Below are 57671 nucleotides of genomic sequence, written 5' to 3'. Positions count from 1 at the left end.
ACTCCGTATAGGAACACACCGGACTCTCCGGCCGGTCCGCGGAAACACCGGACATATACGGTTTCACGGGCGGGACGTTCTCGGTTGTCACGCAATCGCTCCTCGATCTCATGGCACACGGCAGCCAGGAAGCTGACTGCCGCGATCAAGATCGATTGAACGCGTCGACCGACGGCCGGGGCAAGGCCCGTTCACATCTTGTCCAAAACTCCTGCCTTGCCACCCATTACACGCTCTGGTATTCAACCGGGAGCGGATAAAGAGCACGACCAACGCCCCGCAAACGGGAGTTGGCCGCACCCTTGCCCTTTGCGCGGACGGATGGTGCGTTCACACGCCCTGCAGGAGGCGTTGGCTTGCAACGCCACGTACCACAGCAAGGCGTCCTGGGTCTGCGGACGGGCGGACAGACGCGCCAAGGCGCCGACCACGGCGCAGGTGACCGCCACGCCGCCGAGGAAGGCGGCCGGTCTCGCGAGCACCGGAGTGGCGCCCGGGAAGACCTGGCCTTCGTCGGCGGAGATCTCGGTCCCCGTCAGTACCTCGGACTCATTCACCTGTGTGATGAGCTCAGTCACTTGCTCTCCCTTCACGGACATGAGGCGTCGGCTTCAGCGGTTGCCGACGAGTCCACCCGCGAGTAGCCGCCACCGGCCCGGCGACCGCCGGGCCGGCCGGTGCGGGGCTGCCCGGCACTATCTGAGCTGCCCGGCTCCACTGGAGCAGCGCCCCCGACCTGCTCGATCGCGGGCGAATTTCCCCCGGATGAGGGCGATATCGATTCCCGAATTTCCCGTACGTCAGCCGATGGTGCGGCCGACCGCGAATCCGCTCGCGAACGCCGCGACGGTGAGAGCGGCCGGAGTGGCCAGAACCGGCGCCTGATCCGAGAAGATGGTTCCCTCCGTCTCCTCGACCTCGATGGCAGATACTTCCACGTCCGTGTTGAGGTACTCGACGATCCCCTGCATCAGATCTCTCCTTTTTCGAGTCCCATGGTGGCTTGAATTCGTCGATCAGCCCACGGCCTGACCGGCCGCATACGCGCCGGTGACGACGGCGGCACCGCCGATGAAGGCAAGGGCGGGCGTAGCCAGCACCGGGGACGCGATGCCCTCGATACGGTCGGCGTTCTCCTCGGAGAGCCCACCAAGACCCTCCAGTCGGCTCGCGAATGTGTCGTCGAGCATTTTCCCTCCTTGCGAGAGGGGCGGACTGTGGAATTTACACGCGAGAGGCCACAAGCCCACTGTGGCCACTGGGGTGAATTGAAACAGCACCCCATTCTCCTTCGCGTGACGCAGATCACACCAATAAATGGAGTTTTCAATTCCAGCGCCATGACAAATGTCATTCCGACCCATGACATTTGTCATCCAAACACATGAGGGATCTAACTCCCCAAACCCCGCGGCGGTCCGGATAATTAATCCATGAACTCCCACTCGAATGTGATCGAAGTCACAGATCTTCGAAGGCGGTACGGCGCCAAGGGCGCCGGAGCCCGCGTTGATCCACGGCCGCGTCTGCCTCTCCCCCACCACCAGGCCAACGAGCGGACAAGTCCACAGTCACCTGATCAACCACTTCTGTCAGGAACTCTTATCGAGCCCGGTGGCTGGCCGACCGGAGTGTAAGGAGAGCTTGGGTAGCAGGGTCCGGTTCGAGGCCGAGCTCGGCGAGTGACCTGCACCTGTGCCAGATCGCTACATCAACGCTATGACTGGCGTCACACGTTGCACCGAAACGTCTGCGACAGGGCCCCTACCTGCGAAAACATGACTTTCCGGGGGTCATCCCAGCGCGCGGCGCCACCCCAGCGCCGCACCCCACTCCTGCCTTGCGGAGGACTCCCTGACGAAGTGAGGCCACCCGTCCGCTTTCAGGTCGCCAAATGCCCCACGAAGATCCCGACCAGGATCCGGTCGTCGTGCTCGGGGATCGGCAGGGAGAAGTGCACCCGGTCACGGTCCCACAGGCGCTTGCCATGCCACTCGCAACGGTAGGTGGCGCCCTCGTGGCGGACGCTGCGCTGTTCCCACGCCTTCGCGTTCTTCTTCGTGTTCGGGCTCTCGGGCGAGACCTCCAGGTCCAGGGCTTTGAACCGGCGCATGACCTGGTTCTGGTCCCCGCCACATTCGGCCAGGGTCCGGGCGAAGTGGTCGTCGAGGGCGCCCAGCAGGCGCACCAGCCAGGGCAATACGTCGGCGTAGGAGCCCTTGAAGTGGTGCAGGCGCAGGGAGTCGGCGAACAGCAGCCGGGGAAAGGCGTCCTGGGTAAAGGCGAAGAAGCGCTCGGCCGGGACGCGTTCGTAGGTATACACGCCGCGCCAGAATCCGGGCGCGTCCGCCGGGCACCGCAGGACGTGCGCCCGCACCTCGTCGTAACCCTCCTCCGTCATCCGCGTCACGGTGAGCCATCCGGACGGCCAGTCGGGCTGTGGGACATAGGGCATGAGGAGGACGGACATGGCACGCCCGTCCGCGGCCCGCGCCAGGGCGTGGGCGACGCCCCAGGAGGGCTCCCGCTCGGGGCCATCTCCCACCCGGACCGGCCAAGGCAGATCCGCCTCGGCGGGCTGAACGACCCGGCACTTGTCCAACAGCTTTTGCAGCCGGATCCGGTCGTCGTGGAACAGTCCGCCGCCCGGCGAGTACAGGGCGTCGATCAGTTTGGTCGACGGCAGGCACTCGGCGTCGTACGCGGCGTCGACGAACGCGGCGGTGCGCCCGTCGGCCAGCGGCTGGAGCGACTCGTTGAGCAGGCCCAAGGCGTCCCGCAGCGAACCGGGGTCCGTAAACTGCCGCCAGTCGAAGCACTCCTCGCCGACGACCACGCGGTAGTGGTCGGCGGTTGCGTGGTTGTCCGGTACGACCACGGTGCCGTCTGGTAAGTCCTGCCCGCATTTACCTGTCTGACCTGCGGCGTCGTGCACGGGCCAGCCCCCCGAGGTCGGTCTCGATCTGGTCGAAGAAGCCACCGGGCCAGTGACTGAGCTCGCCCTTGTCATTGATGGCGACGGGCAGCACCCGGTCGTGGTCGAAGTAGTGGGTGATCATGTCCTCCGCCGGGAGGGCACGGTCCTGTGCCACAGCGAGCCGGGCGCCGTTGAGGACGTGGTCGCTGTGTGTCTCCACCACGACCTGCACTCCGCTGCCCGCCACCCGGGCAAGGAACCGGCCCAGTCGGGACTGCCCCGCCGGGTGCAGATGCGCCTCCGGGTTCTCCACGATCAGCAGGTCGCCCGGCTCGGTGAGCAGGCCGGCGACGATGACCGGCAGGCCGTAGGAGACACCGAAGCCCGTGTTGACGGGACGGATCTCCTCGCCGCTCAGGCCCGGCTCACCGAACCGGAGCATCCCGGCCATGATGCCCACGGCAACCCGGGCGGTGATCCGCAGCGGACGGATGATCTCCGAGGCCCATGCCTCAGCCTGGAGTCTGAGCTGCGGACCGGCTGCCTCCGGGTTCCGCAACGGTTCGCGGACCGCCCTGCGGCTGGTCACCGCACGGGTGTCGCGAAGCGCGAGGACCTGCGCGGTGTATTCGCCCCTGACACCGACCCCGATCCGGTCGGGCTCCTCGGCGGACACCGCGAGGGTGTCACGCGGACCGAGCCGCTCGGCGCACAGATAGGTGAACGCGGGGTCCCTGACGTCCCGCCCGATGCCGGGAACGGACTGCACCGGCAGCCGCAGCGCCTCAAGATGCAGTGCCTGTTCGGAGTCGGGCAGACCTAAGACGTACACCCATGCCTCACCGTTCGGGCCGCCCAGCCGTACGGTGATCTCCCGGGTGTCGGCCGTCCAGTGCAGCACGTCCCTGGCCTCCCCAAGGGCGAGCCCCAGCGGGCCGTTCAGCCGGACGGCGTCACCCGCCGTGCCGCGTGCCGCCTCGGCCAGCCGCGCCAGCAGCAGGGACTGGATCACCGTGCTCTTGCCGCCGCCATTGACGCCGGTCAGGACGGTCAGGGGGCGCAGGTCGAACGACTCGGACGCGAAGCGCTTGAAGCCCCGGATCTCCAGGGAGGTGATCACCGGCCGGCTCCGGCGTCCACCACGGCGGCCTTGAAGCGGTAGTCGACCCGGCCCCGGTCGGCGGTGGACGACGTGATGGCGTTGAGGTAGCCGACGTCGGTGGTCATCCGCTCGCGAGCGGCATTCACGATGGCCGTACGGCGTGCCCGCAGGTCGTCCGCCGTGTGGTCGGGGTCGGCCAGTGCCAGCGACCAGCTCTCGAACATGGCGCGGTTGATCGGTCGCCGCCAGTTCTCACCCGTGGGCCACTTGCGGAAGGCGTGATCGCCGAAGATGAGGTACGCGTGGGACATCGCCCGCTCGAAGGCGGCCTCCAACTCCGCCACCTGCTTGTCCGGGACCTGCTTGGAATCGTCCAGCAACTCGGTGGCGTCCATCAAGAACGTCTCCATCACCGGCCGCTCCTGGTAGGTCTCCAGCCCCTTCAGCCAGAACGCGGCGAACCTCAGGGCCATCTCCCGGTCGTTCATCCGGATGTGATCGGTCAGACGGCCTCCGGTGGCCCTGGCGAAGGCATCCGTGTGGGTCATCCGGTACAGGATGTCCCGGCTGCGCGGACTGCTCATGCAGTGCCTGATCTCCTGGCCGTTGAGCGGGGTGCCGCCGGTGTTGATCCGCTTGAAGATCTCGTACGTGACTCCACGGGGCGTGGTCGGGTCGATCACGTTGACGATCAGCTGGGTGTTGTTGATCCGCCGCTGGAACGGCACCGGGAGGTCACCGAAGCGCAGGTCCTTCAGGTCGTCCAGGTGCTCAAGCTTCCCCAAGGCGAAGCCGTCGGCGCCGCCCCGGACGAAGGCGTGCAGCGTGGACAGCCGCTGCAGGCCGTCGACGACCCGGAACGACCCGTCCGCGTCCTCGGCGAAGTAGAACGCGGGCAGCGGGATCTGCAGCAGCAAAGACTCCACCAGCAGGGACTTCTGGTCGGCCCGCCAGACCCGCAACCGCTGGAAGTCCGGGGCGAGCTCGATCGAGCCCTCGTCGATCTGGTCGAGGATGTTGCGCAGGGAGAACTGGCTGGTGTTCACCCGGATCTGGTCCGGGTTCCACGGCCTCTGGATACGGGTGGTGTCCTCGCCGGTGTCTTCCACCTCGATGTCCGTGGCGTGTCCTTCGAACACGTCCTCCACCACGTCCGGAGTCACCGGAGCCGTCTGCGCGCCGCACATAACCATGCGGGCCATCCTAGGGACGGACGGCCCACGGTGCGGGAGCGTTGTGACGATCTCCCTCGGTCCTCTCTCGGCAGTGCGTCGCCCTGACCGCGATACAAGTCAAGGTCACGCGCGCCGAGTTGGGAGCTCGAACCCGTGCCAAGTGTCCGGGCGCCCGCCCCTACCCGCCCGCCCCTGTGCGAGCGGCACAATCCCAGAGCGCCCCAAAACCGCCACCCTGGAGCCGATCGCCGAAATGCTGCCCATTCGGAATCAGGCCGGAGGCATGATCTACCCCGACCTTTCCGTAAGTCCTGGGACCGGGCGCTGAAACGCCTCGGCCTTCGCGCCCACAACCCGCACGACCTCCGGCACAAATGGGCCACCGTGACCTCAGCAACGGTGTCCCCATCCACGAGGTGTCGCGCTGGATGGGCCACAGCTCCATCAAGATCACGGTGGACCGGTACGGCCACCTCACCCTCGACGACAGTCACCGCTGCCGTCAGGTCGTCGAGGCCACCTTCGGGGTGCCCATGTTCAGCGGATTCCCAGCTCCGCGAGGACACGGCGCTGTACGGCACTTGGGCGGGCCGGGAAGTACAGGTAGCAGACGCCGCCGCTGCCGCTGACGGTCTTGCCGTCGGCGTTCTTGCGCTTGGTCCGCAGCCAGATGTTTTCAAATTGCCGGCGGCGGTAGATGTGGCGCACGGCCTGGTCGTCGGGGGAGGCCGGGTCGTTGGCGATGACGTCGCCGTCCTTGGTGAAGCCGATGACGGTCATCAGGTGGCCGGCGGTGCCGTAGCCCGCGCCGTCGAGTTCGGCCTTCAGGAAGGACTGGGAGGTGATGACCGGGATGCCGGCGTGCACCAGGCGTTCGGCGTCGTTGAGGGAGCTCAGGCGGGTGACGACGGCCTGGAGGTCGCGGTAGGTGGCGGCGTAGGCGGCGTTGAAGGGCCAGTTGCCGCAGCCGTCGTACTGGTAGTCGAAGGTGTAGCGGGCCGCGTGGCAGACCTGGGGGTCGGCGTAGTCGGGGTTGACCCAGGAGAGCTGCTGCCGGGTGGGACGGCGGCCCCAGTACTCGATGATCATCTGGGACGAGGTGGGGCTGCACCAGGCCTCGCCGCCGTTGTCGTACTCCGGGTACTGGCCCTTGTGGATCTCCTGCGAATAGCGCGGCACGAGCAGTTCGCGGCCGGCCAGGGCGGGCGTGGACGCCGGCACCTCGAAGCGGTCGGGGAGGTCCGAGCCCATCGCGCCGAGCCGCCAGACGGTGGGGGTGAGCGGGGTGCCGGGCGTGCGGTGGAGGGTGAGGCGGAGCCGGTACGAGGCGAGGCGGAGGCCGCCGGCGGGGTCGTCGACGGCGAAGGTGTCGGTGGAGATGCTGCTCTTGCCGTCCTTCTGGCCGTCGACGGAGGTGCGCCGGATGTCCGCGTCACCGTCCCCGGCCGTCCAGTGGCCCATGACGTACCAGGGCGTCGCGGTGCCGTCGCTGTAGGTCCCCCGCAGTTCGACGGTGATCCAGGTGCCGGGCGGGGTGTGCGCGTTCCAGGAGGCGACGACCTCGGTGGCGGGGACCTTGAGGGCGTGCACCGGGGAGGTCCAGGTGGCGTACTCCCAGGCGGCGGTCCGGCCGGTGTGCGGGTCCTTGTAGTCGGCGGTGCCGGCCGGGCGGGCGAGGCGGACGCCGGGGCGCGGGCCGGGTGCGACGACGGTGCCGTCGGCGTGGCCCCGGCCCCAGTCGGCGGCGGTGGTCCAGGCGTGATAGTCCACGAGGCTCTTCGATCGGCGCGCGGTGGTGTCGGCGGTGGTGTCCCGGGCCGCCTTCCCGGCGGCGCCCGCGGCGGTCCTGCCGGGTTCGTCGGCGGCGTGCGCCAGGGCCAAGGGGGTGGCGGCGCCGGCCGCGGCGGCGAGCGCGGCGGCCAGGACGGTGCGCCGGGGCGCGGAGCTGGTCATGTGGAGTCCCCCAGTCGGATGCGTGCGATCGGGTGGGCGGGGCGTGCCGGGGCGGTGGGCGGGCAGTGGGGCCTCCCCTGCTCGAACGGAGTCGAGAGCTCGGGGAGGGATCGGCAGTGGCTCAACTATTGCCGTTCCGGACCTGCTTCGGAAGGCTCTGCGGCGCGCGTCGCCCGGGGAATATTGGTCCACACCAGTGGCATACGGGAGGGGCCGGAACGGGGCGTACGCTGGCGCGATGGTTCACGATCTGGCCCCGCTCGCCGCCCGGCTGCGTACCCTGCCGCCCTCCTGTGGCCCGGTGCGGCTGATCGCGGTGGACGGGCACGCGGGCTCGGGGAAGACCACGTTCGCCGAGCGGCTCGCCGGGGCGCTGGGCGGTGCCCCGGTGGTGCACACCGACGACCTCGCCACCCATGAGGAGCTGTTCGCGTGGGACGAGCGGTTCCGGACGCAGGTGGTGGAGCCGCTGTCCCGGGGCGGCACGGCGCGGTACGGGGTCTACGACTGGGTACGCGGGGAGTTCACCGAGGAGCGTGCGCTGGCGCCCGCGCCGGTCGTCCTGGTCGAGGGCGTCGGCACCGGACGGCGGACGCTGCGGCCGCATCTGAGCGCTCTGCTGTGGATGGAACTGACGCGCGAGCATTCCTGGGAAAGGGGTCAACTCCGGGACGGGCCGGGCCTCTCGACGTTCTGGAGTGGCTGGATTCCGGCGGAGCGCGCGCACTTCGCTGCCGACCCTTCGCGCCCCTACGCCGATTTTCTGGTGCACCAGGGGGAGTTGGGGTACGAGGTACGAGTGGGACCTACATCGGCGCCTTGACCGGCCCCGCGGGTCACTCTGCGTAACAGACTGCGCCCGGCGGGGGGCGCGCCGACGACAGGGTCTTGCCGAGTGCCCCAACTCGGCTTGACCTAAGGGGCGTACAGGACTTACGTTCTCAATGTGCGGTTCAGCGGACCGCCCGCAGATGCGAAGCCCCCGGTTGTTCCCCCGTGATCGGGGGCTTCGTTCTGCGTAAAACCACCTCGCGCCGCCGGCGTGCGCCGCCTTTCCCCTTACCCTGGGTCACCGCATTCTTCGCGCCGCCGTGCCGTACCGCTCCCCCGCTCTTGCCCCGTACCGCCCTCTACGGCCCGCACCGGTCCCGCAGGTACCATGCGGGTCTGTGCCACCGCAGGCCACGCACCGGAATCCGCCGCGGCGAGGGTCAACTCCCGTGTGCCGCACGCCGGTTCGGACGGGCCCAGGCGGCGGGCACCGGCCCGGCGGCACACACGGGGGACGTTTCGTGGGGGGACGGATGGATTTCGGCACTCAGGGTTCGCCCGCCCCGGCCGAGCTCGCCTGGCTGCGTGCGGTCGACGCCTACACCGTGGGCGCCTATCCGCAGGCGGAGGAGGAGTTCCGGGCCGCGGTACGGCTCGATCCGTCGATGGCCGACGCCTGGCTCGGACTGCACGCGCTGCGCGCCGACACCTCCATCGCCCTGCTGCGGATGCACCGCCACCGCGACCGCTTCGGCGAGATGCGCACCCGGCACCGACGCACCCTCAACTCCTGGTACTGGCTGGGCTGGTGGGTGCAGCCGGTGCTGGAGACCGGCCGCGATCTGCTGCTGGCGCACGCCTCGCACTGGCTCGACGGCCGGCACGTCGCCGAGCTCGACCAGGCGCTGGCCGGCTGCCCGCCCGTCGACACCGACCCCCAGGTGCGCTTCCTGCACGCCTGCCGCGCCTACCTCGTCAAGGACTGGGACCAGCTCGTCCGGCACACCGACCCGCTGCTGGGCGACCCGGTGCTGGGCATCGAGGCCGGTCTGTTCGGCGGGATGGCGCGGGTGCGGCTGGAGATGTACGGGCAGGCCGAGCCGCTGCTGTCGGCCGCGCTGATGCGCTGCCGCAGCGAGCAGCCGCAGCGCAAGGAGCTGCGCTACTGGCTCGCCCGCGCCCATGAGGGCACCGGCCGCAGCGCCGCGGCACTCCCCCTCTACCGCGCGGTGCACCGGGTGGACCCGGCGTTCATGGACACCGCGGCCCGGCTCGCCGCGATCGCCGAGCTGGACGGGCTGGACGAGGGCTCCGGTCTGGCGGCGGTCTCCGCGTCCGGCCTCGGCCAGGAGGCCGGCGGCGACCTGGACCCGCTGGCGCCGCTCGATCCCGTCGACGGCCGGGAGCTGCTGGCGACCGGTGAGGCGGACGGGCCGGACGGCAGCCCGCTCGGCGCCGCCCCGGCCGGTGGCGATCCGGCCGCGGCCCGGGCCAAGGCCGCCGTGCCGGGGCCGCGCGGCAGCGAGCGGCTGCCCGCCGGGCCGGCCGATCCGGTACTGCTGGAGGAGGCGCTGGCGGAGCTGGAGCGGATGGTCGGCATGGAGCCGGTCAAGCGGCAGGTACGGGCGCTGTCGGCCCAGTTGCGGATGGCCCGGCTGCGGGCGGGTCAGGGCCTGCCGGTACAGCCGCCGAAGCGGCACTTCGTCTTCTCCGGGCCGTCCGGCACCGGCAAGACCACCGTCGCGCGGATACTCGGGCGGGTCTTCTACGCGCTGGGGCTGCTCGGCGGCGACCATCTCGTGGAGGCCCAACGCGCCGACCTGGTCGGCGAGTTCCTCGGGCAGACCGCCGTCAAGGCCAACGAACTGATCGACTCCGCGCTGGGCGGTGTGCTCTTCGTCGACGAGGCGTACAGCCTGTCCAACTCCGGCTACAGCAAGGGCGACGCGTACGGCGACGAGGCGCTGCAGGTGCTGCTCAAGCGCGCCGAGGACAACCGGGACCGGCTGGTGGTCATCCTCGCCGGCTACCCGGAGGGCATGGACCGGCTGCTGGCCGCCAACCCGGGGCTGTCCTCGCGGTTCACCACCCGGGTCGACTTCCCCAGTTACCGGCCGCTGGAGCTGACCGCCATCGGGGAGGTCCTGGCCGCGGAGAACGGCGACCGCTGGGACGAGGAGGCCCGCGACGAGCTGTGCAGCATCAGCGGCCACGTCGTCGACCAGGGCTGGATCGACGAGCTGGGCAACGGCCGCTTCCTGCGCACCCTCTACGAGAAGAGCTGCGCCTACCGCGATCTGCGGCTGTCCCTCTGGCAGGGCACCCCCACCCGCGACGACCTCGCGACGCTGCGGCTGCCGGACCTGATGCAGGCATACGGCGAGGTGCTGTCGGGGCGGGGGCCGGAGTCACCGGGCTTCTGACCCGGGCGGGTCTCCCCTAGCGGGCCATCGCCCGGTCCTCCGCGGGCAGCGACGCCCCGTCGCGGGGTTCCGCGAGCCGGTCCTTCGGGGTGCGGGAGGCCGGCGCCCGGCGGTGCGCCGGATCGCGGACCTCGCCCACCAGCATTTCCAGCACGTCCTCCAGGGCGACCAGGCCGAGCACCCGGCCACTGGGGTCGGCGACCGCGGCGAGGTGGGAGGCGGCCCGCCGCATCGCCGTCAGGGCGTCGTCCAGGGGCAGCTCGGCGCGCAGTGTGGTCATCGCGTGCCAGATCCGCTGGGGCACCGCACGGTCCCGTTCCTCCAGGTCGAGGACGTCCTTGACATGCAGATAGCCCATGTAGGCGCCGCCGGGGGCGCACACCGGGAAGCGGGAGTAGCCGGTGCGTACGGTCAGCTCCTCGACCTGGCGGGGGGTCACCGTCGGCTCGACGGTGATCAGCGCCGCCCGGTCCAGCAGGACGTCGGTGACGGGGCGGCTGCCCAGCTCCAGGGCGTCGGAGAGGCGCTCCTGCTCGGCCGGTTCGAGCAGACCGGCCTGGCCGGAGTCCTCGACCAGGTGGGTCAGCTGCTCGCTGGTGAAGACCGCCTCGACCTCGTCCTTCGGCTCGACCCGGAAGAGCCGCAGCACCCCGTGGGCGCAGGCGCCGAGCAGGGCGGTCACCGGGCGGCACAGCCGGGCGAAGGCCACCAGGCCGGGGCTGAACCACAGGGCGGTCTTCTCGGGCGCCGCCATCGCCAGGTTCTTCGGGACCATCTCGCCGATGACGAGGTGCAGGAAGACCACCAGCGCCAGGGCGATGACGTAGCCGAGCGGATGGATCAGGGCGGCGGGCAGCCGGACCGCCTCGAACAGGGGTTCCAGGAGGCGGGCGACGGTCGGTTCGGCGACCGCGCCGAGCGTCAGGGAGCAGACGGTGATGCCGAACTGCGCGGCGGCCATCATCTGCGGGAGGTTCTCCAGACCGTGCAGCACCCGGCGGGCCTGTTTGGAGCCCTCGGTGGCCAGCGGTTCGATCTGGGAGCGGCGGACCGAGACCAGGGCGAACTCGGCGCCGACGAAGAAGCCGTTGGCGAGCACCAGCAGCACCGCGAACAGCAGCTGGACCAGGGTCATCGGGCCACCTCCACGCCGGCCGCGACGGGCTCACGGGTGACCGGCGCCGCCGGCGCGGTCCGGACGATCCTTATCCGCTCGGCGCGGTGGTGCGCGACCAGCCGCACCCGCAGCCGCCAGCCGTCGAGTTCGGCGGTGTCGCCGGGGGCGGGGATCCGCCCGAGTATGTGTGCCACCAGTCCCGCCACCGTTTCGTACGGCCCCTCGGGGGCCTCCAGGCCGATCCGCCGCAGGGTGTCCACCCGGCAGCCGCCGTCGGCGTCCCAGGCGGGCCGGCCCTCCTCGGGCGGCGCCTGCCCGAGTTCGGGCAGGTCCACCCGGTCGTGCTCGTCGCGGACCTCGCCGACCAGTTCCTCGATGATGTCCTCAAGGGTGACCACGCCGGCCGTGCCGCCGTACTCGTCGACGACGACGGCTATCGGCTGTTCGCTGCGCAGCCGCTCCAGCAGCGGCTGCACCGGCAGCGTCTCGGGCACCAGCAGTGGCGGCACCGCGATCCGGACCGCCGGGGTGCGCAGCCGCTCGTCGGCCGGGACGGCCAGCGCGTCCTTGAGGTGGACCATGCCGACGACCTCGTCGAGCCGGGTGCGGTAGACGGGGAAGCGGGACAGGCCGGTGGCGCGGGTGAGGTTCACGACGTCCTCGGCGGTCGCGGAGGCCTGCAGGGCGCTGACCCTGACCCGCGGGGTCATCACGTTCTCCGCGGTCAGGTCGCCCAGCGAGAGGGTGCGGACGAAGAGGTCCGCGGTGTCCTGCTCAATCGCGCCGGCCCGGGCGGAGTGCCGGGCCAGCGAGACCAGTTCGCCGGGGGTACGGGCGGAGGCCAGTTCGTCGGTCGGCTCCACGCCCAGGGCGCGGACGAGCCGGTTGGCGACGGTGTTCAGCAGGGTGATCACCGGCCGGAAGAAGCGGGAGAAGCGCCGCTGCGGGCCGGCCACGAAGCGGGCCACCGGCAGCGGCTTGGAGACCGCCCAGTTCTTGGGCACCAGCTCGCCGACGACCATCTGGACGGCGGAGGCCAGCAGCATGCCGAGGACGACGGCGATGCCGGGGACCGCGCCCTTGGGCAGCCCGGTCGCGAGCAGCGGGCCGGACAGCACGCCGGCCAGTGCGGGCTCGGCGAGCATGCCGACCACCAAGGAGGTGATGGTGATGCCCAGTTGGGTGCCGGAGAGCTGGAAGGAGAGTTCGCGCAGTGCGGAGACGACGGTGCCGGCGCGGCGGTCGCCGTCGGCCGCGGCCCGTTCGGCGTCCGCCTTCTCGACGGTGACGAGGCCGAACTCGGCGGCGACGAAGAATCCGTTGGCGAGGATCAGGACGAGGGCCGCCGCGAGCAGCAGCAGGGGGCCGGTCATGCCGCCGCCCCCGTGGTATGCGGAGGGGCGGCACAGGTACTACAGGACGATCCGTCCATTGCCGGAGGGATTCACTCCTCGGGTCGGGTTGGGCCCACGAAGGGGCGGGGCGCGGGGTGCGCCCCGGAGAACAGAGTAAACAGCGGGGCCCGCGTTAGGGCAGGCTCACCCGGCCGTGTGGTCGAGCGCACCGTGCTTCTCGGTGAGGTCACGCAGCGCACGAGCGTCCCGAATGGCCTGATTTCGGGCGATACCGGGCTGGATGCCCATGGCGGGCAGGCTGGTGCCGTCGGCCAGGTCGAGATGGACCCAGGGGTCACCCTGCCGGAGGTTGACCCGGACGATCTGGGCCCAGGCCAGCTCGCGCCGGGTGGTGAGGTTGACGACCGTGACGCCCTCCTGCCGCGCGACCACCTTGGGGCGGGCGAGCAGCAGGAGGACGGCGCCCACCAGCAGTCCGGTGACGACGAAGCTGATCCGCTCACCGCCGGTCAGCTTCGGCAGCGCCAGCGCGATCGCCGTGAGGGCGGCGAGCTGGGCGAGGCCGACGGTGTACAGCACGGCCCGGGTGCGGGTCGGGCGGAACGTTACCGGGAGGCTGGGCAGAGGCGCGGACACGTCGTCGGTCATTTCGTCGGTGGGGTGAAGCGGTACCGGGCCGGTCAGAGCCGGCAGGCGTGGATGCCGGTGGTCAGGATCGCCCGGGCGCCGAGGTCGTAGAGCTCGTCCATGATGCGCTGGGCGTCCTTGGACGGGACCATGGAGCGGACCGCGACCCAGCCCTCGTGGTGCAGCGGGGAGACGGTCGGCGACTCCAGGCCGGGGGTCAGGGCGACGGCCTTCTCGACGTGCTCGACCCGGATGTCGTAGTCCATCATCACGTACCGGCGGGCCACCAGGACGCCCTGCATGCGGCGGAGGAACTGGCGCACCTTCGGGTCGTCGTCCGGGGCGCCGGTGCCGCGGATGACGACGGCCTCGGACTTGAGGATCGGCTCGCCGATGATCTCCAGTCCGGCGTTGCGCAGGGTGGTGCCGGTCTCCACCACGTCCGCGATGACCTCGGCCACACCGAGCTGGATGGCGGTCTCCACCGCGCCGTCGAGCCGGACGACCGAGGCGTCCACGTTGTTCTCGGCGAGGTGCTGCCTGACCAGGCCGGCGAAGGAGGTCGCGACGGTCATGCCGCCGAACTCGCTGACGTCCTTGGCGGTGCCGGGGCGGGTGGCGTAGCGGAAGGTCGAGCCGGCGAAGCCGAGCTGGAGGATCTCCTCGGCCGGCGAGCCGGAGTCCAGCAGCAGGTCACGGCCGGTGATGCCGATGTCGAGCTTGCCGGAGCCGACGTACACCGCGATGTCGCGCGGACGCAGGAAGAAGAACTCGACCTCGTTCTCGGCGTCGACCAGGACCAGTTCCCTGCGGTCCTTGCGCTGGCGGTAGCCGGCCTCATGCAGCATCGCCGACGCAGGCTCGGACAGTGAACCCTTGTTGGGGACAGCGATGCGCAGCATGAGAGCGATTTCCTTTGCAACTGAGGGTGTTGGGGTGGGTGCCTGGGTGGTTCAGAGGTGGGCGTAGACGTCGTCGAGGGAGATGCCCCTGGCGACCATCATGACCTGGAGGTGGTAGAGGAGCTGGGAGATCTCCTCGGCGGCGGCCTCGTGCGATTCGTACTCGGCGGCCATCCAGACCTCGGCGGCCTCCTCGACGACCTTCTTGCCGATCGCATGGACACCGGCCTGCACCAGCTCGGCGGTACGGGAGGTGGCGGGGTCGCCGGTGGCGGCCTTCTGCTGGAGCTCTGCGAACAGCTCCTCGAACGTCTTCTTGGACATGATGGTGACTACCCTACGCGGTCGCCCCCTCGCGTCAGCGCCAGGGCTCCGACACGGTGCGCAGGGTGGCGGCGGTGGCGACCGCGGCGGTGACCGCTTCGTGTCCCTTGTCCTCGGCGGAGCCCTCCAGGCCCGCGCGGTCCAGCGCCTGCTCCTCGGTGTCGCAGGTCAGCACGCCGAAGCCGACCGGTACGCCGGTGTCCACCGCGACCTGGGTCAGGCCCTGGGTGACGCCCTGGCAGACGTAGTCGAAGTGCGGCGTGCCGCCGCGGATGACCACGCCGAGCGCGACCACCGCGTCGTAGCCGCGGTCGGCCAGGACCTTGGCGACGACCGGCAGCTCGAAGGTGCCGGGGACCCGCAGCAGGGTGGGCTCGTCGATGCCGAGCTCGGTCAGCGCCCGCAGCGCGCCGTCGACCAGGCCGTCCATCACCTTCTCGTGCCACTGCGCGGCGATGACGGCCACCCGCAGGTCGCCACAGTTCTTCACGGTCAGTTCGGGTGCGCCCTTGCCGCTCACGGTTCTCCTCGTACGGGTGGTGGTGCTGGTCGGTGGTGTCGCAGGTTTTTTCGGGGTTACTGGTTGTGGCAGCTGCCGGCGTGATCGGCATCCAGCCAGGGCAGGTCGTGGCCCATGCGGTCCCGCTTGGTGCGCAGGTACCGCAGGTTGTGCTCACCGGCCTGGACCGGCATCGGCTCCCGGCCGGTGACCTTCAGGCCGTGCCGCACCAGGGCGGCGGTCTTGTCGGGGTTGTTGGTCATCAGGCGCAGCGAGCGCACGCCCAGGTCCTTCAGCATCTGCGCGCCGGCCGCGTAGTCGCGGGAGTCGGCGGGCAGGCCCAGTTCGAGGTTGGCGTCGAGGGTGTCCCGGCCGCGCTCCTGGAGTTCGTAGGCGCGCAGCTTGGACAGCAGGCCGATACCGCGTCCCTCGTGGCCGCGGAGGTAGATCACCACGCCCCGGCCGGCGTCGCTGACCCGCTGCAGCGAGGCCTCCAGCTGGGGGCCGCAGTCGCAGCGCAGGGAGTGGAAGATGTCGCCGGTCAGGCACTCGGAGTGGACCCGGACCAGGACGTCCTCGCCGTCCCCGAGGTCGCCGGCGACCAGCGCGATGTGCTCGACGCCGTCGACGGTGGAGCGGTAGCCGTACGCGGTGAACTCGCCGTGCGCGGTGGGCAGCCGGGTGGCGGCCTCGCGGCGGACGGTCGGCTCGGACGAGCGGCGGTAGGCGATCAGGTCCTCGATGGAGATGATCGCCAGGCCGTGCTTGCGGGCGAACGGGACCAGCTCGGGCAGCCGCAGCATCGTGCCGTCCTCGCCGGCGATCTCGACGATCGCGGCGGCCGGGCGCAGTCCGGCCAGCCGGGCGAGGTCGACGCCGGCCTCGGTGTGGCCGTTGCGGACCAGGACGCCGCCGGGCCGGGCGCGCAGCGGGAAGACGTGGCCGGGCCGGACGAAGTCGCCGGGGGTGGAGTCGCCGGAGGCCAGCAGGCGCAGGGTCGTGGCGCGGTCCGCGGCGGAGATCCCGGTGGAGACGCCGTGCGCGGCGGTGGCGTCGACGGAGACGGTGAAGGCGGTCCGCATCGACTCGGTGTTGTGCTCGACCATCTGCGGGAGTTCCAGCCGGTCCAGCTCCGGGCCCTCCATGGGCGCGCAGATCAGTCCGCGGCACTCGCTCATCATGAAGGCGACGACCTCGGGGGTGGCCTTCTCGGCGGCGATGACGAGGTCGCCCTCGTTCTCGCGGTTCTCGTCGTCCACGACGACGACCGGGCGGCCGGCGGCGATGTCGGCGATGGCCCGCTCGACGGGGTCCAGGACGAGGGAGTCCTCCGCGTCGTACCAGCTCTTGAGGGCGGTCATGCCGCTGCTCCTTCCAGGACGGGGCGCTCTGCGGTCACGCGGGAGCGCAGCCACCAGTCGCGCATGCCCCACACGACGAGGGCGAGGTAGACGACGTAGACGAGGCCGGAGAAGGCGAGTCCGCTGCTGAAGGCGAGCGGTACGCCGACCACGTCGACCAGCAGCCAGGCGAACCAGAACTCGACCAGACCGCGGGCCTGGGCGACCATCGCGGCGAGCGTGCCGACGAAGATGTAGGCGTCCGGCCAGGGGTTCCAGGACAGCTGCGGGAAGAGGGTGAACAGACCGCCGACGGCGGCGGTGCCCAGCGCCGTGCCGGCGAGCAGCAGTCCGCGCTCGCGCCAGTCGGCGAAGCGCACGGCGATGGAGCCGTCCTGCGCCTGCCGGCGGCCGCGCTGCCACTGCCGCCAGCCCCACAACGCCACGCCGATGACGAGGAGTTGCTTACCGACGCCGCCGCTGAGGTGGGCGGAGGCGTAGGCGGCGACGAGGATGAGGCCGGAGAGGAACTGGGCGGGCCAGGTCCATATGGAGCGCCGCCAGCCGAGCGCCAGGGCGGCCAGACCGATGGTGTTGCCGATCATGTCCGACCAGATGACGTGCTGGCCGAAGGCCGTGAACGCCACGCCGTTCAGCGGATCCAGGACGCTCACCGGTCCATCTCCTTGATCTCTTCGATGTCGTCGAGGTCCGCGGCGGCCGCGGAGCCCCGGCCGAGCAGCCGCTCGACGTACTTGGCGAGGACGTCGACCTCCAGGTTCACCGGGTCGCCGGGCTGCTTGATGCCCAGGGTGGTCAGCGCGAGGGTGGTCGGGATGAGGCTGATGGTGAAGTAGTCGTCGGCGGCCTCGACGACGGTGAGGCTGACGCCGTCGACGGTGATGGAGCCCTTCTCGACGACGTAGCGGGACAGCGCCGCCGGCAGCGCGATCTTGACGATCTCCCAGTGTTCGGCGGGGATGCGGTCGACGATGGTGCCGGTGCCGTCGACGTGGCCCTGGACGAGGTGACCGCCGAGCCGTCCGCCGAGCGCCATGGGCCGCTCCAGGTTGACCCGCGAGCCGGCCGTCAGCGCGCCGAGGCTGGAGCGGTTCAGGGTCTCGGCCATCACGTCGGCGGTGAATTCCCCGTCGGCGGTGTCCACGACGGTCAGACAGACGCCGTTGACCGCGATCGAGTCGCCGTGCTTGGCGTCCTCGGTGACGACGGGGCCGCGGAGCCGAAAGCGAGCGGAGCGACTGGGGGCACCCCCGGCGGTAACTGGGGGAGAGTCGCCGAGGTCCTCGATGGCGACGACCTCTCCCAGTTCTTCGACGATTCCGGTGAACACTTCAGTTCTCCCTACCTTGTTGATCGGGATGAGCGAGCCGGAGGGGCGTGGCGGTGATGCGCAGATCGGGACCGAGCCGTCGGGTGTCGGTCACGTCGAGCCGCAACGCCTGGGCGAGGGTGGTGATTCCGGCGTCGCCGACGGCGGCCGGTCCGGCGCCGAGCAGCACCGGTGCGAGATAGCCGACGACCTTGTCGACGGCCCGGGCGGCGAGGAAGGCCCCGGCGAGCGTGGGCCCGCCTTCGAGCAGTACGGAGCGGACGTCCCGCTCGTACAGGGCCGCGAGGAGGGCGGGGATGGACAGACCGGGCCCGCCGGCGGCGCGGGGCAGCCGGACGAGCGGGGCGAGTCCTTCGAGGTGGGCGGCGTCGGCGTCCTCGGCGACCGCGATCAGGGTGGGTGCGGTGCCGTCCAGGACGCGGGCGCCGGCCTTGACGGCGGTGGCGCCGGAGTCGACGACGACCCGCAGCGGCTGGCTGATCTCGTCGTCGGTGAGGCCGCTGATCCGGGCGCCGAGCTGGGGGTCGTCGGCGCGGGCGGTGCCGGAGCCGACGATCACCGCGTCCGCGGCGGCCCGCAGCCGGTGCACGTCGGCACGCGACTCGGGCGAGGAGATCCAGCGGCTGGTGCCGTCGGCGGCGGCGATCCGGCCGTCGAGGGTGGCGGCGTACTTCCACAGCACGAACGGGCGGCCGCGCAGGACGGCGGTCAGCCACGCCTCGTTGCCGGCCGCGGCCTCGTCGGCGAGCAGTCCGCCCTCGACGTCGATGCCGGCCTCGGCCAGGGTGACGGCGCCGCCGGTGGCGGCCGGGGTGGGGTCGGGGACGGCGTAGACGACCCGGGCGATCCCGGCGTCGATCAGCGCCTGGGCGCAGGGGCCGGTGCGGCCGGTGTGGTTGCAGGGTTCGAGGGTGACCAGGGCGGTGCCGCCCCGGGCGCGTTCGCCCGCGGCGCGCAGTGCGTGGACCTCGGCGTGCGGCCCGCCGGCGCGCTGGTGCCAGCCCTCGCCGACGGTGCGGCCGTGGGAGTCCAGGATGACGCAGCCGACCACGGGGTTGGGGCTGGTGTGCCCGAGGCCGCGGGCGGCGAGCTCGATGGCTCGGCGCATCGCCGCGGTCTCGACGGGGGCTGCGGTGGCCACCGGGTCCTCCTGCCTCTTCGGGCACGGACTCCGGGGCTGTCTGGACGACAGGAAGCGGAACGACGCAACGGGGACACCGCGCCGGAAAAGGATGCGCCCGCCCGGATACGACCGGAAGGCGCCGCCGACGGCGGTGTACCGAAGCTCGCCCGCCGCGCACTGCCTCCCATCCGGACTTTCACCGTCGGTGCAGGAATTCCACCTGCTCAACCGGCCGCTGGATGCGGACGGGTCGCGGACTGTTACCGCCGGTTCGGAATTACACCGACCCCGGAGTGCGCTGCTGCTCTTATGTCAGTACGGCTTCAGTCTGCCACGGCCGATAGTCGCCCATGCGGGCGAACCGCTGTGGGCTGCCTCACAGCCTCCGGCGTGCCGTGATGTCACGGCCGGGGCCGCTGCTCCGTCATGAGGGGGACGTTTCGCACCCCGGGGACGCAGCCGTCCCCTCGCACCCCAAGGACTGATCCGCGATGGCAACAATTCTGGTGACCGGCGGTACGGGCACCCTCGGCCGGCCGCTGGTCGAGCGGCTGCTCGGCGACGGGCACGAGGTCCGCTCGGTGAGCCGGCGGCCGCACACCGGCACCGAACGGCCGCGGCTGCGGTCGTACGCGGTCGATCTGCACGAAGGCACCGGCCTGGCGGAGGCGGTGGCGGGGGTGGACGCCGTCGTGCACTGCGCCACCACGCCGTCCGGCGGCGACGCGGAGGCGGCCCGGCCGCTGCTCGACGCGGCGAAGGCGGCGGGGGTGCCGCATCTGGTCTACATCTCGATCGTCGGGGTGGACCGGGTGCCGATCGGCTATTACAAGACCAAGCTCGCGGTGGAGCGGATGATCGAGGAGTCGGGCCTCGGCTGGACGGTGCTGCGCACGACGCAGTTCCACGATCTGGTGCTCCAGATGGTCAAGGCGGGGGCCCGGTCGCCGGTGGTGCCGGTGCCGGCCGGGGTCCGGATGCAGCCGGTGGAGGTCCGCGAAGTGGCCGCGCGGCTGGCCGAGTTGGCGGCCGGGGAGCCCGCCGGGCGGGTCCCGGACATGGGCGGGCCCGAGGTGCTGGAGGCCCGGGAGATCGTCCGGGCGACGCTCGATGCGGGTGGGCGGCGCCGGTTGCTGGTGCCGGTGTGGCTGCCGGGCGCGGCTGCCGCGGCGTTCCGCCGGGGCGGGCACCTCGCCCCGGAACACGCCGTCGGGCGGCGGACCTACGCGGAGTTCCTGGCGGAACGGGCGGGCGGCGGGGCGTCGCGCTGAGCTCCCGGCCGAGCCGTCCCGAGGCCGGGGGCGGGCCGGGCCGGAGCGGGGTCAGCCCGGCGGGGCGAACAGGTCGTTCTGGGCCGCGTCGCGGGCGGCGAGGACCGCGCCGCGCAGGACCGCCCGGCCGCCGACCGCACCGGCCCGTACGTCGGTGGGCAGCGGGGAGAGCCGGGCCAGCCGGGCGGCGACCCGGTCGGCCAGCGCGGCGCCGCCGGCCAGCCCGATCTCGCCGCCGAGGACGACGCAGCCGGGGTCGAGCACCGCGCAGACGGCCGCCGCGCCCAGGGCGACCCGGGCGGCCAGGGCGTCGAGGAAGGCGGCTCCCGCTTCGCCGGCGCCGCGCTCCTCGGCGGTGACGGCGGCGCGGACCAGGGCCTCGGCGGGCGGGGCGTCGGCGGGGCCGGCGGCGCCCCGCCGGCCGGCCGGTTCGCCGGGCGGGGCAAAGAGGCCGTGCTCCGCCGCGAGGGCGCAGATCGCCGCGGAGCCGGCGAGGGAGTGGAAGCCGCCGTCGCAGCCGGTGGCGGAGGGCAGGGCGCCGGTGCCGGGGACGGGGAGGAAGCCGATCTCGCCGGTGCCGCCCGAGGCGCCGCGCCGCAGCGCGCCGTCCAGGACGACCGCGGCGCCGGTGCCGTGGCCGAGCCAGAGCAGGACGAAGGTGTGGTGGTCGTGGGCCGCGCCCTCGCGCTGTTCGGCGAGGGCGGCGAGGTTGACCTCGTTCTCCAGCAGGACCGGGGCGGCCGTCCGGGTGCGCAGTTCGCCGACCAGGGTGGCGTGCCAGGACGGGATCCGGTCGGTGCCGCCGAACCGTCCGGTGGCGGGGTCGACCAGGCCGGGCGCGCCGACCGCGAGGGTGTGCGGCCGGTCGGCCCCGGCCGCGGCGAGGGCCTTGTCGAGCACGGCGAGGGCGGTGGCGACGGCCGCGTCGGGGGTGTCGTCCGGGCCGACCGGGGCGGTGCGTTCGGCGCGTACCCGGCCCAGGAGGTCGGCGACCGCGACCGTGACGCCGTGGGTGCGCAGGTCGAGGCCGACGAGGTGGGCCCGTTCGGCGACGATGCCGTAGAGGCGGGCGTTGGGTCCGCGCCGCTGTGCGCCGCTCTCCCCGACGACGGTGATCAGTCCGGCCTGCTGGAGGCGTTCGACGAGGTCGGCGACGGTCGGCCGGGACAGTCCGGTCAGCGTCTTGAGCTGACCGGCCGTCAACGGGCCCTCGGACTGGAGGAGTTGCAGCGCCAACCGGTCGTTGATCAGCCGGGCGGTGGCCGGGGAGGCGGTGCGGCCGGCGGCTGCCGTGCGCGGTGGATGCATGGCGGGATTCTTCCATCCGGTCGGGTCAACGCCCTTATTATCAGGCAGGGTTCCTGATAATTTACCGCCCATGGCTGGCACCGGCGCCCCCGACGGCCCCCTCCCCCTCGTCCCCCCGCTCCCCCAGGACCGGCTGCGCCGCGCCCGTCGGTCCGTCGCGCTGGTCTTCCTCGTCCACGGCTCGGTCACCGGCAACTTCGCCACCCGCATCCCCTGGATCCAGGACCACACCGGCATCTCCCCCGGCCAACTCGGCCTGGCCCTCGCCTTCCCGGCGATCGGCGCGTCGCTGGCCATGCCGCTGGCCGGCCGGATCAGCCACCGCTTCGGCGCCCGGACGGCACTGCGCGCCCTGCTCGCGCTGTGGACCCTCTCGCTGGTCCTGCCCGCCCTCTCCCCCGGCCTGTACGCGCTCTGTCCGGCGCTGCTGGTGTACGGCGCGGCCTCCGGCATGGCGGACGTCGCGATGAACGCCCTCGGCGTGGAGACCGAGGACCGGCTCGGGCGGCCCATCATGTCGGGGCTGCACGGGATGTGGAGCGCGGGTGCCCTGCTCGGCTCGGGGGCCGGCACCCTCGCCGCACACGGCGGATGGGACGCCCGGCTCCATCTGGCCGCGGCCGCACTGGTGTTGACCCTGCTGGGCGCGGCCGCCTGCCAGGGCGTGCTGGACCTGCGCAGCGCCCCCGAGGAGCATCCGCCGCCGCGCTTCGCGCTGCCGCCGAAGCCGGCCGTGATCATCGGCGCCATCGGCTTCTGCGCGGTGTTCGCCGAGGGTGCCGGGCTGGACTGGTCGGCGGTCTACCTCCGCGACCGGCTGGGCACCGACGGGGGCCTGGCGGCCGCCTCGACCACCGCCTTCTCCTGCACCATGGCGGCCGCGCGGCTGGCCGGCGACAGGGTGGTGGCCCGCTTCGGCGCGGTGCGCACGGTACGGGCCGGGGGCGTGCTGGCGGCGGCCGGCGGGCTGCTGATCGTCGCGGCCCGCCATCCGGTGACGGCGATGGCCGGGTTCGGGCTGATCGGGCTGGGCATCGCGGTGGTGGTCCCGCTGGCCTTCGCGGCCGCCGGGCGCAGCGGTCCGGCGCCAAGCCAGGCGATCGCAGGGGTCGCCACGATCACCTACACGTCCGGGCTGATCGCCCCGTCCGCGATCGGCGGGATCGCCCAGGCGAGTTCGCTGACGGTGTCCTTCGCGCTGGTCACGGCGCTGGCCTGCGGTCTGGTCGCAGGCGCCCGGGTGCTGCGGGTCCCGTCCCGTACAGCTTCCGGCGGCGCGGCCGCGGTGGCGGGGGACCTGGAACGGTCCTGAGCCGGAGCCGTGCCGGCCGCGGTCCGCTCCGGGCCCGGGGGTCAGGCCGCGTCCGCCGCCGTCCCCGGCTCCGGCTCGTCCGTCTGCGGGCGGATCAGTTCCGCGGCGACCGCGCGGGCCCGGTCGGACCACGGCGTGGGGCGCAGGGTCGCGGAGTCGACCCGGACCAGGACGCGGTGGCCGTGGGCGTGGGTCTCGGTGCCGTCGGCCGAGCAGAGCCGGAAGCCGTAGGTCAGGCCGGTGCGGCCGAGGCGTTCGACCCACAGGTGGGCGGCGTAGTGGCCGGGCCGGGTGACCGGGCGCTCGTAGGAGACCCGCATCTCCTTGATGACGTTGCACATGTCGCCGGCCGCGGCCCAGTCGCCGTCGAAACCGAAGCCCCGGCCGTGCCAGTACTCCGCCCAGGCGCGTTCCACCAGCAGCGGGTAGCGGGAGTTGTGGAGCATGCCCAGCGCGTCGAGGTCGTCGAAGTGGACGGTGACGGGGACGAGCCGGCCGTACGGGAGGGTGGCGGCGGCCGGAAGGGATTCGACGGTCACGGACGGGGCTCCTGGTGCTGTTGCGGACATGCCCCGCCATCGTAAGCGACTGCTCAGTACGCACCGCCCGCCGGGTGCCCGCGGCCCCGGCCACCTCGCGCCGTGACGCGGCTCACTCCCGCGTCCGGAAGCGGGTCAGGGCGGCTGCCACGGCCCCGGCGAGCAGCACCACGAGCCAGCAGCCGGCGACCAGGAACGGGTGCTGACCGGGGAAGGACGAGCCGGCCTGGACCGGGTTGCCCCACAGATGGCGGATGGCGTCGGCCACCGCGGTGACCGGGTTCCACGCCACCACCGGGCGGAGCCAGCCGGGCATGGCGGACGCCGAGAACACCGCGTCCGAGAGGAAGGTGCAGACGACCAGGCCGAGTGCCGCGATCGAGTCGACGGACTCGATGTTGCTCACGGTCATCCCCAGTGCGATGCCCACCCACACGGTGGCGAGGATGAACAGGGCGGCGACACCGAACCCGGCGAGGACCGACAGCGGGTCACCGTGGACCCGCCATCCGATGGCCAGGCCGACCAGGCTGATCACCACCAGGGCCCCGAGCCCGATCAGCAGGTCGCCCAGCGCGTGCGCGGTCAGCACCGCCGCCCGGGAGATGGGCAGCGACCGGAAGCGGTCCATGAGTCCGGCCCGCCGGTCCAGGGCGACGCTGACCGCCGTGGGTCCCACGCCCGCCAGCCCGATCTGCGCGGTGACACCGGCCATCAGGTACTCCTGATAGGCACCGCCGTGCGGGGACACGATGGCGTTCTTGAACAGGTAGCCCACGGCGAGCAGCATCACCAGCGGGTTCATCACGAGCCCCACCGTGCGTCCGGGGGCCCGGCGGAGGTGGCGCAGGCGGCGGCCGGCCAGGGCGAGGGTCTCCCTGACGACGCCGGCGGCGGACGGTCCGGCGGGGGTGTCGACGGTGAGGGTGCTCATGCCTGCCTTCCCGGGCGCCGCGACGTGAGCCGGCGCAGGTCGTCGTCGATGATCTTCCCGATCGCCGCTTGGGGCCCGGGGTGCATCAGGTACTCGTGCGCGTGCGGTACGTCGTGTCGGTGCACCGCGCCGGTCAGGTGCCGCCGCCAGCGCCGGACGGAGTGCGTGGTGGCGGTGGCGGTACGGTTCGCGGCGGCGACCACCAGCGTCATCCCGCCCTGGTGCCGGCCGGGCCGGAAGCGGGCCGCCAGGTCGGCGTGGTGCCGCATGGTGGCCATCAGCCGCTCGACGTCCTCGGTGGCGAGCCGGGCGAACGTCCCCCCGTGCCGGCGCAGGGTCCGCGCGACGGACTCGGCGCCGCCGTCGGCCGCCGCGGCCGCGTCCTCGTGCCCGAGGTACTCCAGGAAGCGCACCAGGAGTTCCCGGTCGCCGGGCAGGGGGCCGTCGTGGGCGGGATCGTGCGGGTAGGCGTCGAGGTTGGCCAGGTACGCCACGCGTTCCCCGCCGTCCCGGAGCCGGACGGCCAGGTGGTGGGCGAGCAGTCCGCCGTAGGACCAGCCCATCAGGTGGTAGGGGCCCGCGGGCTGGATCCGCCGGATCAGCCCGAGGTACTCCTCGGCCTGCGCCTCCAGGGTGGCCGGCGGGTCGCCGCCGCTCGCCTGCGGCGCCTGGAGGCCGTACAGCGGGCGCGCCGGGTCGATGTGGGCTGCCAGACCGAGGTACGGAAGGCTCAGTCCCAGCCCGCCGTGGAGGCACCACAGAGGCGGCAGTTCACCGGTGGGCCGGATGGGCAGCAGGGGGGCGAACGGGTCCAGGGAGCCCTCGTCCAGCCCGCCGGCCGTCCACTGCTCCTCCAGGTGCCGGACGGTGGTGCGGCCCGGGGCCGTCCGGCGGCGGTGGGCCAGCGCGGCCAGGGCGGCGACGGTGCGTTCGGTGAAGACCTCCGCGACGGCGATCCGCAGGCCGTCCTTGGCCAGGTGGGAGACCAGTTGGACGCTGCCGATGCTGTTGCCGCCGAGCTCGAAGAAGTCGTCCTCGGCGCCGACCCCGTCCGCCCCGAGCACCTCGGCGAAGGCGTCGGCGACCAGCCGTTCGGGCCCGGTCGCGGGCGGCCGGGACGGTGTGCCGCGCCGCTCGGGCACCGGCAGCGCGGCGACGTCCAGCTTTCCGTGCGCGGTCAACGGCAGCTCGGGCAAGGCCAGCAGGGCCGCGGGCACCATGTGGCCGGGCAGCTTGCGGGCCAGCGCGGCACGCAGCGCCGCGACATCGGGCGCGGCCCCGGCCTCGGGCACCAGGTAGCCGACGAGCCGCAGGTCCCCGGGGCGTTCCTCGCGCGCGACGACGGCCGCCTGGGCCACCCCGGGCTCGTCGGTCAACGCGCTCTCGATCTCGCCGGGTTCGACCCGGAAGCCGCGGATCTTGACCTGCTGGTCGGCCCGGCCCACGTAGTCCAGGTTGCCGTCGGCCAGCCACCGCACGAGGTCTCCGGTGCGGTACATGCGGGACCCGGGGGCGCCGAAGGGGTCGGCGACGAAGCGTCCCGCGGTCAGCTCCGGGCGGTTGAGGTAGCCCACCGCGAGGCCCGTGCCGCCCACGTAGAGCTCTCCGGTGACGCCGGCCGGAACCGGGGACAGCGCGTCGTCGAGGACGTAGAGCCGGTGCCCGGCGACGGGGCGGCCGATGGGTGGGCGGCCCTTGTCGAGCCGGTCGCTGATGGTGCAGCAGACGGTGGTCTCGGTCGGGCCGAAGGCGTTGACCATCCGGGCCTGCCCCGACCGGCGCTCGACGAGCTCCGGCGGGCAGGCCGAGCCGGCGACCGCCAGCAGCATGTCCGGGGGCAGCCGGACGTCCGGCGGGAGGGAGGCGACCACCACCGGCGGCAGCACCGCGAGGTTGACCGCGTGCCGGTGCATCGTGTCGGCCAGCGGCTCCCCGGCCCGCCGGTCGTCGTCGGCCTGGACCAGCGTGCCGCCGCTGAACAGCGACACGCACAGTTCCCACACGGCCGCGTCGAAGCCGAAGGACGCGAACTGCAGGGCCCTGGTGTGGGGTCCGAGCCCGAGCCGTGCCCGGTGGTCGCGGGCCAGGTCGGCGGCCGTGGCGTGGCGGACGGCGACGCCCTTGGGCCGCCCGGTGGAACCGGAGGTGTAGATCACGTAGGCGAGGTCGGCGGGGGTGAGCGGCCGGGTGCGCTCGTCGTCGGTCAGCGGCCCGGAGGGGCGCGCGGCGACGGACTCCGCGGTCGCGGCGTCGTCGAGCAGCACGGTCCGGTCCGCCGCCACCGCGTCGCCGGGCAGCGCGCCCGACGCCCGGACCGCGGTGCAGGTGACCAGGAGCGTCGGCCGGGCGTCGGTCAGCATCTGGGTGATCCGCGCGGTGGGGTAGGCGGGGTCGACCGGGAGGTAGGCCGCGCCGGTCTTGAGCACCGCGAGCAGCGCGACGACCAGGTCGGCCGAGCGGGGCAGCGCCAGGGCGACCAGGGAGCCCGGGCCGGCGCCGAGGTCCCGCAGGTGGCGGGCGAACCGGCCGGCCCGCGCGTCCAGTTCGCGGTAGCTCAGCCGGTCCCGGTCGGAGACGAACGCAAGGTGGCCGGGCTGTTGCCGCGCCCACTGCTCGAACAGGGCCGGCAGGGTGACGGGCGGGGGCGCGGGCCACCGCCGGTCGGCGCTCCACCGGTCGAGGATCTGCCGGCGTTCGCCGGGCGCCAGGACCGCGAGGGCGCTGAGCCGTTCCGTGGGCCGGGTGACCGCGGCGGTCAGCAGCCGGACGAAGCGCTCCGCGAGCCGCCGGGCGGTGGGGCGGGTGTACAGGTCGGTGGCGAACTCCAGCCGGCCGGTGAGGCCCGCCGGTCCGTCGGCGTCGTGCTGCTCGGCGATCTCGAAGGCGAGGTCGAACTTGACGCCGAGGCCCACCTCCACCGGGGCGCACTCCAGCCCGTCCAGCAAGAACCGGGGCCGTGCGGTGTTCTGGAGGATCAGCATGACCTGGAACAGGGACTGGCGCGCCAGGGAGCGGGTCGGGCCCAGCGCCTCCACCAGGCGTTCGAACGGCAGGTCCTGGTGCGCGTAGGCACCGAGGTCCGTCTCCCTGACCCGGTGCAGCAGTTCGGCGAAGGTCGGGTCGCCGCCGGTGTCGGTGCGCAGGACAAGGGTGTTGACGAAGAAGCCGACCAGGTCGTGCAGGGCGGCGTCGGTGCGGCCCGCCACGGGGGTGCCGAGCGGGATGTCGGTGCCGGCCCCCAGCTTGGTGAGCAGGACGGCGAGGGCGGCCTGGAGCACCATGAAGGGGCTGACGCCGGCGGCGACCGCCAGCGCGGCCAGCCGGCGGTGGGTCTCGGCGGGCACGGTGAAGCCGACCGCGTCACCGGCGTGCCCGGCCACCTGCGGCCGGCGGTGGTCGGTGGGCAGTTCCAGTTCCTCGGGCATCCCGCGCAGGGTGCGCATCCAGTAGGCGAGTTGCCGGTTCTGGAGGCCGGCTGGGTCGTCCTCGGCGCCGAGCAGGCGCCGCTGCCACAGCGTGAAGTCGGCGTAGGTGACCGCAAGCTCGGGGAGCTCGGGGGCGCGTCCGGCGCGACGTGCCCGGTACGCCCGGGTGAGTTCGCCGGCCAGGACCTCCAGCGACCAGCCGTCGACGGCGATGTGGTGCAGCACGAGCAGCAGCACGTGCTCGGTGGGGCCGAGCCGGAACAGCCGTGCGCGCAGGGGGAGTTCGCAGGTCAGGTCGAAGCCGGCCGCGCACTCGGCCGCCAGGTGGGCGGTCAGCTCCCGCTCGCCTCCGGTCACCTCGTGCCGCGGCAGGTCCGGCCGGGCTCCGTCGGCGTCCACCACCACCTGGCCGGGGACGCCGGCCAGCTCGGGGTAGAGGGTGCGGAGCACCTCGTGGCGGTCGGTGAGGTCGCCCAGCGCCGCGCGCAGCGCGTCGGTGTCCAGCGCGCCGGTGAGGCGGACCGCGGACGCCACGTGGTAGGCGCCGCCGCCGGGGGTGAGGCGGTTGAGGAACCACAGCCGCTGCTGCATGTGCGACAGCGGCACGAAGGACGGCCGCTTCTGCGGGCGCAGCGGTTCCCGGGCGGCCGGGGCGGCGTCGAGGTGGGCGGCCAGGGCCGCCGGGGTGCGGTGGTCGAAGAGGGCGCGCACCGACAGTTCGGCCCCGAGCGCGGCGCGGACCCTGCTGACCAGCCGGGTCGCCAGGAGGGAGTGGCCGCCCAGGACGAAGAAGTCGTCGTCCGGGCCGACGTCGGCGCAGCCCAGGGCATCGGCGAACAGGCCCCGCAGGATGTCCAGCGCGGGGGTGCCCACGGCCGGGAGCGGTCGGGCCGGGGCGGCGGCCGGCGGCTCCGGGAGCCGGGCGCGGTCGACCTTGCCGCTGGGACCGAGCGGCAGCCGGTCCAGGCGGACGAAGGCGGCCGGGACCATGGAGGAGGGCAGCGCGGCGGCCACCCGTTCGCGGATCCGCGCGGTGTCCGGGTCCGGTTCCGCGGTGACGAGGTAGGCGACCAGCCGTACGTCGTCCTCCCCGTACGTGCGGGGCACCACCACGGCGTGGGTCACGCCGGGCTGTCCGACGAGGGCGGCCTCGATCTCGCCGGGCTCGATGCGGTGGCCGCGGACCTTGATCTGGTGGTCGGTCCGGCCCAGGTACTCCAGCTGCCCGTCGGCGTCCCAGCGGGCCAGGTCGCCGGTGCGGTACATGCGGGTGCCGGGGGCGCCGTGCGGGTCGGCGACGAAGCGTTCGGCGGTCAGCGCGGGGCGTCCGAGGTAGCCGTCGGCCAGCTGGGCCCCGGCCAGGTAGAGCTCGCCCACCACGCCGGGCGGCACCGGTCGCAGCGCCGCGTCCAGGACGTAGCCGCGGGTGTTGGCCAGCGGGGTGCCGATGGGCGGGGTGCGGTCGACCGGCGCCCGGACCTCGTGGGCGGTGACGTAGACGGTGGCCTCGGTGGGCCCGTAGAAGTTCAGGAGCGATCCGGCGTGCCGGAGCAGGCCCGCCGCGAGGGGCGCGCTCAGTGCCTCGCCGCCGGACAGCAGGCGCAGTCCGGCCAGGCAGCCGGGCTGCGAGGTCAGCAGCGCCTGCAACTGGCTGGGGGTGGCCTGCAGGACGGTCGCGCCGTGGGTCCGCACCGCCGCCGCGAGGGCCGCGGGATCGCGGGTGGTGGCCCGGTCGGCGAGGACCAGCCCGGTGCCGGTCAGCAGCGGCAGGAAGAGCTCCAGCAGGGCGATGTCGAAGCCGAAGGTGGTGGTCGCCAGGGTGCGGTCACCGGGGGTCAGGGCCACCCGGTGGCGGGCGTCGTCGAGGAAGTTGGCGAGGGCGCCGTGCGGCACCACGACGCCCTTCGGCCGGCCCGTCGAGCCCGAGGTGTACAGGAGGTAGGCGGGCAGGCCGGGGCGGAGCGGGCCGCCCCGCTCGGCGTCGGTGAGGTCGCCGGCGGCGAGGGCGTCCAGCAGGTCGTCGACGGCGGGCCGGTCCAGCAGGACGGTGGGGCCCGCCCAGCCGATGGCGGCGGCCTCGGCGGCGGCGCTCAGCAGCACGGCGGGGCGGGCGTCGTCCAGCATGTACCGGATGCGGGCGCGCGGGTGGTCGGGATCGACCGCGAGGAACGCGCCGCCGGCCTTGAGCACGGCGAGCGCGGCGACCAGGAGGTCGCCGGTGCGCGGCAGCGCCACCGCGACGACGGACCCCGGCCCGACACCGCGGCCCCGCAGAAGCCGGGCGAGCCGGTTGGCGCGGCCCTCCAGCGCGCCCGCGGTCAGCGTCCCGTGGTCGCTCTCCACGGCGACCCGGTCCGGGTCCTCGGCGGCCCGCCGGGCGAGGGCCTCGGGCAGGAGCCGTCCGGGGGCGGGGCGGGCGGTGTCGTTGAACCCGGCCAGTACGAGCTCCCGTTCCCCGGGCACGAGGAGGTCGAGGCGGCCGGCCGGTTCGGCGGCGACGTCGGGGAGGCGTTCCAGCAGCCGGGTCGCCCGGTCCAGCAGCCGGCGGGCGGCCGGCCCGGGGAAGAGTCCGGGGTGGTGCTGCAGACGCAGTTCGAGGCCGTCGCCGGGGAGGACGACCAGGCTCAGCGGGAACTCGGTGTCGTTGCGGATCTCGGAGCCGAGCAGGCGCAGTCCGGTCAGTTCGGTGAAGGCGTCCTCGCCGGTCCGCGGGTAGTTCTGGAACAGCACCGCGGTGTCCAGCAGCCGTGCGCCCCCGGCGAGTTGCTGGATGTCGACGAGTCCGAGGTGCCGGTGCGGCAGCAGGTCCGCCTGCTGTGCCATGAAGGCGGTGAACAGGTCGGTCAGGGAGCGGGCCGGGTCGATCCGCAGCCGGGCGGGCAGGGTGTTGGCGAACATCCCGACCATGGATTCCACGCCGGGCAGTTCGGCCGGCCGGCCGGAGTCCACCACCCCGAAGGTGACGTCCGCACGGCCGGTGAGCTGGCCGACGAGGAGTCCCCAACCGCCCTGGACCACGGTGCCGGTGGTCAGCTGGTGGCCGCGCGCCCAGCCGGCCAGGCGTGCGGCGGCCCGTGGCGACAGGTGGCCGCGCACGGTGTGCGGGACGACCGCGGTGCGGCCCGGGTCGTCCGGTGCGACCAGGGACGGTTCGGTCAGCCCCGACAGCGCCGCGCGCCACGCCTCCCGGGCCGCCGGCCCGTCCTGGCGGGCCAGCCAGGCCAGGTGGTCCCGGTAGCCGGTGCCCGCAGGTACGGCGGTGCCGGGCGCGGCGGCGTAGTCCTCGAAGAGGCCGGACAGCAGCAGCGGCATGGACCAGCCGTCCACCACGATGTGGTGCGCCGTGAGCAGGAAGCGGTGCAGGCCGTCGGCGCGGCGGACGAGGGTGCAGCGCAGCAGCGGCGGGCGGGTGAGGTCGAAGCGTGCGGTCCGGTCGGCCTCGGTGATCCGCGCCAGTTCCGCGGTCCGCTCGTCGGGCGGCAGGTGGCCGAGGTCGAGCGAGGTCCAGTGCAGCGGCACGGCGGCGGGCACCACCTGCACCGGTTCGCCCGACCTGCGGGTGCGGAAGCAGGCCCGCAGGTTGGGGTGGCGTACGAACTGGGCGCGCACCGCGGAGCGCAGCCGGTCCTCGTCGAGGGGGCCGGCGAGGTCGGCCGTGAACTGCAGGACGTGGATGTCGGGGCCGTCCTGCACGAGGTCGGCGTGGAAGAGGAAGCTGCGCTGCAACGGCGACAGCGGCAGGAACTCACTGCCCGGCCGGCTCGCGGAAGTGGTCGCCATCATGACTCCAGCTCGGTGTCGAGTTCGGCCAACTCGCCTTCGAGTGCGGCGAGTTCGTCGCCGTCCAGGCCGAGCAGGTCCGCCGGGTCCGGGCCGGGCCGGGCGCCGGCCGGGGCGGGCTCCTCGGCGGGTCGCCGTGCGGCGGCGAGGGCGGCGGGGGTGCGCAGCCGGAAGACCTGCCCGGCGGTCAGCGGCAGCCCCTTCGCCCGGGCCCGGCCGACGACCTGGATCGCGCTGATCGAATCCCCGCCCAGCAGGAAGAAGTTGTCCTGCGGGCCGACCTGGTCGAGCCCCAGGACCTCCGCGAACAGTCCGCACAGGAGCTCCACCTCGGCGCCCCCGGCGACGGGGGCGGGTACGGCGTCGGAACGGTCCGTCCCGCCGTCGGACGACATGACACCGCCGTGCCGCAGCGCCTCCTCGTCGGGGCCCGGGACGTCCGGTCCGGCGAGGGGCCGGCCGGGGTGCTCCACCAACCCCAGGAGCAGCCGGTGGAACGCCGTGGCGAGCGCCTCGACGGCGGCCCGGTCCAGGACGTCGGGCGCGTGGTCGAAGCGGACCTCCATCCGGGTCCCGGTCCGCACCACGAGGCTGAGGGGGTGGTGCCGGGCGTCGCGGGCGCCCGCGCCGGCCACCCGCAGGCCCGCCGCGGCGGGCAGGTCGTCGGGGGCCACCGTCGGGAAGTTCTCGAAGACCAGGACCGTGTCGAAGGGTTCACCGGCCGCGGCGAGCGCCGGGTTGCCCCCGAGCATCTCGCCGAGCGCCAGGTGGTCGACGTCGCGCAGTGCGGACTGCTCCTTCTGCAACCGGTGCAGGAAGTCGGTGGCCGGCTCGTCCGGACGCAGCACGGCACGCACCGGGAGGGTGTTGAGGAACGGTCCGACGATGGACTCGACACCGGGCAGGGCGCCGGGGCGGGTGGAGACGGTGGAGCCGAACAGCACGTCGTCGCGTCCGGTCGTCCGGCTCAGCAGTGCCGCCCAGGCGCCCAGCAGGAGGGTGTTGACGGTGAGACCGTGCGCCGTCGCGAAGCCGGTGAGCGCGGCCGTCTCGGCCTCGGTCAGCAGCAGCGGCACCGATGCGGGCTCGACCGGTTCCCGGCCCGGCCCGGCCGCGCAGAGGTACACCGGCCCGGTGACGCCCTCCAGTGCCGACCGCCAGGCGGCCCGGGCCGCTTCCCGGTCCTGTGCGGCGAGGTGGGCCAGGTAGGTGCGGAACGGCACCGGGGCGGGCAGGTCCCGGGCGTCTCCGCCGTCGGCGTAGCAGGTCAGCAGTTCCCTGACGAGGACGGGCATGGACCAGCCGTCGACCAGGATGTGGTGCAGGGTCCAGATCAGCCGGTGCCGTCGGTCGTCGAGGCGGGCCAGTGTCCAGCGCATCAGGGGCGGGTGGGCGAGGTCGAAGTGGCGCTCCCGGTCGGCCGCGGCGAGGCGCGCCAGTTCCGCCGCGCGCTCCTCAGCGGACAGGGTGCGGCAGTCGGCCCGGGTGAGCGGCACGGTGACGCCCTCGCGCAGGACGGCGACCGGGTCGCCCGCGTCGCGGTAGCGGAAGCCCGCCGCCAGGTGGGGGTGCCGGTCGAGGAGGGCGGCCAGGGAGCGCTCCAGCGCCGCGGTGTCGAGCGGGCCGATGAGGTCGGCGGTGATCTGGAGGGTGTAGAGGTCGGGTCCGTCGCCGCGCAGCTGGGCCTGGAACAGCAGACCACGCTGGAAGGCGGTCAGCGGCAGCACGTCCGTCAGGGCGCCGGTGCTCTCCCGGGCCAGGGCGTCGGTCTCGTCCTGGGTCAGGGGGACCAGCGGGAAGTCCGACGGGGAGTGGCCGCCGGCGTCCGGCAGCGCGAGGTGGCGCACCACGGCCCGCAGCGCCTCGAACCAGCCCTCGGCGATCTCCTCGACGTCCGCGGCGGTCAGCACACCGTCGGCCCACAGCCACTCCGCGGCCAGCCGCGGTCCGGTCCCGAGGTCCTCGGTGACCGCGGTGACCGCCAGCGGGTGGCGCAGCGGCATGCCGGGGTGGACGCCGGTGCCGACCACCGCGTGCGCGCCGTCCACGGTCCACGGGCCGGCCGCACCGTCCGCGGTGAACCGCCCGAGGTAGTTGAAGCCGATGTCCGGGGTGCCGCCCGCCGCCAGCAACCGGGCGGTCTGCGGGTTGAGATGGCGCAGCAGGCCGTGGCCGAGGCCGCGGTCGGGCACCGCGCGCAGCTGCTCCTTGGTGCGCTTGACGACGGTGGCCAGGGCGGGCCCGGCGGCCCAGGCCTCGGCGGCGTCGAACTCCCCGGGGTCGAGCAGGACGGGGAAGACGGAGGTGAACCAGCCGACCGTGCGGGACAGATCGGCCGTGCCGTCGAGCTCCTCGCGTCCGTGGCCTTCGAGTTCGACCAGGACCCGCGGCCCCGCCTCCGGGTGGTGCCGGGACCGCCACCGGCCGACGGCCAGGGCGAGCGCGGCCAGCAGCAGGTCGTTGATCTCGCCGTGGAAGGCGGCGACGGCGGAGGTGAGCAGTGCGGTGGTGGTGTCCTCGGGCAGCTGCAGCCGCAGCCGGCCGGCCCGGCCGTAGGTGTCGCGGGCCGGGTCGAGGGGGCGCCGGCCGAGACCGGCGGCCGGGTCGGCGAGCTGCCGCTGCCAGTGGCCGAGTTCGGCGATCCGCCGGCCGGCGCGGGACTCGCGGGCCAGCAGCGACGCCCAGCGCCGGTAGGAGGTGGGCACCGGTGCCGGCGCCGGCGGCTCCCCGGCGTCGGCCGCCTCGCAGGCGGTGCGCAGGTCGGCGAGGAGGATGCGCCAGGAGACACCGTCGACGACCGTGTGGTGCGCCAGCAGCAGCAGACGGCCGGTGCCGTCCGGTCCGCGGCCGAGGAGCACCGCCTGGAGCATGACGCCGGCGCGCGGGTCGAGCCGGGTGCGGGCCGCTTCGGCCTGCGCCGCGACGGCCCGTTCGAGGGCGGCCGGGTCGGGCGGGGTGCCGTCCGCGGTGTGGACCAGGGTGGCGGCGTCGACCGTGCCGGGCTCCCCGGTGCGCAGCGTCCAGACGCCGGGCACCGGTTCGTGCAGCCGCAGCCGGAGCACGTCGTGCCGGTCGACGAGGGCCTGCAGGGCGGGGACCAGGCGGTCCGCGGTCAGCCCGGGGGGTGTGCGGAGGACCACGTACTGGCTGTACTGCGCCGCCGGGCCGTCGAGCGTGGTCAGGTCCTCGCAGAGCTGGGCGATGATCGGGGTGGGCTCGATGTCCCCCACGCCGTCGTCGGCCGCCGTGGTCCGGGGCGCGGTGCCCGCGGCGTCGCCCTCGTGCCCGCCCACGGGGTGGCGCGCGGCGAGGGCGGCGGGGGTGCGGTGGTCGAAGATCTCCCGGGGGGTGAGCGCCACCCCGCGGGCCCGCGCCCGGCTCACCACCTGGATCGCGGTGATGGAGTCGCCGCCGAGGGCGAAGAAGCCGTCGTCGACGTGGACCTCGGCGAGGTGCAGCACCTCGGCGAAGGTCTCGCAGAGCACCGTCTCGGCCCCCGGCCGCGGCCCGCGCCGCCGCCGGGTGACCGGGGCCGGGACGCCGGCGGGGTCGGGCAGTGCCCGGCGGTCCACCTTGCCGTGCGCGGTCAGCGGCATCCGGTCCAGCGCGACCCAGGCCGAGGGCACCATGTAGGCGGGGAGTGCCGAGGCGACCGCGTCGCGCACCGCGTCCGGGGGCAGGTCCGGCGCGACGACGTAGGCGATCAGACGGGTGTTGCCGGACGGGCCGGCGACCGCCCGCACCGCCGCGTCGGCCACCCCGTCGACGGCCCGCAGCGCGGCCTCCACCTCGCCCAGTTCGATCCGGTGTCCGCGCACCTTGACCTGGTGGTCCAGCCGCTCGACGAACTCCAGCTGGCCGTCAGGGCGGCGCACCACGCGGTCGCCGGTGCGGTACATCCGCGCGCCGCCCCCGGCGAACGGATCGGCGACGAACGAGGCGGCGGTCTTGACCGGGTCGGAGAGGTACCCGCGGCCCACCCCGGCGCCGCCCACGAAGAGTTCGCCGACCTGGCCCACCGGGACCGGGCGGAGGTCGCCGCCGAGCACGTGCAGCACGGTGTTGCGCACCGGCCGGCCGATGGGGACCCTGCTGCCCAGCTCCTGCCCCGGCCGCAGCACGGCGTGGGTCACGTCGTCCGAACACTCCGTGGGTCCATAGGCGTTGACCATCGGCACCCCGGCGATCCGCCACCACCGTGCGCACAGGTCGGCCGGGAGCGCCTCACCGGTGACCATCAGCCACCGGAGCGAGCCGGTGTCGGGGCCGGTGTCCGAGACCTGCCACAGGTCGAGCGCGGCGCGGAGCAGGGACGGGACGACCTCCAGCACCGTCACCGCATGGTCCGCGACCGTGCCGAACAGCGCCTCGGGGTCGGCCGCGACCTCGTGCGGGACGCTGTGCACCACGCCGCCGGCCAGCAGCGGGCCCAGCATCTGCCACACCGACACGTCGAAGGTCACCGGTGCGTTCCACACCACCGTGTCGGCGGGCCCGAGCCGGAGGTCCTCGATCTTGGCGAGGAGGTGGTTGAGCATCCCGCGGCGTTCGACGATCGCGCCCTTCGGCCGGCCGGTCGACCCCGAGGTGAAGATCACGTAGGCCGGGTCCCGCTCCTCGCCCAGCGGGGCGGACAGCGCGGTGGGCGGGGCCGCCGCGGTGAAGTCCCCGTCCGCCGCCAGCCGCCGCACCGGGTGGCCGGTCAGCGCGGCCACCTCGTCGGCCGGCGCGGTGCATCCGGGGCCGACGACCAGGTGGCCCACGCGGGCGTCGGTGAGCAGCCCGGCGGACCGGGCCGCCGGGGCCCGTACGTCCAGCGGCACCCAGGCGCCGCCGGCCTGGAGGACGGCCAGCACCGTGCCGAGGAAGACCGCGCCGGGCTCGGCCAGCACGCCCACGAGCGAGCCGGGGCCCACTCCGGCCCCGGTCAGGCGCCGCGCCGCCGCGTCGGCCCAGGACACCAACTGCCCGTAGGAGACCGTCAGTTCACCCTCCACCAGGGCGGTGGCCGCCGCGTCCCGGTCGGCGCGCTCACGTATCCGCTCCACCACGCCGCCCCGCACCGGGCCGGTGGTTCCGGTGCCGGCGGCGAGCAGCTCGGCGCGTTCGTCCTCGGTGACCATCTCCAGCCGGCCGAGGGGCGTGTGGGCCGGGGCCGACGCCAGCCGGCGCAGGAACGCCTCGAACCGGGCCAGGTGGCCCTGGATCTCCTCCGGCCGGTAGAGGGCGGGGTTGCCGTTCAGGTGGAGTTCCAGGCCGCCGCCGACGGAGTCCAGGACGGTGATCATCAGGTCGTCGACGATGCCGGTGGAGAGGTTGTGCAGCTCCGCCCGGCACGGGCCGAGGCGGATCTCCGGGTTCTGCGGCAGGACGTTGACGAACGGCCCGAACGGACGCCGGTCGCCCGCCGTCAGCCCCCTCGCCCGGCGCAGCCACTCGGCCGGGTAGCGCTGGTGCCGCAGCGAGCGGGCGAGGGTCCGGGAGGTCGCGGTGAGCAGCTCGGCCACCGTGGTCGAGGCGGGGATCCGGGCCGGGAACGGCAGGTAGTTGGCGACCATTCCGGGGACCGTGCGGGCGAGCGCGGACTGCCGCGCGGTCACCGGGAGGGTCAGCAGCACCTCGGGGTTGCCGGTGGCCTTGGCGACGTACCCGGCCGTGGCGGCGATGGCGAAGGTCGGCCAGGTCACCCCGGCGTCCGCCGCCGCGGCGCGCCAGGTGGCCGCGGCGGCGGCGTCGACGGTGCGGGTGACCCGCAGGAACGCGGTGCCGGGGGCGGGTCCCTCGGTGGCGAGGCTGGTCGGTTCGGCGTCCTGCGGCAGGTGGCGCTCCCAGAAGAGCCGGTCGCGCTCGACCGCGGGCGAGGCCAGGTACTCCGCCTCGGCGTCCAGCAGTACCCGCAACGGGGGCAGCGGTGTCCCCGCCGGGCTGCTCGGGTCGGCGGACGGGCCGCCGTAGACCTCGCTGAGCCTGCGGTAGACCGCGAGCCGGCTGTAGCCGTCGGCGAGCAGATGGTGCATGGCCAGGTGGAACAGGTGGCGGTCGGCGGCGACCCGCACCAGGGTCATCCGGAACAGCAGGCTTCCGGTGAGCCGGAAGGGCCGGTGCAGGTCCTCGTCGAAGAGCCGCAGGGCCTCGGCGACCGGGTCGGCTCCGCCGCTGAGGTCCAGCTGCCGCAGCGGCAGTTCGCCGAGCGGCCGGACGTGCTGGACGGGGACGCCGTCCGTCTCGGAGAACCGCGCCCTGGTGCACTCGGCCTCGTCCAGCACCGTCTCCAGCGCCCGGCGCAGCAGGGCCGGGTCGAGCGGGCCGGAGATGTCGAGGTAGTCGGCCATGTTGTAGGCCGGCCGCCCCTGCGAGAGCCGCTCGTCGAACCAGATGCCGGACTGGGCGCCCGTCAACGGCAGGGCGGTGTCGGCGGGTGGGGTCATGGAGTCTCCTGGACGCGTCACGGTGGGAGGGCGGGACCGCTGCCACGGGGGCGCCGGCGAGGTGGGAGCGGGGGGACGGCGGGCGGCGGACGGGGGTGGCTCAGCCGACCCGGGCGGGCACGTCGTCGTCCAGGGTCTGCGGGCCGTACAGGTCGGCGACCCACTGCTCCTGGTACACGGTGTCCAGGTAGCGCTCGCCGAGGTCGGGGGCGATGGCGACGGCCCGGCCGCCGGGCGGCAGCGGGTGCCGGGCGAGCCAGGCGAGGGCGCCGCTGACGACGGTGCCGGTGGAGCCGCCGAAGAGGAAGCCGCGGCGGGCCAGCCGGCGGCAGCTGCGGATGGTGTCGGGCTCGGCGACCAGGACGACGTCGTCGACCAGCGATTCGTCGAGCAGCGGGGGCCGCACCCCGGTGCCCAGTCCCGGGATCATGCGGGTCCGGGCGGGGCCGCCGAAGGTGACCGAGCCCTCCGCGTCCACCGCGACCACCCGGGCCGACGGCTTGTGGTCCCGCAGGTAGCGGGCGCAGCCCATCAGGGTGCCGGTGGTCCCGGCGCCGACGAAGAGGACCGACAGGTCGGGGAAGGCCTTGAGGATCTCCGGGCCGGTGGTGCCGTAGTGGGCCTGCCCGTTGTCCGGATTGGCGTACTGGTCGAGCCAGACGAAGTCCTCGTTGTCGGCGCACAGTTCGCGGACGTGCGCCAGGCGCGCGCCGAGCAGCCCGTCCACCGGGTCCGGGGTGGTGATGACGTGCACCTCGCTGCCCAGCGCCTGCATGAGCTGGCGGGCGCCGAGGGTGCAGCGGGAGTCGGTCACGCACAGGAAGCGGTGGCCCCGGCTCGCGGCCAGCAGGCTCAGTGCCACGCCGAGGTTCCCCGAGGAGCTCTCCACCAGGGTGGAACCGGGACGCAGGCGCCCGCGGCGTTCGGCGGCGTCCACCATTGCGCGCGCGGCCTTGAGTTTGATGGAGCCGGCGAAATTGAACCCTTCGCATTTCAGCATCAACGGTTCACCGACGAGGGGTTCCAGATCGACGAAGAGGTCGTCGGCATTGAATTCGTGGGGAGCGGTGATGATGTGAATGGGACACCTGCCGCCTTGAGGGGTATGGGCTTCTTCAGATGCGTGCGCGATCCTGCCAAATCACACTGACTGCCGGTTGACCGGCCGCTGACCGGAATTGGTCAACTTGCCGCTTTCGCAAGGCCGTTGCTAGGTTCTGGGCGGCCCGGCCCGATGTCGTGGTCCGGGTGGTGCCGAAGGGGGAAGGCAGCCATGCGCATCGTGCTCGCCGAGGACCAGTTCTTGTTGCGCGAGGGCCTGATCCGGCTGCTGGAACCGCACGGATTCGAGGTCGTCTCGGTCGTCGGCAGCGGCCCGGAGCTGGTCCGGGCCCTGGACGTCGAACGCCCCGACCTGGTCCTGGCGGACATCCGGATGCCGCCGACGCACACCGACGAGGGGCTGCGCGCGGTGCTGGAGGCACGCCGCCGCCACATCGGCCAGCCGTCACTGCTGCTGTCGCAGTACGTCGACCAGCTCTACGCGCGGGAGTTGCTCGCGGACGGCGAGGGCGGGGTGGGCTATCTGCTGAAGGACCGGGTCTTCGACGCCGCGCAGTTCGTCTCGGCGCTGCGCCAGGTGGGCGGCGGCGGCACGGTGATGGACCCGGACGTGGTCAGCGCGATGATGTCCGGCAGCGGGCGGGATGGAAAAGTCGCGCGGCTGACCGACCGGGAACGCGATGTGCTGCACGGCATGGCCGAGGGCCGTTCGAATGCCGCGATCGCCGCGTCCCTCGTCATCACGGAAAAGGCGGTCACCAAACACATCGGCAACATCATGCAGAAACTGGATCTGCCGCCCTCGAAGGACGACAACCGCCGGGTGCTGGCCGTGCTGACCTATCTCAACCGTTCCTGACCGGGGCGGTCACCCCGCGGCCCGCCCGGACAGCAGCGCCGGGAAGAGGTTGAGGTGCTGGATGTTGCGGGTGCCTTCCATGAACTCCACGCCCCGCGCGTCCCGCACCAGTTTGTCCAGCAGCGGATGGCTCGCCCGGGCGGCCGGCGCCAGCAGCTCGCAGGCGGCCAGCGTGACCTCCTCGGCCAGTCGGCAGGCCCGCGCCTTGGCGGCCGAGGCGAGGTGCCCGTCGCCGGTGGCGTCCACCTCCGCGGCGGCCCGCAGGACCAGGGACCGGGCCGCGTCGATCCGCCGGCCCAGCTCCTCGATGCGGTCCCGGGCGGCGCCCCGCGCGGCCGGCCGCTGCTCGACGACGTACGCATGGGCGGCGCCCGCGATGCCGAGGGCCAGCGCCGCCACCCCGGGACGCAGCCGGTGGAACACCTGGACGCAGGCCCACATGCCGCGGCGAACCGGCGACAGGTGCCGGCCGAGCACCCGCTCGGGCCCGACGGGGAGGTCGTCGAGGGTGACGGCGCCCAGTTGGGCGCCGCGCAGTCCGAGCGTGTCCAGCGGCTCGGCCCGCCAGCCGGCGCATGCGGTGTCCACCAGGACGGCGGTCACGCCGAGCGGCCCGCTGCCGGTGCGGGCGAAGACCACGGCGAGCTGGGCGCGGGCGGCGTTGCCCACGTAGCGTTTGCGGCCGCTCAGGACGAGCCGGCCGTCGGCGCCGGGGCGCAGCGCGGTCTCCATCGCCGAGGCGTCGGAGCCGTGGTCGGGCTCGGTCAACGCGAAGCAGGTCCAGGTCGGTCCGCTCACCATCCGGGTGTAGTACTCCGCGCGCCGGTCCGGGTCGGCCAGCTTGTCCATCAGCACGCCCGACATCGACGGTCCGGGTGCGGCGAGGGTCAGCCCGGCGTCGCCGCGCGCCAGTTCCTCCAGCACCACGACGTGTTCCACGGCGCCGGTGCCCTCGAAGACGTACGGGCCCACCCGCAGCGGCCGGCCGCCGTACTCGCGCGGGGTGCCGTAGGTGGAGAGGTGGCGTACCCCGGGCAGGTCCAGGTAGTGGTGGACGGCGTCCGGGTCCCGGTCGAGCTCCAGCGCGACGGCGCGGAACTGGTCGCCCCACTCACGGGCCTCGGCGCGCAGTGTGGCCAGCCGTGCGTCACCGTTCACCGTTCCTCCTCGGCGGGCAGATAGACGTCGGCCAGCAGTTCCGACACCTCGGCGACGCCGCCGGGGCCCTCGCGCAGGAATCCGTACGCGCCCAGCAGCCGCAGCCAGGCCCGGTCGGTGCGGGTGACCTGGTGGTGCAGATGCCGCAGCAGCGCCGTGGTCGTCACGGCCGGGGTGAGCGTCTCGGCGTGTGCGGTCAGCTCCAGCTCGGCGGCGTACGCCTCCGCGGCCTGGGCCTTGACCAGTTGGTGCCGGAGGATCGTGCCGTCCCCGCTGGCGCGCCGGCCCAGCCGGGCCAGGCATGCGGTGCGGAGTCCGGCGGTGAGTCCGAGCCGGATCCGGAGCAGCGCGGGCAGGTCGGCCGGGGCGGGCCCGGGGGCCTCCGGCTCGCGCCGTACCAGGACCACGGGGCCGCCGGGCAGCGGGTACCGGCGCAGCACCCGGCCGTCCACCGGGCCCGCCGGCTCCGGCAGGACGGCGTGGCCGGCGGCGCCGCCGTCCAGGGCGTGCGGGCCGCGCCGGGTCAGCAGGGCCCGCAGGGCCGCCGCCGGGCCCTCGTCCCGGGCCGCCGTGTACAGCTGCCGGTGGTCGGGCGGGGCATCCGCCCCGGTCGCGGCGCTCATGCGGCCACCGGGCCGACGCGGCAGACCGACAGGTCACCGAGGGACCGGTCGTACTCGGCGAGCAGCACCGGGGCGTCGTGCGGTGCCGGGCGCAGCGCGGCCAGCGCTCCGAACAGCGCGGTGCACGGCCACCCCGGTGGTGCGTACGCGACCGAGCCGTGCGGGATCCGCGGTTCCCACCGCTCCCCCACCCCGGGCCCGACCAGGACCGTGGCGGCCCCATCGGCGGCGAGGTCGGCCGCGAGGGCGTCGAGGGTGCGCGGCACCTCCTCGGCGGGGACGCCCGCCCGCTGGCGCACCCCGAGCGCGTCCGGGGCGCCGTCCGGGGCCGGCTCGACGACCAGCGCCACCGCGGCGTCGCCCGCCACCCGGCGGTCCGGTGGCAGCGGAACGTCGTACGGGAGGTCCGCCTGGTCGAAGGCGAACGCCAGCACCCGCCGGAGGCGGTGGCGGACCACGCCGGAGCGGGCCAGCGCCAGCATGGTGAAGGGTGCCGAGACGCCGGTGTCGGTGACGCCGAAGAGCCGGGGCCGGCCGGGCAGGCGGGCGGCCATCGTGGGTCCGGTGAGCGTCAGCGGGTGCAGGTCGGGCGTCGCGTAGGCCAGCAACAGCAGGTCGACGGGGCGGTCCTGCGCGCCGAGCGGTTCCAGCAGGGCCGCTGCCATCTCCTCGAAGGTGGATCCGGTGACCGTCGGCCGGCCGGCCTCCCGCAGGGGCACGCCGGCGCCGGCGGCGACCTCGGCGTGGTAGCGGTCGTCGTCGGCGGCGCCGGGGCGGGTGGTCCCGGCCGGGAAGCGGCGGTGTGCCATCGCGGACACCGTCAGGGCGACCGTCACCGCTGTGCTCTCAGCTCGCCCATGAGGTGGTCGGCCAGCGAGCCGGCGGTGGCGAAGTGGCTCATCTCCAGGTTCTCCGTGTCGAACTCGCAGTCCAGCAGCTCCTCCAGGGCGAGCAGCAGGTCGAGCACGCCGGTGGAGTCGAGGCCGAGTTCGTCGAAGAGCCTGGTGTCGGTCGCCAGGCCGGTCAGGTCGCGCTGGAGGACGTCGCCGAGGGCTTCGGTGACGGCGGCGATCACCCGGTCCTGCTCGGTCGTGGGCTGCTGCACGGTCGCTTCGGTCATGTCCGTCGTCCTTCGGTGAGGGAGCGGGAAGGCCCGGGTGCCCGGGTCCGGCGGGTGGGGAGCGGGTCGAGCGGGGAACGCACGGCGGCCGCTGCGGGGTCGTACAGATGCTGGCGGGCCAGCAGGTCCCGGGGGGTGTCGGCGTCCCGGACGAGGTGCGCCCGCCCGCGGTGGACCAGCACCTCGGCGGGGTGGCCGTGGGAGAGGAAGAACACCGGTGAGGCGCTCGGCCCGTAGGCACCGGAGCGCCGTACGCCGAGGAGGTCACCGGTCCGCAACGGCGGCAGCGGCACCTTCTTGCCGAGGGTGTCGTTGGGCGTGCACAGCGGGCCGGTGATGTTCCACGGTTCGATGGCGCCGGTGGCGGGCCGGCTGAGCAGTTCGATGGGGAAGTTGCGTTTGACGAACGAGCCGATGCCCACAGCGGCCATGTGGTGGTTGGTGCCGCCGTCGGCCACCGCGAAGTTCTCCCCGGCCGAGGTCTTGGTGTAGCCGACCCGGACCACGTAGGTGCCGCTCTCGGCCACGAGGTAGCGCCCGAGTTCCATGATCAGCCGGGTGTCGGGGTGGGCTTCGGCGAAGGCGTCCAGGACCGGGTTGACGCCGTCGGCCAGGCGCGCCAGGTCCAGGTCGCGCTCGCCGTCGAAGTAGGCGACGCCGAGGCCGCCGCCGACGTCGACCATCTCCAGGGGGAAGCCGTGGTGCGCGGAGAGGCGTTCGGCGAGGTCGAGGATGCGCTCGGTGTTGAGCACGACGGCCTCCTCGCTGAGGATGCGGGTGCCCATGTACACCTGCACACCCATCAGCCGCACATGGGCCGGCCCCTTGCCCAGTGGTGCCGCATCCAGCAGCTGTTCCTCGTCGATGCCGAACTGGCGGGGTTTGCCGCCCATGGTGAGCCCCGAACCCTTCACCGTGAAGCTCGGGTTGACGCGCAGCGCGACCGGGGCCGTCAGGCCGAGTTCGCCGGCCAGTTCGTCGATCACCGCGAGTTCCTGGAAGGACTCGCAGATGACCGCGTGGACGCCTTCCCGGAGACAGGCGGCGAGCTCGTCGCGGCTCTTGCCGGGGCCGAGGAAGACGATGTCGCGGGCGCTCACCCCGGCGGCCCGCGCAGTGAGCAGCTCGGTCAGCGAGGAGACCTCGGCCCGGGCCCCGTGCGCGTGCAGCAGGGCGCAGACCGAGACGTTGGGGTTGGCCTTGAGCGAGTAGAAGACTTCCAGCCGGGGGTGGAGCAGTGCGCGCAGGGCGTCCATGCGACCGGTCAGGCGGTCGCCGTCGTAGAGGTACAGCGGGGTGCCGAACCGTTCGGCGAGGTCGGTGACGGCGAGGTTCTGCACGGTGAACTCAGCGGGCATCGACGGGCTCCTCCTCCAGGGTGGCCAGGTGTTCCGAGACGGCCTCGTCCAGCGAGGGGAGCCGCTGGGGGTCGCCGACCAGCAGTCCGTACAGCCGCCCCTGGTGGGGGCCGGAGCCGGCGCCGGCGTTGACGGTGGCGAAGTTGCTGACGACCAGCCCCTCCTCGCCCGGTGCCCGCAGCAGCAGGCCGTCCAGCAGCCGGCGTACCGCGGCGAACGGCAGTTCCCGGCGCAGGCGGAGGGGGTAGTGGCGGGCGAGTGCCGACTGGCCCGGGGCGAGGACGTGCTCCTGGAGCCGGACCTGGTAGGTCGACATGTTGTTGCGGGCGTTGATCTCGATCACCGGGAAGACGCCGCCGTCGGTGTCCACGATCGCGTCGATGCCGGCCACGCCGAAGAACCCGTCGGACGCCAGCTGCTTTCCCAGCACCCGGGCGGCGTGCCGGATCTCACCGAGCTGACCGGGCGTCAGGTCCGGGGGGAAGCGGTGGCCCTTGTGCACCCCGCCCTCGGTGAGGGCCTCCTTGACGAAGTCCAGCCGCACGGCGCCGTCCCGGCCCACGGTGATCTGGTAGTTGAGGTCCCGGTCCTTGGCCGCCCTTTCCTCGATCACGAAGGCGGCGCGGTCGGAGCCGGCGGCGCGGGCGCCGCGGGTGATCACGGCGTGCAGCCGGTCGAGGCGGCGCCGGCCGTCGACGACCGTGATGCCCTTGCCGGAGACGCCGAACGCCTCCTTGACCATCAGCCGGACGCCGCGCTCGCACAGTTCGGCGGCCTGCGCCATGATCGCGTCGAGCTCTTCGAGCGTCTCGCAGGCCCAGCCGCGCGGCTGCCGCAGCCCGGCCGCGTCCGCCGCGCGCCGGCTGTAGACCTTGCTGTTGACCGCCTTGCAGAGCGACGCCGGCGGGGCGGCCAGCGGGAGCCGGGACCGGGTGGCGAGCTCCTCCTCCAGGGCCGAGACGCCGTGCGGGGCCAGCAGGGCGCCCCGGTCGGCCAGTTCGCCGAGGGTGGCGATCAGCGCCTGGTCCGCCAGGGCGTCCCGGGTGACCATGTGCTGCGGCCGCTGGTCGGCCACCACGTGCACGGTGGGCAGGGCCAGCCCGAGCCCGCGCAGGTGGTCCAGGTAGTCCTCGTCGGGCCGGGTCTTGAGGACGACGTGGTCGTCGGCGTCGCCCAGCAGCAGCGCGAACTCCTCCATGCGGTTGACCACGGCGCTGTTCGCGGCCGACGAGAGCCTGGGCAGTCCGGTCTCGCCGCGGGCCCACTCCTCCTCGACCTCGAAGTTGCCCAGGAACACCAGGGACGCGCCCGGGTCACCGGCCACCGCGGTCTTCAGCCGCCGGCTGAAGTTCTCCTCCACCGCATCTCCGTCCTCCCCGTACACCCGGGGTGCTCAGTGCTCCACGACCATCGCGGCGAAGCACGCCCCGAGCCCGACGGCCACCATCAGGTAGTGGTCACCGGGGCGGAGCCTGCCCAGCTCGCAGGCCGTGACGTAGTTGACGAACGGGTCGGCCCCGAAGCAGTGGCCGGTGCGCGGGACGTTGTCCAGGAGCACCCGTTCGGTGCGGGTGCCCAGCCGGTCCGCCAGCCTCGTCCAGGCGACCCGGTTCACGTTGTGCGGCAGCACCAGGTCGATCTCGTCCATGGTCAGCCCGGCGGCGTCGACCGCCTCGCCGATGACCTCGGTGAGGACGTCGGCGTACATCCCGCGGAAGGACCGGGCCGCCTCCGGCGTCATCACCATCTTCGGGTGGCCGGTGGACACGGTCCGGGTGGCGAATCCGCAGACCCGGTCCCGGTTTCCGGACGCCGCCACCAGTACGGCGGCGGTCGCCTCACCGGTGGGGCCCACCCCGGGCACGAACTGGGTCTCCCGGGTCAGCGCCTTCTCCCCGGTCAGGATCAGTGCGAGCGCCTCGGGATCGCCCTCCTCCGCCAGCAGCATCCCGGCCACCTCCACCGCGAGCAGACCGGAGGCGCAGGCGTGCTCGGTCAACGCGAAGGTACGGGCGTGCCGCAGACCGGCCTCCCGCCGTATCTCCTGCAGCGCGCTGTGCGGATAGGGCGAGGGCGCACGCAGCGTCCTGGCGCGTATCAGGAAACGGACCCGGTCTTCCGCACCCCGCAGCGACGGCAGTTTCTCCAGTGCGGAGAGGAGCAACTCCTTCTCCGTGACCTCCTCGTCCCAGCAGATCCGGGAAAGTCCGAACCCCCGGATGTAGCGGCGCAGTTCCGCGTCGGTCAGCCCCAGGTCCGGCTGGCGCTCCGCGAGGAAAACCGGTGACGGCCAGTGCGTGGATACCTCGGCTATTGAGGTCACAGCCCGCCGACTCCTTTCGAGCCCGACTGTCCCCGAATTGGGTGCGGGGAACGGGCACAAAGTAATCGCACGGATTGACGAGGCACTGACTGGGCACTGACCAGGCCGATCAACCCGGGGTGCTATTCCCCGGGGTGAGCCGTCGGCCGCGGGCCGGCGCCGGGCGTATTTCGAGCCAGGGCGCACTTTTCTCTGCACGGGCGGGGAAAGACCGTGGCCATGGAGAATCCACCCTTCCGCAACCTGGTGCGCCGCGCCGGCCTGTCCAAAACCCATCGGCCCCGGGCTACGGCCGTTGCACGGACGGGAGTTGGGGCACCGCCCCTCGGACCGGGCCGGCCCGCCCCCGGCGTCCCGGGGGCGCCCGGCACCGGTCCCGGACGGCCGGTCGACGGGACGCCGGGCGAGGTGCCGACGGTGCGGGATTTTCCGTAAGGGGAAGGCAAAAGCACCTCCTTCGCGATATCACTGACCACTACGGCGTGTGTTAGCTTTGCGTGGCCGAAAAGCATGGACCCACGCTCAGCACGTAGTACGCGCACGGTGATGGTCAGCAGCTCAAGGCCCAGGGGGGACCAGCTCATGCAGCAACGCCGGACCGCTGTCCAGTGGGGAATCTCCCGGAAGCTCGCTCTTTCGCGAGCCTGACCTCATCGCCCCTCGCACGGAATTCCCCCATCCGTTTTCCGGGGGAAGTAGTGGTTCTTGATCGCATGCCGCGCATGCGCCGTTCTCCACCCGCAACGACCAGGCGGGATCATGCGTTCCGTCCGTCCGGCGACGCCTCAGTGAGGACAGGGGGAAGACGCCGAATGCCGAGTACAGGGAGCAGGCGCCGAACGCTGACCACCGGGAGAAGAAGAATGGAAGACAGATGGCTCCGCACATCCTGAACGGGGACGACATGGACACGGGCGAGGTGTCGGTCGCGTTACTGGGCCCTTTGACCGTCGCCCATCGGGGGAAGTCCTACGGCGTCGGGCCGAACCGTGCCCGGGCCCTGCTCGCCGTGCTCGCCCTCTCCGCCGGAGAGGTCGTCTCCATCGACTTCCTCATCGACGAACTCCTCACCGACCGGCCCTGGAAGAACCCGAAGAACGCCCTGCAGGCCGGGGTTCACCGCCTGCGCGACGCCCTGGAGCGGATCACCGGCACCACGGGCACCCTGATGGTGCGCACCTCGGCCAACGGCTATCTGCTGGACGTCCCGCCGGCCCGGGTCGACGCCCACCGGTTCGACACCCTCGCCGCCCAGGGGGCGGCCCTGCTCCCCCACGCGCCCGACGAGGCCGTCGCCGTGCTGGAGGAGGCGCTCGCCCTGTGGCGCGGGGACGCGCTGCTCGACGTGCTGGGCGGTCTGCGGTGCCAGAACCAGATGAGCCGGCTGGCCAGCCAGCGTCTGAGCACCCTGGAGGACCTCTACGAGGCCAAGCTGGTCAGCGGCGGGTACCGCGTGCTGAACGGGCTGGAGCAACTCGCCCTGGAACACCCCGAACGCGAGCGTCTGACGGAGCTGCTGATGGTCGCGCTCTACCGTTCCGGGCGGCAGCAGGAGGCCCTCGCCACCTTCCAGCGGGTCCGTTCCTGGCTCCAGGACGAACTCGGCGTGGAACCGGGCCGCAAGCTGCGGAGCCTGCAGCGGGCGATCCTCACCCAGGACGTGGCCATCGACGCCCGGCTGCCCCAGGCGTCACGCTCGTGACGGCCGGTCACGGAGGCGGCCGGTGCCACCCGACCGCCTCGCGGCCGGCGTCCAGAGGATGCTCCAGGAACCGCTCCTCGACCCGCGCCGCACGGCCCCGCACCGCCAGCGCGCCCGCGTACCCGGGTCCCGGCTCCAGGTCGAACAGGGCGAACGGCCCGGCGGCGTACGGCCCGCGCCACTCCACGAGCGCCGGGGACCGCCCCGGCGCCGACACGGTGAGGTCGCGCTTGGGCACGACGATGCCCAGCCCGACCGCCTTCAGCAGCGCCTCCTTCCGCGTCCAGTACACCGCGTAGGCCCGGTCCCGCCGGTGGTCGGGCAGCGCCTGGAACGCGCGGTACTCGCCCTCGGCCAGCACCCGCGGGGCCAGCCGCCGCACGGACCGGCCGGGGACCCGCTCGACGTCCACCCCGGGCTCCGGGCCCTCGGTGACGGCGAGGACCACCCGGTCACCGGCGTGGGCGAGCGAGAAGCGCACCCCGGCACCGGGCACGAACGGCTTGCCGTGCGGGCCGCCGCAGTGCCCGCATCGTCGGCACAGCGGCACCCGCCGCGGCGGCGTCCCGGTGATCCCGCCGATGACCGTGCGGATCAGCGCCCGTCCGGTGACCAGGCGGGCCCGGTCCGCCGGCTGGTGCAGCCGTGCACGGCGGGCGCGCTCGTCCGCGGCCAGCAGCTCCCGGGTCGCCGGGTCGTCGACCACCGGGGACCACCACACCCGGCACACCGGGGCTCCGGCCACGGCCCGGTTCACCGCTGCCCGTCGACGGCCTGCCGGCCGGTCAGGCCGAGGAACACGTCGTCCAGCGAGGGGCGGCGGCGCGCGAAGTCGGCCACCTCGACCCCGGCCTCGTGGAGCGCCGACGCGGCGGCGGCGATCCCGGCGAGCCCGTCGTCGAGCTGCCACCCGAGCAGGCCCCGCTGCGCGTCCTCGGTCAGTTCGCCGGTCACCACGGTGCGCAGGGCCCGGCGCGCCCCGGCCAGTCCCGCCGCGTCGGCGAGGGTGATCTCCAGTCGCTCCTGCCCGACCTTGCGCTTGAGCTCGTCGGCGGTGCCCTCGGCCACCACCACACCGTCCGCGATCACCGAGATGTGGTCGGCCAGTTGGTCGGCCTCCTCCAGGTACTGCGTGGTCAGCAGGACGGTGACGCCCTGGGCCACGAGTTCCCTGACCACGTCCCACAGCGCGATCCGGCTGGCCGGGTCCAGGCCGGTGGAGGGTTCGTCGAGGAAGATGACCTCGGGCGAGCCCACCAGGGTGCTGGCCAGGTCCAGGCGCCGGCGCATCCCGCCGGAGTAGGTCCCGAGCGGCCGCCCGGCCGCCGCGCTCAGGCCGAAGCGTTCCAGCAGCTCCCCGGCCCGGGCCCGGGCGTCCCGGCGGCCCATCCCGAGCAGCCGTCCGAGCAGCGTCAGGTTCTCCCAGCCGGTCAACTGCTCGTCCACCGCGGCATATTGGCCCGACAGGCCGATCCGGCGCCGCACCTGCCGGGCCTCGCTCGCCACGTCGTACCCGGCGACCCGGACGGTACCGGTGTCGTGGCGCACGAGGGTGCTGAGCACGCGCACGGTGGTGGTCTTCCCCGCGCCGTTGGGGCCGAGCAGCCCCAGTACGCTGCCGGCCGGCACGCGCAGGTCCACCCCGCGCAGCACCTCGACGTCCTTGTAGCTCTTGCGCAGTCCCTCGACCTCGATGGCCGCCGTCGCGTCCGGCACGTCGTCAGGCTCCCCGGGAACCGAGGCGGGCGGGGTCCAGGTCCGTCCAGTGCTCCTCGACGTAACGGGCGGCCTCGGCCCGGGTCACCGAGGAGAGCACCGGCCGCCAGCCGTCCGGGAGCTCGGCGAACGCCGGCCAGAAGCTGTGCTGGTTCTCGTCGTTGACCAGCACGTGGAAGGTGCCTTCCGCGTCGTCGAACGGGTTAGTCATGGCCGCCCCTGTCGTCCTCATCGCCCACCGGCGTGGTCCTCCTCACTATGCTCAAGCGCGCTGACGCGGGACTGACGAACGGCTGAGCACGGCCGCCGGCCGGCCCGCCGGGTACGGGGGACGGGTCCGCCCGGAGAGCACCCGGTCGGCGCGCGCGGCGGAGGGCCGGCAGGTGATCCGGCCGAGCAGGGCTGCCGGGCCGCCGCCCGGCCCGCCGGACTCCCCGCGCGCCCCACGCCAGGCGCACCAGGCCGGCAGGGCGACCACGCCGACGAGCACCTCCAGGGCGACCGCGGAGACCGCGGCCACCACGGCCGCCGACCGCATCCCGGCCGTCGGCCCGTCCCCCGGGAACCACCCGGCCGCCACGAGCACGGCGGCCGCCGCGGCGAGGGGGGACCCGGCGCGGCAGCAGCCGTCCTGTGCGGCGGCGCCGGCCGGCATGCCCAGGCGCCGGTTCTCCCGGACCCGTCCCACCGCCCGGACGTACGGGGGCAGGGCGAGCGCCGACAGCACCAGCCAGGCGGCCACCGGGGCCCACCGGCCCGCCGGCGCGCCCTGCGCGGCCGGTGCGACCAGTGCGGGCGCCACCTCGCCGAGCACCGCCCAGGTCACCGAGGTCACCAGGGCCTGCGCCAGGACGACCGACGGGCCGAGCACCCAGGACCGCAGGGCGAGTGCGGCGCCGGCCGCGGCGAGGGCCAGCAGCCCCACTCCCCCCGCCGACCACGGCCACAGCCCCCCGGGGGCCGCGAGGGGCAGCGCCCCGGCGAGGACGGCGAGCACGCCGGCGGTGCCGACGAGGCCGGCCGGCGCCCGGTCCGTCACCCGGCCGATCACCGCGCGGCGCATCCGGGCCGCACGCAGCGACCCGGCCCGGCGGGGCGGGCGGCGCGGGGCGGTGCGGCGGCACCCCTCGCCGAGCACGAGGACGGCGGGCACCGCGACGCTCGCCGTCACCGTCACCACCACGGCCACCACCGCCGTCCCGGCCGCGACCCCGGGCGGCACCGGGGCCCCGCTCACGGTGAGCCCGGCCCCGGTGAGCAGCAGCAGCCCGGCGCAGCGCGGCCCGGCCCGCCCGGAGGTGGCGGCCACGATGGTGCGCGCCGCGGCGGGCCGGTATCCGCGCGCGCTCTCCTCCCGGTACCGGCGTACCTGGGCGGGGATCAGGTCCAGGCCCAGCACCAGGCCGACCAGGGCCACCGCACCGGCGGCCGGGGCGCCGCCCGGCGTGACCACATAGCCGAGCGCCGCCAGCCCCCCGCCCCAGGCGAGCGCCGCCAGGAGACGCAGGCGTGCACCGCCCGCGGTGGCCAGAGCAGCGGTGACCAGTGCCAGGAGCGCCACCGGGGGGCCGAACCGGCCGGCCACGCCGAACGGGCGGACCAGGGAGCCGAGGTGGACCACGAGGCCGATCGCGGCCAGCCAGCCGCAGACCGCCCGTTCCGGGGCGCCGGCGGCCCACCGTGCCGTACGGACGGTTCCCCACCGAGGTAACGCCATATGCCTGCCATCCTTCTCCCTCGGGCCGGCGGGGAGCGGTCCCGGCGGTGCGGGAGCCGCTCCCCGTGGCTCGACCGTCACATCGTCGCCGGTCGGTCGTCGGTCGCGTCGACGATGTCGCAGGGGATCTCGAAGGCCACCGTGGTGGGCCCGCCGTCCGGGCTGGTGATCGCGAGGGGGCCGTCGAAGACCGCCAGCCGGCGTTCGACCCCCTTCAGACCGTTGCCCTTCTTCAGGTCGGCCCCTCCCCCGCCGTTGTCGTGCACCGCGACCCGCAGTGCACCGTCGGCGTGCCGGATGTCGACGTGCGCCTCACGGGCCCCGGCGTGCTTGGTGACGTTGGCGAGGAGTTCGGCGATGGAGAAGTACGCGGCGGACTCGACCGGCTCCGGCAGCCGTCCCGGCAGCGAACCGGCGACCTGGATCTTCAGCGGGATGCCGAGGGCGAGGGTGCGGACCGCGTCGACCAGACCGCGGTCGGCGAGCACCGGCGGGTGGACGCCGTTGACCAGGTCCCGGATCTCGTTGAGCGTCTTGGTGGAGTCCTGCTTGGCCGCCAGGAGCAGGGCCCGCGCCGCCTGCGGGTTCTCCTCCAGCAGGGACTCGGCCGCGGAGAGCGTCATGCCGAGGGCGACCAGCCGTACCTGCGCTCCGTCGTGCAGGTCCCGTTCGATGCGGCGGATCTCCCCGGCCTGCATGCGCATCGCGTCCGACCGCGAGTGCGTCAGGTGGTCGACGCGTGCCGACAACACGGTCCGGGAGGTGCCGAGTACGGCGCGCACCCAGCGGCCGTGCAGCGGCAGCATCAGCCGGGGCAGGTAGCGCAGCGAGACCACGATCTCCACGACGCCCAGGCCGGCGGCGCCGATCGCCGCCGGCAGGCTCTGCACCGGCAGGAAGAGGAACCAGGTGTTGTCCCAGCTCTCCACCACCGGCTGCCAGATGAACGGCAGGATCAGCCCGAACAGTCCGTGTGCGAGCGCCACCGCGGGCAGCAGCGCCAGGACCGGTCCGATGCAGGGGTTGATCAGCAGCCACAGCAGATCACGCCAGGTGGCCGGATCGCCGATCATCCGGTGCACCCGGCGCAGGCCCGGCAGCCGGGCCTGACCGGGCGGTTCGGGCGCGTACGGTTCGGGCACCCGCACCCCCGTCCATTCCAGCGCGAGCCTGCGCTGGAGCCGCGCGTCGGCGCGCACGGTGTCCAGCGCCCCGGGCAGCAGCGGGATCCCGACGCCGACGCAGGCCAGACAGACCACCAGGCCGACCCAGACCAGGAGCAGGGCCTCGGCCAGCGCCAGTCCGCTCAGCACCACGCCTCGCCATAACAGGGCGGCCGACCCGCCCCATCCGGGCCGCAGGGCCACCTCGGCACCGTGCTCGTTCATCTTGCGCCTCGTTTCCTGTCAGCGGTAGGTGGATGAAGCATCCCCTGAGGCACACCGCGGACGCAGGGGAGCTAACTCCCCTGTTTCGGTGTCGTGTCGTAGTCGCTGGTCCCGGCGTCGAGGAGCGGCATGCCGCGCCGGCCGGCGGCCCGGGAGAGCCAGCGCAGGGAGTGGTAGCCGGTCAGCACGATGAGCGTGCCGAGGGCGATGCCGCTCAGTTCGAAGTGCGCCGTGAACTTCAGCGAGACGCCGCCGATGGCGATGATGATGCCGGCCGCCGCCGGGATGAGGTTCAGCGGCACGGTGAAGTCCACCCGGTTCCGGATCCAGATCTGGGCGCCCAGCAGGCCGATCATGCCGTAGAGGATGACGGTGATGCCGCCCAGCACCCCGCCGGGGATCGCGGCCACCACCGCACCGAACTTCGGGCAGAGACCGAACAGCACCGCGAAGGCCGCCGCCGCGGAGTAGGCGGCGGTGGAGTAGACCCGGGTGGCCGCCATCACGCCGATGTTCTCGGCGTACGTGGTGGTGGCGGGGCCGCCGACCGCGGTGGACAGAACGGTGGCCGTGCCGTCGGCGACGATGGCCATCCCCATCTTGTCCTCCAGGGGATCACCGGTCATCTCCCCGACCGCTTTGACGTGTCCGGCGTTCTCCGCGACCAACGCCACCAGGACGGGCAGTGCCACGAGAATCGCGGAGGCCGAGAAATTCGGCGCGTGGAAGGTCGGGAGGCCGATCCAGTCGGCCTTCTGCACGCCGGAGAAGTCGATGCGCCAGTGGTCGGTCACCTTCCCCGCGCCATTGGCGGAGTGAATCATTCCAGTGGTGCGGTCGAGCACCCAGGACAGTACGTATCCGAAGACCAGGCCCAGGAAGATGGCGATGCGCGACCAGAAACCGCGCAGGACGACGAGGGCGAGGCCGGTGAACAGCATGGTCGCCAGCGCCGTCCACTGGTCCTGCGGCCAATAGGTGGATGCGGTCACCGGGGCCAGGTTGAAACCGATGAGCATCACGACCGCGCCGGTCACCACGGGCGGCAGGACCGCATGGACCACCCGGGCCCCGAGGACGTGGATGACGATGCCGCAGCCCGCCAGGCTGGCGCCGACGACGAGCATCGCCCCCGTCAGCGTGCCGGCGTCTCCGCCCTGCCCCGCGATCACGGCGGACACCCCGACGAAGGAGAGCGACGAGCCCAGGTAGCTCGGGATGCGTCCGCGGGTCATCACCAGGAAGAGCACCGTGGCCACGCCCGATGCCATGAGGGCGAGGCCCGGGTCCAGCCCCATGAGGACGGGTGCGACGAAGCACGCGCCGATCATCGAGACCACGTGCTGGGCGCCGAGCGCGATGGTGCGTCCCCACGTCAGGCGCTCCCCGGGCCGGACCACCTCCCCCGGCCTCAGGTGCCGTCCGTCTCCATGAAGCTGCCACCCGAAGCGGGCCATGATCACTCTCCACATCTGCGACGCCCTGCACGTCACAGAGCCGAGGTGATTCATAGTCGAACGACTGCTGCAGGACAAACCGCCTCCGCGGCGTCCGCGGCCCCGGCCGCCGCTGCCGCCGGACGAGGGCACGCCGTCGGACGGAGGGGACCTCGCCGTACGGCCCGGCCGGTGCGGGCGTACCAGGGGAAAGGACACCCCCTGGGAGCCGGACTCCGCCGTATCACGAGGTCCCCGGGCAGCCGGGACTCAGTGGCCGTATTTCTTCACGGCCTGGTAGTAGGTCCAGGCCAGTGCCCTGCAGGAGGCTTTGCGGGTGCCCGAGTAGCGCCCGCAGACCCGCTTCAGGTCCTCGTAGAGCGCCTTGTCCAGTCGGGCTTTGTTCGCCTTGAACGTGCCCATCCGCTTGTAGTTGCGATAGCCGAAGTCATGGCGCGCACAGCGGAGGTGGAAGGGAAAGCCGAGGGGGTTGTCGGGCGACTTGGAGCAGTAATCCGTGTTCCAGTTGAAGCGGTAGGCGGACCATTTCGACCGGTGGTCCCGGGCGGCGGCCCACTGCGTGTAGCTGGCCGCGTCGGTCCGGGTCCAGTTCGCCAGGACCCGGGGCTTGTCGGCGGGCACGGCCGGGGCGGCCGGGGCGGGGGCGGCTGCGGTCAGCAGCGCCGCTATTGCCAGGAGCGGGGCGGTGAGTACGGGGATACGTCTTCGGGACATGCGCCAACCTCCGGAATTGTGCGCCACGTTCACCGCGGCGCTTCCTGGAACGCGAAAAGATATGGGTTTCTCAAAGGCCGTTGCCGCTCTTGTGGCTCTCCGGAGAGCCACAAGAGGGCGCGCCGATTATTACCCCGTTCCGGTCAACGCCGCCCGGTGAACGCGGAATTCCGCAAGGCGGCTGCCACGCTGGGCGGATGACGACGACTCAGGAATCCGGCGAACCGGGTCGGATCGGCGCCCCGGCGCCCCGCCCGGCACCGCCCGGCGACGTGGCCGGGGTGCTGGCGCGGATGCGGGCGCTGGACGCGGCGCTGCCCACCGGGGACGGGGTGGCGGTCTTCAACGGTGTCTACCTGACCGTGACCGAGGCGGTGGCGCGGCGCCTCGGTGACGGCGGTTTCCGGGATCCGGCGGCCGCCGGGGAGCTCGACGTCCGGTTCGCCCGGCGCTATTTCGCCGCGGTGGACGCGGCGGCGGCCGGGCTGCGGCCGCCGGCGTGCTGGCGCCCGCTGTTCCAGCTGCGCCGGCACCCGGACGTACACCCGCTGCAGTTCGCACTGGCCGGGATCAATGCGCACATCGGCCACGACCTGGCGCTCGCCGTGCTGGACACCTGCCGGGCGCTGGAGTGCGAACCGGCGGCGCTGGAGGGCGACTTCGACCGGGTGGGCGGGGTGCTGACGAGCCTGGAGGAGCGGATCCGCGAGCAGCTGATGCCCGGCCCCGACCTGCTCGACATCGCCGATCCGCTGACCCATCTGATCGGGTCCTGGAGCCTGGACAAGGCCCGGGACGGCGCCTGGGTGGCGGCCCGCGCCCTGTGGAGCGTGCGCCGGCTGCCGGAGGTGACGGAGGAGTTCACCGAGCGGCTGGACGCCGGCGTCGGCCTGGTGGGCCGGATGCTGCTGACCCCGCTGCCCGGCTGACCCCGCCCGCCGCCCCCGTACGCCCGTGCCCGTGAACTCCCCTCCCCCGACGGTAGGTTGACGGAAGCACGGCCAAGGAACGGCACGACGCGACACCTGACACGAAGGAGTGCGCTGCATGGCCATCCGACTCGGTCTGAGCCTTCCGCAGATGCGGCAGTACGACCTCGGACGGGACGTTCCCGACGTGGCCCGGGCCGCGGAGGAGACCGGCTACCAGAGCCTGTGGGTCTTCGAGCGGATCCTGTTCCCGGAGCCCGCCACCCAGGGCCTGTACGGCATCCCGGGGCTGCCCTGGCCCGATCAGTACCGCTCGGTCGCCGACCCGCTGGTCACGCTGGCGCTGGCCGCGGGCGCCACCCGGCGGGCCCGGCTGGGCACCAGCGTGCTGATCGCCCCGCTGCACGTGCCGTTCCAGCTGGCCCGCCAGCTGGCCTCGCTGGACGCGGCGAGCGGTGGCCGGGTGGTGGCGGGGCTGGGCACCGGCTGGTCGCTGGACGAGTACGCGGCGGCCGCGGTCGCCCCGTTCGAGCAGCGCGGGAAGGTCCTCGACGAGCTGATCGACGTCTGCCGCGCGGTGTGGGGCCCGGACCCGGTGGCGTACGAGGGGAAGCTGACCACCATCGCCCCGTCCGAGGTCGGGCCGAAGCCGAAGGGGCCGCTGCCTCTCCTGCTGCCCGCCAACAGCCCGCGGGCGCTGCGCCGGCTGGTGGACCGGGCGGACGGCTGGATGCCGGTCGGGACCGGCGCCGACCAGCTCGCCGCGCAGTGGAAGCGGCTGCAGGAGCTGGCCGCCGAGCGGGGCCGCAAGGAGCCGGTGCAGAGCGTGCTGCGGGTGAACACCCGGCACACCGGCGCTCCGTACGAGGGCCCGGACCGCAGGCCGTTCCAGGGCAGCGTGGCGCAGATCGTCGAGGACCTGGCCGCGCACGCCGCGGTGGGCGTGGAGGAGATCCTGGTCGATCTGCAGGGCCACGCCCGGGACGCCGAGGAGCTGAAGGACCTCGCGGCGGAGGTCTACACGGCGGCGCGGGCGGCCGGGGTGTGACCGGCCGCCCGCGCGCGTATCCGAGGGTCCCCCGCGGAGGAACCGGGAACCGGGGTCAGTCCTCCGGCAGTTCGACCGGGGCGATCTCGTCGTAGACGTCGCCCGGGCCGGGGTTGGTGGCGTCCGTGGCACCGCCGAGGTGGTGCATCACGCCCCACACCGCGTTCAGCGCGGTCTGGATGGCGCCCTCGGCCCAGCCGGCGGTCCAGGAGATGTCGTCACCGGCGAGGAAGATGCCGCGCTTGTCCTCGGGGAGGCGGTCCTGCATGAAGTGGGTGAACAGCCGCCGCTGGTAGCGGTAGTGGCCGGGCAGGTTGGCCTTGAACGCGCCCATGAAGTAGGGCTCGTTCTCCCAGGAGACGGTGACCGGGTTGCCGATGATGTGCTTGCGGATGTCGACCTTCGGGTAGATCTCGCCGAGCGACTTCAGCATGACCTCCATCCGCTCGTTGGCGTCCAGCGGCAGCCACTTGAGGCTGTCGTCGCACCAGGTGTACGAGAGGCAGATCACGGCCGGCCGG

General features: G+C 73.5%; 47 protein-coding genes and 1 riboswitch (2 of these 48 only partly in view). Of the genes, 8 read left to right on the top strand and 39 right to left on the bottom strand.

The window, feature by feature from the left end:
* The 8 genes from AB0G35_RS09480 to AB0G35_RS09445 all read right to left on the bottom strand — a co-directional run.
* Positions 1–91: the 5' portion of an amidinotransferase gene (locus AB0G35_RS09480; protein WP_360946355.1), read on the bottom strand. The gene continues 1031 nt to the left of window position 1, outside the view; 91 of the gene's 1122 nt are visible here — the first part of the coding sequence; its start codon is at positions 89–91; the stop codon falls past the left edge of the window.
* A 151-nt stretch (positions 92–242) separates the two neighbouring features.
* Complete coding sequence (locus AB0G35_RS09475) at positions 243–578, bottom strand: hypothetical protein (RefSeq protein WP_360946352.1); 336 nt, start codon at positions 576–578, stop codon at positions 243–245.
* A gap of 222 nt (positions 579–800) precedes the next feature.
* The gene (locus AB0G35_RS09470; RefSeq protein ID WP_360946349.1) at positions 801–971 is read right to left on the bottom strand and encodes a hypothetical protein; all 171 of its coding nucleotides are present in this window, start codon (positions 969–971) and stop codon (positions 801–803) included.
* A 45-nt stretch (positions 972–1016) separates the two neighbouring features.
* Positions 1017–1190: a hypothetical protein gene (locus AB0G35_RS09465; RefSeq protein ID WP_360946346.1), complete on the bottom strand. Its 174-nt coding sequence runs from the start codon at positions 1188–1190 to the stop codon at positions 1017–1019.
* A 692-nt stretch (positions 1191–1882) separates the two neighbouring features.
* A complete protein-coding gene (locus AB0G35_RS09460) occupies positions 1883–2878 on the bottom strand; it encodes a hypothetical protein (RefSeq protein WP_360946343.1) in 996 nt (331 codons plus the stop codon).
* Between the two features lie 28 nt (positions 2879–2906).
* Positions 2907–4037 carry a DUF3696 domain-containing protein gene (locus AB0G35_RS09455; RefSeq protein ID WP_360946340.1) on the bottom strand — a complete coding sequence of 377 codons (1131 nt, stop codon included), beginning with the start codon at positions 4035–4037 and terminating at the stop codon, positions 2907–2909.
* Positions 4034–5212 (bottom strand): DUF262 domain-containing protein, encoded by a 1179-nt coding sequence (locus tag AB0G35_RS09450; RefSeq protein WP_360946337.1) that lies wholly within the window; start codon positions 5210–5212, stop codon positions 4034–4036. Before AB0G35_RS09450 ends, AB0G35_RS09455 begins: the two co-directional genes overlap by 4 nt.
* A 519-nt stretch (positions 5213–5731) precedes the next feature.
* Complete coding sequence (locus tag AB0G35_RS09445) at positions 5732–7147, bottom strand: peptidase C39 family protein (protein WP_360946334.1); 1416 nt, start codon at positions 7145–7147, stop codon at positions 5732–5734.
* Positions 7148–7385: 238 nt separating this feature from the next.
* On the opposite strand from AB0G35_RS09445, the gene AB0G35_RS09440 reads away from it, so the two are divergent.
* Entirely contained in the window at positions 7386–7970 is a 585-nt protein-coding gene (locus AB0G35_RS09440; protein ID WP_360946331.1) for a hypothetical protein, read from the top strand.
* A gap of 481 nt (positions 7971–8451) precedes the next feature.
* Complete coding sequence (locus AB0G35_RS09435) at positions 8452–10341, top strand: AAA family ATPase (RefSeq protein WP_360946328.1); 1890 nt, start codon at positions 8452–8454, stop codon at positions 10339–10341.
* Between the two features lie 16 nt (positions 10342–10357).
* On the opposite strand, the gene AB0G35_RS09430 is transcribed toward AB0G35_RS09435, so the two are convergent.
* The 10 genes from AB0G35_RS09430 to ribD all read right to left on the bottom strand — a co-directional run bounded on the left by AB0G35_RS09430 (position 10358) and on the right by ribD (position 18997).
* Positions 10358–11476, bottom strand: a complete 1119-nt coding sequence (locus AB0G35_RS09430) for a hemolysin family protein (protein ID WP_360946325.1) — start codon at positions 11474–11476, stop codon at positions 10358–10360.
* Complete coding sequence (locus AB0G35_RS09425; protein WP_360946322.1) at positions 11473–12831, bottom strand: hemolysin family protein; 1359 nt, start codon at positions 12829–12831, stop codon at positions 11473–11475. The genes AB0G35_RS09430 and AB0G35_RS09425 overlap by 4 nt, the downstream gene beginning before the upstream one ends.
* A gap of 165 nt (positions 12832–12996) precedes the next feature.
* The gene (locus AB0G35_RS09420) at positions 12997–13461 is read right to left on the bottom strand and encodes a PH domain-containing protein (RefSeq protein WP_360946319.1); all 465 of its coding nucleotides are present in this window, start codon (positions 13459–13461) and stop codon (positions 12997–12999) included.
* A gap of 32 nt (positions 13462–13493) precedes the next feature.
* On the bottom strand, positions 13494–14342 hold the full coding sequence (hisG, locus tag AB0G35_RS09415; protein WP_360946316.1) for an ATP phosphoribosyltransferase: 849 nt from the start codon (positions 14340–14342) through the stop codon (positions 13494–13496).
* Positions 14343–14393: 51 nt separating this feature from the next.
* The gene (locus tag AB0G35_RS09410) at positions 14394–14666 is read right to left on the bottom strand and encodes a phosphoribosyl-ATP diphosphatase (protein ID WP_360946313.1); all 273 of its coding nucleotides are present in this window, start codon (positions 14664–14666) and stop codon (positions 14394–14396) included.
* 34 nt (positions 14667–14700) lie between these two features.
* Positions 14701–15186 (bottom strand): 6,7-dimethyl-8-ribityllumazine synthase, encoded by a 486-nt coding sequence (ribH, locus tag AB0G35_RS09405; RefSeq protein WP_360946310.1) that lies wholly within the window; start codon positions 15184–15186, stop codon positions 14701–14703.
* Positions 15187–15242: 56 nt separating this feature from the next.
* Positions 15243–16526 (bottom strand): bifunctional 3,4-dihydroxy-2-butanone-4-phosphate synthase/GTP cyclohydrolase II, encoded by a 1284-nt coding sequence (locus AB0G35_RS09400; RefSeq protein WP_360946307.1) that lies wholly within the window; start codon positions 16524–16526, stop codon positions 15243–15245.
* On the bottom strand, positions 16523–17179 hold the full coding sequence (locus AB0G35_RS09395) for a nicotinamide mononucleotide transporter family protein (RefSeq protein ID WP_360946304.1): 657 nt from the start codon (positions 17177–17179) through the stop codon (positions 16523–16525). The genes AB0G35_RS09400 and AB0G35_RS09395 overlap by 4 nt, the downstream gene beginning before the upstream one ends.
* Positions 17176–17856 (bottom strand): riboflavin synthase, encoded by a 681-nt coding sequence (locus AB0G35_RS09390; RefSeq protein ID WP_360946301.1) that lies wholly within the window; start codon positions 17854–17856, stop codon positions 17176–17178. Before AB0G35_RS09390 ends, AB0G35_RS09395 begins: the two co-directional genes overlap by 4 nt.
* Before the next feature lies 1 nt (position 17857).
* Positions 17858–18997, bottom strand: a complete 1140-nt coding sequence (gene ribD, locus AB0G35_RS09385; RefSeq protein ID WP_360946298.1) for a bifunctional diaminohydroxyphosphoribosylaminopyrimidine deaminase/5-amino-6-(5-phosphoribosylamino)uracil reductase RibD — start codon at positions 18995–18997, stop codon at positions 17858–17860.
* A 152-nt stretch (positions 18998–19149) separates the two neighbouring features.
* A riboswitch (FMN riboswitch) is annotated at positions 19150–19280 on the bottom strand.
* A 190-nt stretch (positions 19281–19470) separates the two neighbouring features.
* Between ribD and AB0G35_RS09380 the strand changes: the two genes are divergently transcribed.
* Positions 19471–20250, top strand: coding sequence for an NAD(P)H-binding protein (locus tag AB0G35_RS09380; RefSeq protein ID WP_360946295.1), 780 nt, complete (start codon positions 19471–19473; stop codon positions 20248–20250).
* Between the two features lie 51 nt (positions 20251–20301).
* Here the strand turns inward: AB0G35_RS09380 and AB0G35_RS09375 are convergent, their stop codons facing one another.
* Entirely contained in the window at positions 20302–21558 is a 1257-nt protein-coding gene (locus tag AB0G35_RS09375; protein ID WP_360946292.1) for an ROK family transcriptional regulator, read from the bottom strand.
* 70 nt (positions 21559–21628) lie between these two features.
* Here AB0G35_RS09375 and AB0G35_RS09370 point away from each other — a divergent pair, with 70 nt between their 5' ends.
* The gene (locus AB0G35_RS09370; protein WP_360946289.1) at positions 21629–22870 is read left to right on the top strand and encodes an MFS transporter; all 1242 of its coding nucleotides are present in this window, start codon (positions 21629–21631) and stop codon (positions 22868–22870) included.
* Between the two features lie 41 nt (positions 22871–22911).
* Here AB0G35_RS09370 and AB0G35_RS09365 read toward each other — a convergent pair whose 3' ends face one another.
* The 5 genes from AB0G35_RS09365 to sbnA form a co-directional block, all read right to left on the bottom strand.
* Complete coding sequence (locus AB0G35_RS09365) at positions 22912–23409, bottom strand: acyl-CoA thioesterase (protein WP_360946286.1); 498 nt, start codon at positions 23407–23409, stop codon at positions 22912–22914.
* A 112-nt stretch (positions 23410–23521) separates the two neighbouring features.
* Positions 23522–24343, bottom strand: coding sequence for an ABC transporter permease (locus tag AB0G35_RS09360; protein WP_360946283.1), 822 nt, complete (start codon positions 24341–24343; stop codon positions 23522–23524).
* The gene (locus AB0G35_RS09355; RefSeq protein WP_360946280.1) at positions 24340–31548 is read right to left on the bottom strand and encodes an amino acid adenylation domain-containing protein; all 7209 of its coding nucleotides are present in this window, start codon (positions 31546–31548) and stop codon (positions 24340–24342) included. Before AB0G35_RS09355 ends, AB0G35_RS09360 begins: the two co-directional genes overlap by 4 nt.
* Positions 31548–37976, bottom strand: a complete 6429-nt coding sequence (locus tag AB0G35_RS09350) for an amino acid adenylation domain-containing protein (RefSeq protein WP_360946277.1) — start codon at positions 37974–37976, stop codon at positions 31548–31550. The genes AB0G35_RS09355 and AB0G35_RS09350 overlap by 1 nt, the downstream gene beginning before the upstream one ends.
* A 100-nt stretch (positions 37977–38076) precedes the next feature.
* Positions 38077–39057 (bottom strand): 2,3-diaminopropionate biosynthesis protein SbnA, encoded by a 981-nt coding sequence (gene sbnA / locus AB0G35_RS09345; protein ID WP_360946697.1) that lies wholly within the window; start codon positions 39055–39057, stop codon positions 38077–38079.
* Positions 39058–39249: 192 nt separating this feature from the next.
* On the opposite strand from sbnA, the gene AB0G35_RS09340 reads away from it, so the two are divergent.
* The gene (locus AB0G35_RS09340) at positions 39250–39897 is read left to right on the top strand and encodes a response regulator transcription factor (RefSeq protein ID WP_360946274.1); all 648 of its coding nucleotides are present in this window, start codon (positions 39250–39252) and stop codon (positions 39895–39897) included.
* A 9-nt stretch (positions 39898–39906) separates the two neighbouring features.
* Here the strand turns inward: AB0G35_RS09340 and AB0G35_RS09335 are convergent, their stop codons facing one another.
* Genes AB0G35_RS09335 through AB0G35_RS09305 form a run of 7 tightly spaced genes read right to left on the bottom strand, consistent with a single transcriptional unit; the run spans position 39907 to position 46479 of the window.
* Positions 39907–41055 (bottom strand): acyl-CoA dehydrogenase family protein, encoded by a 1149-nt coding sequence (locus tag AB0G35_RS09335; protein ID WP_360946271.1) that lies wholly within the window; start codon positions 41053–41055, stop codon positions 39907–39909.
* Positions 41052–41678 (bottom strand): hypothetical protein, encoded by a 627-nt coding sequence (locus AB0G35_RS09330; protein ID WP_360946268.1) that lies wholly within the window; start codon positions 41676–41678, stop codon positions 41052–41054. Before AB0G35_RS09330 ends, AB0G35_RS09335 begins: the two co-directional genes overlap by 4 nt.
* Positions 41675–42487: a hypothetical protein gene (locus AB0G35_RS09325; protein ID WP_360946265.1), complete on the bottom strand. Its 813-nt coding sequence runs from the start codon at positions 42485–42487 to the stop codon at positions 41675–41677. Before AB0G35_RS09325 ends, AB0G35_RS09330 begins: the two co-directional genes overlap by 4 nt.
* A gap of 23 nt (positions 42488–42510) precedes the next feature.
* Entirely contained in the window at positions 42511–42798 is a 288-nt protein-coding gene (locus AB0G35_RS09320) for a phosphopantetheine-binding protein (RefSeq protein ID WP_360946262.1), read from the bottom strand.
* The gene (locus tag AB0G35_RS09315) at positions 42795–44156 is read right to left on the bottom strand and encodes a type III PLP-dependent enzyme (protein ID WP_360946259.1); all 1362 of its coding nucleotides are present in this window, start codon (positions 44154–44156) and stop codon (positions 42795–42797) included. The genes AB0G35_RS09320 and AB0G35_RS09315 overlap by 4 nt, the downstream gene beginning before the upstream one ends.
* Positions 44146–45516 carry a hypothetical protein gene (locus AB0G35_RS09310; protein WP_360946256.1) on the bottom strand — a complete coding sequence of 457 codons (1371 nt, stop codon included), beginning with the start codon at positions 45514–45516 and terminating at the stop codon, positions 44146–44148. Before AB0G35_RS09310 ends, AB0G35_RS09315 begins: the two co-directional genes overlap by 11 nt.
* Positions 45517–45549: 33 nt before the next feature.
* Complete coding sequence (locus AB0G35_RS09305) at positions 45550–46479, bottom strand: 3-oxoacyl-[acyl-carrier-protein] synthase III C-terminal domain-containing protein (protein WP_360946253.1); 930 nt, start codon at positions 46477–46479, stop codon at positions 45550–45552.
* Between the two features lie 874 nt (positions 46480–47353).
* On the opposite strand from AB0G35_RS09305, the gene AB0G35_RS09300 reads away from it, so the two are divergent.
* Entirely contained in the window at positions 47354–48181 is an 828-nt protein-coding gene (locus AB0G35_RS09300; protein WP_360946250.1) for an AfsR/SARP family transcriptional regulator, read from the top strand.
* Positions 48182–48188: 7 nt separating this feature from the next.
* Here the strand turns inward: AB0G35_RS09300 and AB0G35_RS09295 are convergent, their stop codons facing one another.
* The 7 genes from AB0G35_RS09295 to AB0G35_RS09265 all read right to left on the bottom strand — a co-directional run bounded on the left by AB0G35_RS09295 (position 48189) and on the right by AB0G35_RS09265 (position 55173).
* The gene (locus AB0G35_RS09295) at positions 48189–48926 is read right to left on the bottom strand and encodes a 4'-phosphopantetheinyl transferase superfamily protein (protein WP_360946247.1); all 738 of its coding nucleotides are present in this window, start codon (positions 48924–48926) and stop codon (positions 48189–48191) included.
* Positions 48927–48934: 8 nt separating this feature from the next.
* Complete coding sequence (locus AB0G35_RS09290; protein ID WP_360946244.1) at positions 48935–49897, bottom strand: ATP-binding cassette domain-containing protein; 963 nt, start codon at positions 49895–49897, stop codon at positions 48935–48937.
* Between the two features lie 4 nt (positions 49898–49901).
* Entirely contained in the window at positions 49902–50108 is a 207-nt protein-coding gene (locus AB0G35_RS09285; RefSeq protein WP_360946241.1) for an MbtH family protein, read from the bottom strand.
* Positions 50109–50159: 51 nt separating this feature from the next.
* A complete protein-coding gene (locus AB0G35_RS09280) occupies positions 50160–51614 on the bottom strand; it encodes a hypothetical protein (RefSeq protein WP_360946238.1) in 1455 nt (484 codons plus the stop codon).
* A 77-nt stretch (positions 51615–51691) separates the two neighbouring features.
* Positions 51692–53002 carry a sensor domain-containing protein gene (locus tag AB0G35_RS09275; RefSeq protein WP_360946235.1) on the bottom strand — a complete coding sequence of 437 codons (1311 nt, stop codon included), beginning with the start codon at positions 53000–53002 and terminating at the stop codon, positions 51692–51694.
* A gap of 71 nt (positions 53003–53073) precedes the next feature.
* The gene (locus tag AB0G35_RS09270; RefSeq protein ID WP_360946232.1) at positions 53074–54459 is read right to left on the bottom strand and encodes a solute carrier family 23 protein; all 1386 of its coding nucleotides are present in this window, start codon (positions 54457–54459) and stop codon (positions 53074–53076) included.
* 249 nt (positions 54460–54708) lie between these two features.
* Positions 54709–55173, bottom strand: a complete 465-nt coding sequence (locus tag AB0G35_RS09265) for a phospholipase (protein WP_360946229.1) — start codon at positions 55171–55173, stop codon at positions 54709–54711.
* A gap of 272 nt (positions 55174–55445) precedes the next feature.
* Between AB0G35_RS09265 and AB0G35_RS09260 the strand changes: the two genes are divergently transcribed.
* Positions 55446–56102 (top strand): DUF5995 family protein, encoded by a 657-nt coding sequence (locus AB0G35_RS09260; RefSeq protein ID WP_360946694.1) that lies wholly within the window; start codon positions 55446–55448, stop codon positions 56100–56102.
* Between the two features lie 118 nt (positions 56103–56220).
* Complete coding sequence (locus AB0G35_RS09255; protein ID WP_360946226.1) at positions 56221–57150, top strand: TIGR03619 family F420-dependent LLM class oxidoreductase; 930 nt, start codon at positions 56221–56223, stop codon at positions 57148–57150.
* Between the two features lie 55 nt (positions 57151–57205).
* Here the strand turns inward: AB0G35_RS09255 and AB0G35_RS09250 are convergent, their stop codons facing one another.
* Positions 57206–57671: the 3' end of an NAD(P)/FAD-dependent oxidoreductase gene (locus tag AB0G35_RS09250; protein WP_360946223.1), read on the bottom strand. It continues 1226 nt past the right edge of the window; the window shows 466 of its 1692 coding nt (coding positions 1227–1692); its start codon lies beyond the right edge, outside the window; its stop codon occupies positions 57206–57208.

This window comes from Streptomyces sp. NPDC021749 (assembly GCF_040640655.1).
Lineage (GTDB): Bacteria > Actinomycetota > Actinomycetes > Streptomycetales > Streptomycetaceae > Streptomyces.
Note: the sequence above shows the minus strand (reverse complement) of the source record. Positions and strands in the feature narration are given on the sequence as shown.

Bases quoted from the DNA above. Each gene is read 5' to 3' on its own strand.
- AB0G35_RS09470 (WP_360946349.1), bottom strand. From the start codon at position 971: ATGCAGGGGATCGTCGAGTACCTCAACACGGACGTGGAAGTATCTGCC.
- AB0G35_RS09465 (WP_360946346.1), bottom strand. From the start codon at position 1,190: ATGCTCGACGACACATTCGCGAGCCGACTGGAGGGTCTTGGTGGGCTC.
- AB0G35_RS09450 (WP_360946337.1), bottom strand. From the start codon at position 5,212: ATGGTTATGTGCGGCGCGCAGACGGCTCCGGTGACTCCGGACGTGGTG.
- AB0G35_RS09445 (WP_360946334.1), bottom strand. From the start codon at position 7,147: ATGACCAGCTCCGCGCCCCGGCGCACCGTCCTGGCCGCCGCGCTCGCC.
- AB0G35_RS09440 (WP_360946331.1), top strand. From the start codon at position 7,386: ATGGTTCACGATCTGGCCCCGCTCGCCGCCCGGCTGCGTACCCTGCCG.
- AB0G35_RS09435 (WP_360946328.1), top strand. From the start codon at position 8,452: ATGGATTTCGGCACTCAGGGTTCGCCCGCCCCGGCCGAGCTCGCCTGG.
- AB0G35_RS09430 (WP_360946325.1), bottom strand. From the start codon at position 11,476: ATGACCCTGGTCCAGCTGCTGTTCGCGGTGCTGCTGGTGCTCGCCAAC.
- AB0G35_RS09425 (WP_360946322.1), bottom strand. From the start codon at position 12,831: ATGACCGGCCCCCTGCTGCTGCTCGCGGCGGCCCTCGTCCTGATCCTC.
- AB0G35_RS09420 (WP_360946319.1), bottom strand. From the start codon at position 13,461: ATGACCGACGACGTGTCCGCGCCTCTGCCCAGCCTCCCGGTAACGTTC.
- hisG (WP_360946316.1), bottom strand. From the start codon at position 14,342: ATGCTGCGCATCGCTGTCCCCAACAAGGGTTCACTGTCCGAGCCTGCG.
- AB0G35_RS09410 (WP_360946313.1), bottom strand. From the start codon at position 14,666: ATGTCCAAGAAGACGTTCGAGGAGCTGTTCGCAGAGCTCCAGCAGAAG.
- AB0G35_RS09400 (WP_360946307.1), bottom strand. From the start codon at position 16,526: ATGACCGCCCTCAAGAGCTGGTACGACGCGGAGGACTCCCTCGTCCTG.
- AB0G35_RS09380 (WP_360946295.1), top strand. From the start codon at position 19,471: ATGGCAACAATTCTGGTGACCGGCGGTACGGGCACCCTCGGCCGGCCG.
- AB0G35_RS09375 (WP_360946292.1), bottom strand. From the start codon at position 21,558: ATGCATCCACCGCGCACGGCAGCCGCCGGCCGCACCGCCTCCCCGGCC.
- AB0G35_RS09370 (WP_360946289.1), top strand. From the start codon at position 21,629: ATGGCTGGCACCGGCGCCCCCGACGGCCCCCTCCCCCTCGTCCCCCCG.
- AB0G35_RS09360 (WP_360946283.1), bottom strand. From the start codon at position 24,343: ATGAGCACCCTCACCGTCGACACCCCCGCCGGACCGTCCGCCGCCGGC.
- AB0G35_RS09355 (WP_360946280.1), bottom strand. From the start codon at position 31,548: ATGGCGACCACTTCCGCGAGCCGGCCGGGCAGTGAGTTCCTGCCGCTG.
- AB0G35_RS09350 (WP_360946277.1), bottom strand. From the start codon at position 37,976: ATGACCCCACCCGCCGACACCGCCCTGCCGTTGACGGGCGCCCAGTCC.
- AB0G35_RS09340 (WP_360946274.1), top strand. From the start codon at position 39,250: ATGCGCATCGTGCTCGCCGAGGACCAGTTCTTGTTGCGCGAGGGCCTG.
- AB0G35_RS09330 (WP_360946268.1), bottom strand. From the start codon at position 41,678: ATGAGCGCCGCGACCGGGGCGGATGCCCCGCCCGACCACCGGCAGCTG.
- AB0G35_RS09325 (WP_360946265.1), bottom strand. From the start codon at position 42,487: ATGGCACACCGCCGCTTCCCGGCCGGGACCACCCGCCCCGGCGCCGCC.
- AB0G35_RS09320 (WP_360946262.1), bottom strand. From the start codon at position 42,798: ATGACCGAAGCGACCGTGCAGCAGCCCACGACCGAGCAGGACCGGGTG.
- AB0G35_RS09315 (WP_360946259.1), bottom strand. From the start codon at position 44,156: ATGCCCGCTGAGTTCACCGTGCAGAACCTCGCCGTCACCGACCTCGCC.
- AB0G35_RS09300 (WP_360946250.1), top strand. From the start codon at position 47,354: ATGGCTCCGCACATCCTGAACGGGGACGACATGGACACGGGCGAGGTG.
- AB0G35_RS09285 (WP_360946241.1), bottom strand. From the start codon at position 50,108: ATGACTAACCCGTTCGACGACGCGGAAGGCACCTTCCACGTGCTGGTC.
- AB0G35_RS09280 (WP_360946238.1), bottom strand. From the start codon at position 51,614: ATGGCGTTACCTCGGTGGGGAACCGTCCGTACGGCACGGTGGGCCGCC.
- AB0G35_RS09275 (WP_360946235.1), bottom strand. From the start codon at position 53,002: ATGAACGAGCACGGTGCCGAGGTGGCCCTGCGGCCCGGATGGGGCGGG.
- AB0G35_RS09270 (WP_360946232.1), bottom strand. From the start codon at position 54,459: ATGGCCCGCTTCGGGTGGCAGCTTCATGGAGACGGACGGCACCTGAGG.
- AB0G35_RS09265 (WP_360946229.1), bottom strand. From the start codon at position 55,173: ATGTCCCGAAGACGTATCCCCGTACTCACCGCCCCGCTCCTGGCAATA.
- AB0G35_RS09255 (WP_360946226.1), top strand. From the start codon at position 56,221: ATGGCCATCCGACTCGGTCTGAGCCTTCCGCAGATGCGGCAGTACGAC.